At 72.7% G+C, this 57,671-nt stretch carries 24 protein-coding genes and 1 pseudogene (2 of these 25 cut by a window edge); 12 read left to right on the top strand and 13 right to left on the bottom strand.

All coding sequences use genetic code 11. The annotated features are described in order from the left end of the window. From OG509_RS41320 to OG509_RS41335, 4 genes are all read right to left on the bottom strand, one after another. Positions 1–201, bottom strand: the start of a protein-coding gene (locus tag OG509_RS41320) for an SMI1/KNR4 family protein (RefSeq protein WP_331742304.1). 363 nt of this gene lie to the left of the window's left edge; 201 of the gene's 564 nt are visible here — the first part of the coding sequence; its start codon is at positions 199–201; its stop codon lies off the left edge, out of view. Between the two features lie 126 nt (positions 202–327). Then, positions 328–1,320, bottom strand: coding sequence for a WD40 repeat domain-containing protein (locus OG509_RS41325; RefSeq protein ID WP_406187914.1), 993 nt, complete (start codon positions 1,318–1,320; stop codon positions 328–330). Positions 1,321–1,637: 317 nt separating this feature from the next. Then, the gene (locus tag OG509_RS41330; protein ID WP_331742310.1) at positions 1,638–2,612 is read right to left on the bottom strand and encodes a hypothetical protein; all 975 of its coding nucleotides are present in this window, start codon (positions 2,610–2,612) and stop codon (positions 1,638–1,640) included. 240 nt (positions 2,613–2,852) lie between these two features. Further along, positions 2,853–3,749: a PQQ-binding-like beta-propeller repeat protein gene (locus tag OG509_RS41335; RefSeq protein ID WP_331742764.1), complete on the bottom strand. Its 897-nt coding sequence runs from the start codon at positions 3,747–3,749 to the stop codon at positions 2,853–2,855. Positions 3,750–4,401: 652 nt separating this feature from the next. Here OG509_RS41335 and OG509_RS41340 point away from each other — a divergent pair. Then, positions 4,402–4,992 carry a TetR/AcrR family transcriptional regulator gene (locus OG509_RS41340; protein WP_331742313.1) on the top strand — a complete coding sequence of 197 codons (591 nt, stop codon included), beginning with the start codon at positions 4,402–4,404 and terminating at the stop codon, positions 4,990–4,992. Between the two features lie 203 nt (positions 4,993–5,195). Here the strand turns inward: OG509_RS41340 and OG509_RS41345 are convergent, their stop codons facing one another. From OG509_RS41345 to OG509_RS41355, 3 genes are all read right to left on the bottom strand, one after another. Next, positions 5,196–5,630: a hypothetical protein gene (locus OG509_RS41345; protein ID WP_331742316.1), complete on the bottom strand. Its 435-nt coding sequence runs from the start codon at positions 5,628–5,630 to the stop codon at positions 5,196–5,198. A 39-nt stretch (positions 5,631–5,669) separates the two neighbouring features. Next, on the bottom strand, positions 5,670–6,794 hold the full coding sequence (locus OG509_RS41350) for an ATP-binding protein (RefSeq protein WP_331742319.1): 1,125 nt from the start codon (positions 6,792–6,794) through the stop codon (positions 5,670–5,672). Between the two features lie 118 nt (positions 6,795–6,912). After that, entirely contained in the window at positions 6,913–8,406 is a 1,494-nt protein-coding gene (locus OG509_RS41355; RefSeq protein WP_331742322.1) for an AMP-binding protein, read from the bottom strand. 104 nt (positions 8,407–8,510) lie between these two features. Here OG509_RS41355 and OG509_RS41360 point away from each other — a divergent pair, with 104 nt between their 5' ends. After that, positions 8,511–8,831, top strand: a complete 321-nt coding sequence (locus OG509_RS41360; protein ID WP_406187915.1) for an acyl carrier protein — start codon at positions 8,511–8,513, stop codon at positions 8,829–8,831. Between the two features lie 43 nt (positions 8,832–8,874). Here OG509_RS41360 and OG509_RS41365 read toward each other — a convergent pair whose 3' ends face one another. The 6 genes and pseudogenes from OG509_RS41365 to OG509_RS41390 all read right to left on the bottom strand — a co-directional run. Next, positions 8,875–9,828, bottom strand: a complete 954-nt coding sequence (locus tag OG509_RS41365; protein WP_331742325.1) for an ACP S-malonyltransferase — start codon at positions 9,826–9,828, stop codon at positions 8,875–8,877. After that, positions 9,815–10,816 carry a proline iminopeptidase-family hydrolase gene (locus tag OG509_RS41370; RefSeq protein ID WP_331742328.1) on the bottom strand — a complete coding sequence of 334 codons (1,002 nt, stop codon included), beginning with the start codon at positions 10,814–10,816 and terminating at the stop codon, positions 9,815–9,817. Before OG509_RS41370 ends, OG509_RS41365 begins: the two co-directional genes overlap by 14 nt. Beyond that, on the bottom strand, positions 10,761–22,052 hold the full coding sequence (locus OG509_RS41375; RefSeq protein ID WP_331742331.1) for an SDR family NAD(P)-dependent oxidoreductase: 11,292 nt from the start codon (positions 22,050–22,052) through the stop codon (positions 10,761–10,763). Before OG509_RS41375 ends, OG509_RS41370 begins: the two co-directional genes overlap by 56 nt. A gap of 7 nt (positions 22,053–22,059) precedes the next feature. Continuing rightward, positions 22,060–32,742 carry a type I polyketide synthase gene (locus tag OG509_RS41380; RefSeq protein ID WP_331742334.1) on the bottom strand — a complete coding sequence of 3,561 codons (10,683 nt, stop codon included), beginning with the start codon at positions 32,740–32,742 and terminating at the stop codon, positions 22,060–22,062. Positions 32,743–32,799: 57 nt separating this feature from the next. Further along, positions 32,800–37,713, bottom strand: a complete 4,914-nt coding sequence (locus OG509_RS41385) for a type I polyketide synthase (RefSeq protein WP_331742337.1) — start codon at positions 37,711–37,713, stop codon at positions 32,800–32,802. A gap of 63 nt (positions 37,714–37,776) precedes the next feature. Further along, positions 37,777–48,423 (bottom strand): annotated as a pseudogene (locus OG509_RS41390) (type I polyketide synthase); the annotation flags it as partial. A gap of 716 nt (positions 48,424–49,139) precedes the next feature. Here OG509_RS41390 and OG509_RS41395 point away from each other — a divergent pair. From OG509_RS41395 to OG509_RS41440, 10 genes are all read left to right on the top strand, one after another. Beyond that, positions 49,140–50,771, top strand: coding sequence for an MFS transporter (locus OG509_RS41395; RefSeq protein ID WP_331742343.1), 1,632 nt, complete (start codon positions 49,140–49,142; stop codon positions 50,769–50,771). 192 nt (positions 50,772–50,963) lie between these two features. Continuing rightward, positions 50,964–51,497 (top strand): NUDIX hydrolase, encoded by a 534-nt coding sequence (locus OG509_RS41400; protein WP_331742346.1) that lies wholly within the window; start codon positions 50,964–50,966, stop codon positions 51,495–51,497. A 148-nt stretch (positions 51,498–51,645) separates the two neighbouring features. Continuing rightward, entirely contained in the window at positions 51,646–51,810 is a 165-nt protein-coding gene (locus OG509_RS41405; protein ID WP_331742349.1) for a hypothetical protein, read from the top strand. 87 nt (positions 51,811–51,897) lie between these two features. After that, entirely contained in the window at positions 51,898–52,764 is an 867-nt protein-coding gene (locus tag OG509_RS41410) for a GNAT family N-acetyltransferase (RefSeq protein ID WP_331742352.1), read from the top strand. Positions 52,765–53,285: 521 nt separating this feature from the next. Beyond that, positions 53,286–54,467 (top strand): helix-turn-helix transcriptional regulator, encoded by a 1,182-nt coding sequence (locus tag OG509_RS41415; protein WP_331742355.1) that lies wholly within the window; start codon positions 53,286–53,288, stop codon positions 54,465–54,467. A gap of 167 nt (positions 54,468–54,634) precedes the next feature. Next, complete coding sequence (locus tag OG509_RS41420) at positions 54,635–54,874, top strand: hypothetical protein (RefSeq protein ID WP_331742358.1); 240 nt, start codon at positions 54,635–54,637, stop codon at positions 54,872–54,874. Further along, complete coding sequence (locus OG509_RS41425) at positions 54,871–55,089, top strand: hypothetical protein (protein WP_331742361.1); 219 nt, start codon at positions 54,871–54,873, stop codon at positions 55,087–55,089. Before OG509_RS41420 ends, OG509_RS41425 begins: the two co-directional genes overlap by 4 nt. Continuing rightward, positions 55,086–55,214, top strand: a complete 129-nt coding sequence (locus OG509_RS41430) for a hypothetical protein (RefSeq protein ID WP_331742364.1) — start codon at positions 55,086–55,088, stop codon at positions 55,212–55,214. Before OG509_RS41425 ends, OG509_RS41430 begins: the two co-directional genes overlap by 4 nt. A 339-nt stretch (positions 55,215–55,553) precedes the next feature. Continuing rightward, the gene (locus OG509_RS41435; protein ID WP_331742367.1) at positions 55,554–56,480 is read left to right on the top strand and encodes a hypothetical protein; all 927 of its coding nucleotides are present in this window, start codon (positions 55,554–55,556) and stop codon (positions 56,478–56,480) included. Positions 56,481–56,520: 40 nt separating this feature from the next. Next, positions 56,521–57,671 carry the 5' portion of a tetratricopeptide repeat protein gene (locus OG509_RS41440; RefSeq protein ID WP_331742372.1) on the top strand. It continues 106 nt past the right edge of the window, so the window shows 1,151 of its 1,257 coding nt (coding positions 1–1,151); its start codon is at positions 56,521–56,523; its stop codon lies off the right edge, out of view.

Below are 57,671 nucleotides of genomic sequence, written 5' to 3' on the forward strand. Positions count from 1 at the left end.
GTCGCATTCGCTGTAGGCGGAGTCGGGGACGAGCAGCCAGATCGTCCCGTCGAAGATGCCGTCCCCGTACGTCTCGACGAGCTGCTTGTAGTCGGCGGGCAGAGCCACACCCAGGGCACGTTCGGCCTGCGCCCAGTCAACCGCCGGCAGCGGATCGGCGGGTGGCGGGCAGAGGCGGACGAGGGCATCGAGGGCGATCACGGATCGACGCTACTGGAAACCCCAGTCGGTGCCCCCCTCGCCAGGTACTCGGGCATGCGGCCCGGTACCCGACGTGATGGGGGCCGAGCATTCGCACGGGCCGTGCTCGGCGCGGGCCTGGCGCGGTCATGCGGTCCGTTGCTTGATCTTCCACAGTTGCACGGTGGAGTACGTCTTGCCGTCGGAGGCAGAGGTGGCGAGTGTGCGGCCGTCCGGGTGCAAGGCGATGTCGGCGGCGTGCTTGCGGCCGGTCGGCACGGAGATGATTTCCTTGCCGGACGGCAGGGCCCACAGCGTGATGCCCCCGGCCTCGGAGCTGCCGCTGGGTGCGGCAACGAAGGAACCGTCCGGGCTCATTGCCAGGCTCTCGTAGTCACCGGCCCCGGTCCCGATGGTGGCGGTGAGCTTGTGCGAGGCGACGTCCCAGACTGAGATTGTTCCGGAGGCCCCGATCAGGCTCTTGCCGTCCGGGGTGAAGACGAGGTCGATCACCCCGAAGGCGGTCTCGACCTCCACTGGCAGAGCAGCGATCTGCGACCAGGAGGAGGTGTCGAACAGGGTCACACCGCCCTTGAGCACCGTGCCGTGTCCCGCGGCCAGGATCTTCCCGTCCGGGCTGAAGGCGACACTCCGCACGCTGCTTGTTCGGGTGCCCTCGCCTGCTCCGACCAGCACGTCCTTGACATGTGCACCTGAACGTACGTCCCACACGGGGACCTTGCCGATGCCGTCGCTCGCGCTCCGGGCACCGGCCACCAGCCTGCCGTCCGGGCTGAACGCCACCGCCGACATGCCGTCCAAGAGCAGGCCTTCGGAGGGTGAGTTGATCGCTGCGACCTCCTGCTGCGTGGCGACGTCCCAGACCGTGATCCCGCCGACGTCCGACGCTATGTGGTTTTCCCAAGTCGGTGGCTTGGCATAGCCAAGAGCGAGCAGGCCGCCCGCGAAGGCGAGATCCTGGGTCATCATCAGGTCCTTCGCTGTCAGTGCGGCGATGTGTGCCCCGGATACTGCGTCTAACAGCGTGACGTTCTTCTTGAGAGCAACGGCCAACAGTTTCCCGTCGGGGCTGTACGCGAGGTAAGGGCTCAGGTTGTCCGCGCCGACCTCGATCGTCACCGTCGGCGTGAGCTCCACACCGGCGGGTCCTCCCCTGGCAGGTACCCCTCCCGTCGGCCCGCCCCCGTCTCCCCCGCTGCTTGAGCCGGAGCCGAGCCGGATTCCCAAGGGGACCGCCACGGCTGCGGCCGCCCCCACGCCGGCGGCCAGGAAAGCCCGTCGGCGCATACGACCCGGCCGGCGCGGATCCGCCGCCCCTGAGTGGTCACTCATGGAGACATCCCATCGTTGTAGTTGTGGTCTACGCAGCGGAGCAGGCCCCTGGAGGACGTTCAGGAAGCAGCGCCGTGTACCTCCGGCGACGGGGCGTCACTGGTTCAGTTGCCCTTACCGGGTCGTACGCGCTCCAGAGTCTTCGTGGCGGTGCAGCCCTGCTGGCTCATCTCACCGATGCAACCCCAGCCTTCGGAGATGACGTTCTCGAAGTACTGGACCGGGTTCGACGGCACCGCCTCCGTGGTGAAGGTGGCCGCGCCCGCCGGGATGCGCTGGTCGTGCTGCCCGGTGGTATCGGTATACGAGGCGTTGATGTGCCACTTGCACGTCTGATCGGTGACCAGGGACTGGATCCGCAGGGCCATGTTCGACTGGCCGTTGCCCAGGTCGATGGCGTTGTGGCGGAAGTACAGCTGGCCCTGGTCGTCACCCTCGTCGAGGGCGTACGGCCCCTCCGGCTTGTCCGCCAGTCCGCCGGGCATGTCCCACAGAAGGCCCGGGCGGACGTTGGAGCCGGCCGGGGGGATGTTGACCACCGTCCGCGCCGTCGGTGCGGTGCACGTGTCCTTGACCGCGGTCATGCTGTTGATGGTGAGTCCGGCGTCACGGTCGCTGTTCAGGTTCAGGTTGAACGTCTGGGCATGGATGCCCCGGGGAGACTGGTGGCCGCCCGCCAAGGGCTTCTGAAGGACCGGGGGATACTGGACGATCCGCCCGCCGAGAGATTTCATGAACGCCCAGACTTCCTTCGGCTGCCCTCCCTTGAGGCTTGTGAGGGTGGCCTGCTCGCCTGCGGTCAGTGGCCTGTCCAGGACGAAGATGATCGGATCGAACCCCTCTTGTTCATAGTCGGGCGGCGTGATGGTGGAGACGAAGGCGGGCTGCTCGCGGTCGACGGCCTTCTCCGCGTTCTTGTCCGCACGGGCCCGGTCGGTCGACGTGGCTTGATCCAGGCCGAAGTTCGCGTAGTACCCGAACAGGATCCCTCCCACGATCACGGCAGCCGCGACCGCCGCGTACAGCGCCCGGTGCTTCGGCGGGAGCCCCCAGAACCCCGGCAGGCGGTCATCGGCCAACGCGTGCCAGGCGGTCGGGCCGGGCGGGGGTGCGGGCTCCTCCGACGCCGCCGTCGGAGCCCCGTTGTGGATCGGATCGCCCGGCGTGGCCGGGACCGGTGCAGGGCTTCCTTCTGAGCAGTCCGGTGTACCGGAGCCGGGAGGTGTCGGTGGAGTGGGTGGAGGCGTAGCCATGGAGTCCCCCGAGATTCCGATGTGATCGTATGAGTGTCTTCGTCGGCCGCTCGCCGTGAGATCGCGTCAGGTCCAGGCCGTGGGTGCCTCGTCCGGCGTGGCGTCGGTCGGAGAGGGCAGCGCCGGTCCCGCGCCGGTGGCCGCGTCGAGGGCGTACACGTTCCCGTCCTGGCTGCCGACGTACACGAGTCCGCCGACGGCGGTCGGGGAGGATCGGACCTCGTCCCCGGTGGTGAACGCCCACTTCTTGGTGCCGGTGGCAGCATCAATGGCGTACACGTTCTTGTCGATGCTGCTGGCGTACACCACCCCGGCCACCACGGCCTGCGAGAACGAGGCCTCGCCACGCGTCCTGAAGCTCCACTTCTTGGTGCCGGTTGAGGCGTCCAAGGCGTACACCTCCCTGCCCCCACCGATGTACACCGCCCCATCGACGACCGCGGGGGTCCCGCTGACCCATCCCCCGGTGGGGAAGGCCCACTTCTGGCTTCCGGTGGCAGCGTCCAGCGCGTACAGGTTCTCGTCGCGGCCCCCGATGTACACCACCCCGTCGACCACCGCTGGAGACGCGGTGACGTATTTCCCGGTGGGGAAGACCCACTTTCTGGAGCCGGTGGCGGCGTCGAGGGCGTACACATTCCCGTCCATGCTGCCGACGTACACCACCCCGTCGGCGACCGCAGCCGACGATTGCACGGTGTCGCCGGTGCTGAAGGCCCATCGGCGGGCGCCGGTACCCGCGTCCAACGCGTACAGGTTGTGGTCGTAGCTGCCGATGTACACCACGCCGTCGGCGACCACTGGTGACGAATAGACCCAGCTGCCAGTGGCGTGCCGCCACGTATGCGGCGGTCGGGCCGCACCGCTGCTACCGCTGCCACCGGGACTGCTGCCGCCACTTCCGCCGCCGCCGCTGCTGCTGCAGCCAGCGGTGGTGACCGCGGCGCCCGCTCCGAGGCCCATCCGCAGCAGTGTCCGGCGGCTGATGTGCCCCGGCTTCACCTGGCTGCCCGCGAAGGGCTCCGGGAAGTGCCGGGAAGCCCGGGCCGGCGTGGCGGAGCATGGGCAGCCAGGAGGCCGGCAGCCTTCAGAACGCCGCCGCCACGCGCTCGGGCAGGGGGCAGCACCGCACGGAGGGCGTCACGCCGTCCGTACCGCAGCGTGAACCTGTTCCTGCGCCCGATCCCTTGGCCGCGGCTCCCGCACATCCGGCCGGGTAACTCACCGTGTGTGTCGAGCCGGTCCAACCTTCGTACACCCATCGACAACCCCCGGATGCCCTGCAGCTGATGCCTTGAGTCGGAGCGCCCTCGCGTGACCGCACAGACGATCCGACGTGACCGATCCACCGGCCGGTCCGCTGCCGCCTCGTCGGCGCGGCCGCGGCGACTGCGTTCGGGTACCGGTCAAGCGGATGCACCGCACTGGCGATCGCATCCGTTGCCACGCGGCGGCTCTGCATCACAGATGTACTTGCGTCCGGCACAAAGTCCAGTGTGGGACCCCACCTCCAGAACTGGAAGTATTTCTAGAAAAAAATTTGGAAAAAGTGTCCTAGGCTGTACGCGACGAGGAACACGGAGATCAACCGGTACGAGATCAAGGACGCTGTTCGATGAGCCCGAAGCAACAACGCGGCGAAGCCACCGTCGAACAGGTCCTGGACGCAGCGCTGCACCTCTATGCCTCGTCAGGCGAAGCCGGTCTCACGCTCGGCACCATCACCAAAGCCAGCGGGGTCAGTTCCGGAAGCATCTACCACCACTTCGGCAGCCTCGACGGCGTGGTCGCCGCACTCGCGCACCGCTCGTTGGAGCAACTCCTGAAGACGCTGGTGACAGCGTTGATCCAGGCAGCCGACGCCCGTTCCGGCATCCAAGCCGTTGTCCTGGCCTACTTGGACTTCGTGCAAGCCCAGCCGGACTCAGCCCGTCTCTTGCACTCCGTCACCGCGGATCGTGAGGGCATGGCCCACGCGCGGGAGATCCGGGACTCCCAGGAGGCTCGGCTGACACCGATCTCCCTCTGGATCCACGCGCACCAGGAATCCGGCGAACTCGCCAAACTCTCCGCCCCCATGATCGAATCCCTCGTCCTGGGGCCGGTCATCGGCGTCGTCCGCCGCTGGCTCACCGTGGGGGACCTGGATCTGGAAGAAGCTGCCGACGCGCTGCCCGAACACATCTGGCGATCGGTCCGCCGCTAGGCCGTTTCTCAGCGGTGTTCTTGCTGGTCACGAGGGCTCCGCTGCCGCGCGGATACGGTTCGCCGCGCGGCCGCGCGGCGACATGCGCGCCAGGAGCTCCGGCACGCCGTTCTTACACCCGGCCGGTTGTTCTCGGCGGTCCGGACGCAGCTACGTACGGACAGTGGGAGGCTCTCGCTTGGTGCGGTACCGGGGCCGGTTCCCTACAGGAAGTTCAGGGTTCGGAGCGCCCGTGCGGTGGCCTCGCACCACTTGCGGTACGAGGGGAGCTGGTCGAGGACGTCGAGGTTCGTGCGGCGTACGAGTAGTTCCGCGCCGTCGCTCAGCACCTCGCGGGCGTCCGGGCCGAGGAGGGCCTTCCAGACCTGTTTGGGGTTGCGCTTCTCCTTGCTGCCCTTCATCGTGACGTGGCCCTCCAGCGCGGAGGGCGCGGTGTACGGGTAGACCTTCAGGGGTTCGGCGCCGACGAGCTGTTCCAGGGCCTTGCGGTCCGCCGGCATCCACGACTCGGTCATCAGCACCGGAACGAGAGGAACCGACACCCCGGCCCGCGGGGCCAGTTCCCGTCGCTGCTCCAGCTCGGAGACCAGCTTGAGGCGCTCGTCGTGGGCGTCCTCGTCGCCGTGGACGAAGACCACGTCGCAGTAGCCCGGGTTTCAGCGGCCGGTACTTGTACGTCACGACGACGCCCTCCGCCCCAGGTTCCTCAGCAGCCTCTCCACGTGCTCCGGGGAGACCGTCTCGCCGGGATCCCGCTCCGGGTCGAAGGCACGGAGCGGGCGGGCCACGGTCGTGCGGACGACGCTCTGCTCCTGCGGATCGACCCGGTCGGCCTGTTCCATGAAGACGAGGCTGCCGGAGAGGTCGTCACGCAGGGCTGCCAGCAGGGCCGAGGAGTGCGTGGTGGCGATGAGCTGCCGGTACGGGCGGGAGGGGGGCGCGTCCGGTGTCACGCCGGCGCCGCGCCTGAGCCTGCGTACGAGATCGGCGACGTGCTCGGGATGCATCCCGTTCTCGATCTCCTCCACGTACATCCCGCCCGGCCAGACCGGGTCGGCCGCAGCGGCGAGCAGGGCCACCATCCGCAGGGTGCCGTCGGAGAGGGCCGGCGGGCTGATCCAGCCCGTGTTGCCGAACTCCACCTCGAAGTCGTATTCCTCCCGGCGCCGGTCGTACAGCGGCCGGATGTCCTGTACCCCGTCGACGAGCGCGGCCAAGTCGGCGACGAACCGCCTCCAGTTGCCCGGCGACTCGTCCTCGATGCGGTGCAGGACCGCCGCCAGGTTGCCGCCGTCCGGGGTGGTCCTGCCGGTCGCGAGCGCGGCCGTGGGTGTGCGCAGCGCCTCCGGATCGAGGACGAAGGGGAACCAGGAGGCGCACTCACGGGCCACGAGGGCGCGCAGCTCGGCGCCCGGCGCCACCGCGAAGTCCTCGGCGTACCTTTCACCGCCCTCTTCCGCTTCGCCTTCGAACTCCTTCAGAGCCTGCGGATCCCAAGCGGGGCCGATGTTTCCCTTGAAGGCCAGGTACTCCACGCCGTCCGTTCGGGCGAGGAAGGCCGAGCGCGCACGCGCGACGGTGGCCTGCGCCTCCTCGCCCAGCCCCACGTTCGCCATCCACCCGGGTTCGTCGAGGCTGCTGACCCAGATGGCGCTCCTCGCCAGCACTCCCACCTGCCCGCCCGGCGTACGGCCCACCCGCAGGCGGATACGGACCGGGAGCGGGCCGTCCTGAGAGGCGATCAGTGTTCCGACGGTGATGCCGAGCGTGTGGCCCGGCTCATCCCGAATCTGGGTGATCATCCTCTGGTCTGCTCCTCCGGGGCGTCACGTGCCCTGCCACCCTAGCGGCGAAGCCATCACCGGCATGCGAACGGCCCCACCGGGGGGGCGGTGGGGCCGTTCGGCGGAGGCGGGGGTGTCAGGCGGCGCGGCGGCGGGGGGTGAGGAGGGATTCGGCTCGGGCCGCGAGGATCGGGCGGTCCACCTTGCGGTTGGAGTTCAGGGGGAACTCCGGGACGTGTTCGAAGCGGCGGGGGAGCATGCCGTGCGGGAGGACCTCGCGCAGGCTGCGGGCCAGTTCGGCCGCCGGGCGGACCTCGCCGGTGTAGAAGACGACGAGTTCGGTGCTGCCGTCCACGGGGCGGGCGACCGTGACCACGTCCTCCACGCCCTCGCAGGCGCGCAGGGCGTGGTCGACCTCGGCGAGCTCGACCCGCCAGCCCTGGACCTGGACCTGGGAGTCCAGCCGGCCGAGGTAGATCAGGTCGCCGCCGGGCAGCCGGCGGACCCGGTCGCCCGTGCGGTACCAGACGCGGCCGTCGCGCTCGACGAAGCGGCCGGCGTCGTCCTGCGGGTCGAGGTAGCCGGTGGCCATCTGCGGGCCCGTGATCAGCAGTTCGCCCTCGGTCCCGGTCTCGGCGCCCTCCTCGTCCAGGAGGACGTGGTCGTGGCCCGCGTGGACGGCGCCGATCGGGACCAGGCCGTTGACCGCCTGGCCGGGCGAGGTCTGCGGGTCCCAGCGGTACCCGGTGATGGTGACGGTGAGCTCCGTCGGCCCGTAGATGTTCTCCAGGGTGGACGCGGGCGCCGCGGCCTGCCAGTCGGCGGCGTCCTGGACGCGCAGCGCCTCCCCGGCGAAGAAGCTCCAGCGGAGGGTCGGCATGGACCCCGGCTTCAGGCCGCCCATGCGGCGGACCAGGCCGATGGCGCTGGGGGTGGAGAACCAGACGGTGATCCCGCGCTTTTCGAGGTGGGCCGGCATGTCCAGGTAGGCGCTCGGCGGTACGACGTCGACGACGCCGCCCGCGCCCCAGGCGCAGAACAGGTCGAACATGCCGCAGTCGAAGTTCAGGTCGAAGGTCTGCGTGAAGACGTCGTCCGGGGTGAAGCCGTAGCGGGCGTCGAGGAGCTCGAAGTAGTGGTGCGTGCTGCCGTGGCTGATCGGCACGCCCTTGGGGCGGCCCGTGGAGCCCGACGTGAACAGCATGTACGCCGTGTCGGCCGCCTCCACCTCGCGGGGCTCGGTGAGCGCCTTCGCCGGGTCCGGGTCCACCAGCGGGATCGCGATGTCGCCGAGCGCCGCGCGGCCCTGGGCGTCGACGATCAGGGCCGCCGCGGCGGAGAGTTCGAGCATGCGGCCCGTGCGGACTGCGGGGAAGTCCGGGTGGAGGGGGACGACGGTGGCGCCCGCGTAGAGCCCGCCGAGGATGCCGGCGTACGCGGTCACGCTCTTGCCCGCGAGGACGCCGACGACCTTGGCGGAGCCGAGGGAGCCGGCCCAGGTGAGGGCCTGCTCGTGCAGCTCCCGGTACGTGTACGACTCGGCGCCGATCCGCAGCGCCGGGCGGTCGGGGGACAGGGCCAGCCCGCGGCGGAAGCGCTCGTACAAGGCCTGGCGCTTGGTGTCAGACATGATCACTCCGAAGGATCCGAAAGAGATGTGTGCGTGCGTTCTTCGCGGGTTAGGGGTCCGGCCGGGGTTCCGGCGGCGTGTTCGGCGGTCCTAGCGTCACGTGCTTGGGAAACGTCGAAACGACGACCGACACGGCAGCGGAAAAGACTGGGGTCACCATGGGCTGGGACAAGGGCTGGGACAACAATTTCGAGGAACTTCTGCGGGAGTACCTGCCGTTCCTCAGTGCGGACGAGCCGCTTGAGGCCGACACCGATCTGCGGGCCGTGGGGCTGGACTCCCTCGGCGTGGTCGAGCTCCTGGGCTCCCTGGAGCAGGCGTACGACGTCCGGTTCGTGGACGAGGCGCTGTCCCTGGACACCTTCGCCACCCCCGCGGTGCTGTGGGAGCAGATCGGCAAGATGTCCGAGGCAGCCAACCGCTGACCGGCGGCCAAGGCCCGCGCCGCCGCGGCCGCGGCCGCCGCCCTCAGGCGGCGGTCGCGGTCCGGCGGCGCGGCCGCATGGCCAGCCGCGGGTTGACGGGTACGACCTTGAAGTTGCGGGTCGCCGCCCCCACCCGGCCGAACAGGGCGTCCTGCCCGGCCACGTAGAGGGTTCCGACGCCCTTGTCGCGCAGCGAGCCGAGCACGTCCGGCCAGTCGACCGGCCGGACGCACCCGTCCAGCAGCAGGTTCCGTACCTGCTCGCCCGTCGTGAGCACCGCCCCGTCCTGGTCGGCCACGACCGGCAGGTGCGGGTCACGGAACGAGAGCCCCGCCAGGACCTCCTCCTCGACCCGCCGGCGCAGCCCGCCGAACGCGGGCGAGTGCAGCGGCGGCTCCATGACGTACAGCGGCATGCCGCCCAGCGCCCGCAGCCGCTGCTGGAGCCACTCCAGCCGGGACTTGCGCAGGGTGAGCATCGCGAAGTCCTCGTCCACGACACACGTGATGTCGTGCCACTCGCCCTGCTCGGTCAGCTCGGCCCGTACCTCGTCCAGCCGGGCGCGCGGGGTCCGGGCGAAGGACTGGGTGGCGACCTCCTCCGGGTGCTCCTCGGCGAAGTACGCGTCGAGCGTGTGGGCGAAACGTGCCGTGAAGCGGACGCCGTCGGCGAACGACAGCGCCCCGGAGTGCACGGCGGCGGCCTTCTCGCCGAAGCTCAGGCCGGTGCAGAAGGCCGGCTGCTCCTCGAACTCGTGCTCCACCCACTGGGCGAGGGCGAGGCAGTTCACGAGGAACGCCACCTGGGCGTACTCGGAGTAGTCGCCCTCGGCCTCCTTGAACCGCTCGAAGAGCGAGTAACCGAGGACCTCGTCCGCCTCCGCGAAGAGCTTGCGGGCGAACGGGTTGACCAGCATGAACTTGGCGACCTCGGCGAACGGGACGGGGCCCATGCCGGGGAAGACCAGGGCGCTGCCCGTACGGTCAGTTGACTCCATGGCCCACCACCACCTTCTCCTTCTCCTTCGCGCCCGCCAGCGAGCCGAGGAACTCCTTCATCACCTGCTGGAACAGCTCCGGCTCCTCCAGGTGCGGGAGGTGGCTGGACTCCTCGAAGATCACCCACCGGACGTCGGGGATCAGGTCCTGGAAGGGCTGGACCGTCGCCGGGGTGGCCTCGTCGTGGCGCCCGGAGATCAGCAGCGTCGGCACGTCCACCTGCGGGCAGTAGTCGATGACCGACCAGTCCTTGAGGGTGCCGTTGACGTGGAACTCGCTCGGGCCGTTCATCGCGTAGTACACCGTCGGGTCGTTGTAGACCTCGTAGAACGAGGCCAGGTAGTCCCGCGGCCACGGCTTGAGCCGGCACACGTGCTTCTCGTAGAAGGGGCGCATCGCGTTGTGGTACTCGTCGCTGTCCGTGGTGCCCGCGGCCTCGTGGCGCAGCAGCGTCTCGTTGACGCCGGGCGGCAGGTCCGCGCGCAGCCGCTGCGCCTCCTCCAGCCACAGCGGGTAGGAGGCGGGGGCGTTGGCGATGACGAGGCCGCGCAGGCCGGCCGGGCGGGCGGCCGCGAACTTGGTGACGAGGAGACCGCCCCAGGACTGCCCGAACAGGACGTAGTTGTCGGCGATGCCGAGCTGCGTGACCAGGTTCGCGAGCTCGTCGGCGAACAGCTCCGGGGTCCAGAAGTCGGCCCCCTTCTCGGGCAGGTGGGTGGAGCCGCCGTTGCCGAGCTGGTCGTACAGGACGACCGGGCCGGTGTGCGCCGCCAGCTCCTTCAGGTTCTTGAGGTAGTCGTGGGTGCTGCCGGGCCCGCCGTGGACGACGACGAGCGCGGGCTGCTCCGACTGGAGGTCACCGGTGACCTGGTACCAGGTCTCGTACGGGCCGAAGGGCACGGTGCCTTTGGGTTTGAGTGCCACCGTCGTCTCACATCGCTTTCTGGGTGGTGGTCGGGTGGGCGGTCTGTGCGGCGTCGAGGGCATCGGAGACGAGCCATTCCTCAAGCACGCGGGCGGTGTCGTCCGCGCGCTCCTCGACGATCGTGAAGTGGTTCGCGGCGACGGGGCGCAGCGTGTGGGCGGGCTCCCAGGGCTCGGCCTTGCCCTGGGTGAGCTCGGGCGAGGGGTCGTCGCCGTCCGGTACGAAGGACTGCGTGCACTGGACGAACAGGACGGGCGCGGCGACGGAGTCGAGCGGCAGGTTCGGTACGAGTTCCACCCAGCGCCCCATGGCCGAGAGCCGGGTGGTGTCGAACTCCCCGAACGCCGCTTCCTTGTCGAACATGCCGAGCGCCAGGCCGTCCATCGGGACGCCCTCGCTCTCGCCGTCGTGGACGTTGTACGTGTCGAGCAGGACCACGCCGTGCGGGCGGATCCCGTACGCGCGCTCCAGGTGCCCGGCGGTCGCGTAGGCCAGGGTGCCGCCGGAGGAGTAGCCGATCAGTACGAACGGCTCGTCGCCCGCGGCCTCCAGGACGGTACGGGCCAGACCCTCCACCGCCGCCTGGGGGGTGGCGGGAAGGCTCTCGCTCGCGTCGAAGCCGAGGATGGGCAGGGCGGAGACCTTCCGCTTGCCCTGGAGGTGGGAGACGAGCCGCGCGTGCTGGTACGCGCCGCCCGTCGCCATCGGCGTGTTGACGAAGATCAGGTGCGGGCCTTCCGCACCGTCGGCGAGCCGCGCCGCGGCCGGTACGCGCTCCAGCTCGGCCGCCGTCGCGAAGGACGGCCGGACGGCCGCCGCCGCGCGCAGCAGGTCGAAGCCCTTGTCGGCGTGGCCGGCGACCACGGCGCCGTGGAACAGGTCGCGCAGGGTCTCCCCCGCGCCCCGGGCCGGGCGGGGCGACGCGGCGGGGTCGCCGGGGGCGGTGGCCTCGGGGGCCGTCGTACGGATGCCCTGCTCGGCGTACTCGGCCAGCAGCACCTTGGCGAGCTGGGCCGGGCTGTGGCTGTCGAACACCACCATCGGGGACAGCCGGAGCCCGGTGTCCTTCATGAGGGCGTTGCGCAGCTCCATCGCGCTGAGCGAGTCGAACCCGGACTCCAGGAAGCCCCGCTCGACGTCGATGGCGGTGGGGTTGGCGTGGCCCAGGAGGTGGGCGGCTCGACGCTGCACGAGCTCGCGCAGGGCCGCTTCCTGCTCGGCCTGCGGCGCCTGGCCGATCCGGAGCCAGATGAGCTCCGTCTCGGTGTTCTTGGCCCCGGCCGTGCGGCGCTGGGCGGGGGCGGTGGCCGGCCGCAGGAGTGCGGGCAGCCGGTCGGCACGCGCCTGGAGGGCGGTGCGGTTGACGTGGAGCGGGACGGTGGCGGGCCGGCCGGAGGCGCAGGCCGCGTCGAAGAGGGCGAGGGCCTCCTCGGGCTGGAGCGGGGGCAGGCCCTGCCGCTCCATGCGCTTCACATCGGTCTCGGAGACGTACTGGCCGAGGCCGGTGCCCGCCCAGAGCCCGTACGCCAGCGACTGGGCGGCGAGGCCCTGGGCGTGGCGGTACGTGGCGAGGGCGTCGAGGAAGGTGTTCGCGGCGGCGTAGTTCGCCTGTCCGGCCGCCATGGTGAGGCCGCCGGCGGAGGAGATGAGGGCGAACAGGGGCAGGTCAAGGTGCTTGGTCTGCTCGTGGAGGTGCCAGGCCGCGTCGGCCTTGGGGGCGAGGACCCGGTCGAGGCGCTCGGGGTCCATCGTCGCGATGAGACCGTTGTCCCCGGTGCCCGCGGCGTGGACGATGCCGGTCAGCGGGTGCTCGGCCGGGATCGAGGCGAGCAGCCTGGTGATGTTGGCCGGGTCGGCCACATCGCAGGCCGTGAGGGTGATCTCGGCGCCCAACTGGGAGATTTCCTCGGCCAGTTCGACCGCGCCCTCCGCGTCGGGGCCGCGCCGGCTGGTCAGAACGAGGTGGCGGGCACCGTGCTCGGTGACCAGGTGCCGGGCCAGGTGGGCGCCGATACCGCCGGTGCCGCCGGTGATCAGGACCGTGCCCGCCGGATCGAGGGCCACGGAGGCCTCGGCGGTCGCGGTGACCGGGGCGAGGCGCGGGATGCGGATGCCGTCGGCGCGAACCGCGCTCTCCGGCTCGCCGGAGGCGATGACAGCCGCAAGTCCGTCGGTGACCGCCGTGAGGTCGGTGAGCTGGATACGGCCCGGGTTCTCCGCCTGCGCGGCACGCACCAGACCCCACACGGGCGCCTGAGCCAGATCGATGACATCAGAGGCCGCATCCACGACCACCGCACCACGCGTCGCGACGACCAACGTCGTCTCAGCGAAGCGCTCCTCGGCCAGCCACTCCTGTACGACCGCCAGCGTCCCAGCGGTAGCGGAACGCACCGCCTCGGGCAGCGAACCCCCCGTACCCGGGACGTGGAACACCACCGCACCCGACAGCTCGCCCTCCGGCAGCTCACCCCACACATGCTGCTCAGCGGCCGCATCCGAAGGGGCCGCCAGCGGACGCCAGGCGATCTCGAACAGCGAATCCGGCCGGCCCGCGCCCAACTGCTCCTGCGACACCGGGCGGAAGGTCAGGCTCTTCACCGACAGCACCGGGGCACCGGCCGCATCGGCCGCGTCCAGGGACATGGTGTTCTCGGACGTCCAGGAGATCCGTACGCGCAGCGCCGTGGCGCCGACCGCGTACAGGGACACGTCCTCCCAGAAGAAGGGCAGCAGCGGTTGCGCGCCCTCACCGGACGAGTCGTCCGCGTCCGAACCGCCGATGCCCAGTGCGTGCATCGTGGCGTCGAGGAGGGCCGGGTGGACCCCGAAGCTCTCGGCGTCGCCGTGCGCCTGCTCGGCCAGTTCGATCTCGGCGAAGATGTCCTCGCCGGACGTCCACGCGGCGGTGAGGCCCTGGAACACCGGGCCGTAGTGGTAGCCGCGGCCCTGGAGCAGCTCATACGTCTCGCTCACGTCCACCGCGGTGGCGCCGGTGGGCGGCCAGACGGTGAGGTCCGTGCCCGCGACGGCCGGGCGGGTGCCGAGCAGACCGTCGGCGTGCAGCAGCCAGGGGGTGTCGGCCGGTGCGTCCTCGTGGCGCGAGTGGACCCGTACGGTCCGGCGGCCCGTGTCGTCGGGCGCGCCGACCGACACCTGGAGGGCGACGCCGCCGTGCCGGGGCAGTACGAGCGGGGCCTGGAGGGTGAGTTCCTCCAGGACGGGGCAGCCGACCTGGTCGCCCGCCTGGAGCGCCAGCTCGACGAAGCCGGTGCCCGGCAGCAGCACGCTGCCCAGTACGTCGTGGTCGGCGACCCAGGCGTGCGTGGCCGCAGCGAGGCGGCCGGTCAGCACCGCCTCGTCGGACCCGGCCAGGGTGATGGCCGCGCTGAGCAGCGGGTGGCCCACCGAGGTCTGGCCGTGGTGGGCCACGTCGGTGGCCGGCGTGGCCTCCAGCCAGTACCGCTCGTGCTGGAAGGCGTACGTCGGCAGGTCGACGCGCTGCGCGCCGGTGCCGGCGTAGAAGGCGGTCCAGTCGATGCGCGTGCCCGCGGTGTGCAGGTGGGCCAGTGCGGTCAGGAGGCTCCGGACCTCGGGGCGGTTCCTGCGCAGGACGGGCTCGATGACGGTGGCCTGCCCGTCCAGGGAGACCTGGGTGAGCGCGGTCAGGATGGCGTCTGGGCCGAGTTCGAGGAACCGCCTGACGCCCTTGGCGTGCAGGTGCTGCACCGTGTCGGAGAAGCGGACGGCTTCGCGGAGGTGGCGGGTCCAGTACTCCGGGGTCCCCCAGTCCTCGTTGAGCTCGCCGTGGACCCCGGCGACGACCGGGATCCGGGCGGGCTCGTACGTCACGGACTCGGCGACGGCCCGGAACTCGGCGAGGGCCGGGTCCATGAGCGGTGAGTGGAAGGCGTGCGAGACGCGGAGTCGGGTGGTCTTGCGGCCCTGCTCGGTGAACCGCGCCTGGATCGCCTCTACGGCGTCCTCCGTACCCGACACCACGATCGAGCGCGGGCTGTTGATCGCCGCGATGCCCACGGCATCCGAGACGTACGGAAGGACTTCCTCCTCCGCCGCCTGGATCGCCGCCATCGCGCCACCGGCGGGCAGCGCCTGCATCAGACGGCCCCGGGCGGCCACGAGACGGGCCGCGTCCTCCAGCGAGAGCACGCCCGCCACATGGGCCGCGGTGATCTCACCGATGGAGTGCCCCGCCAGGAAGTCGGGCCGCACACCCCAGGACTCCACCAGCCGGAACAGCGCGGTCTCGATGGCAAAGAGGGCCGGCTGCGTGAACGCGGTGCTGTTCAGCAGCGCCTCGTCCTCACCCCACATCACCTCGTACAGCGGCGTGTCCAAGTGCTCGTCCAGCGCCCCGACCACAGCATCCAGAGCCTGTGCGAACACCGGGAACGCCGCGTGCAGTTCACGCCCCATCCCCAGCCGCTGCGCACCCTGACCCGTGAACAGGAAGGCCGACTTGCCCTCCCGTACCAGGCCCTGGACCGTGCCCGCCTCCGAGCCCTCCGCCAGCGCCGCCAGCCCGGCGAGGATCTCCTCGCGGTCCGCGCCGACCACCGCGGCCCGGTACTCGTGCGGCGTGCGCGAGGTCGCCGTCGAGAAGGCGAGGTCGGTCGGCGAGACGTCCTCGCGGTCGGCGAGGTGCGCCCGCAGCCGCTCCGCCTGGCCGGCCAAGGCCTCGGGGGACCGGGCCGACAGCACCACCGGTACGACGGGCAACTCGCGGGCGTCACCCGTCGGAGCCTCGTCCGTACCGGCCTCCGCGGCCGCCGGGGCCTCCTCCAGGATCACGTGGGCGTTCGTACCGCTCAGCCCGAACGAGGAGATGCCCGCGCGTCGCAGCCGCTCGCCCGCCGGCCATTCGACGGCCTCGGTGAGCAGCTTGACGTTGCCCTCGGACCAGTCGACGTGCGGGGTGGGCTCGTCGACGTGCAGGGTCTTCGGCATCAGCCCGTGGCGCAGGGCCTGGACCATCTTGATGACGGCGGCGACACCGGCCGCGGCCTGCGTGTGCGCGATGTTCGACTTCAGCGAGCCGAGCCACAGCGGCTTGTCCTCGTCGCGGCCCTGGCCGTACGTGGCGAGGACGGCCTGGGCCTCGATCGGGTCGCCCAGCTTGGTGCCCGTGCCGTGGGCCTCGACCACGTCGACATCGGCCGTGGTCAGCCCGGCCTTCTCCAGCGCGCTCTGGATCACCCGCTGCTGCGAGGGGCCGTTGGGCGCGGTCATGCCGTTCGACGCGCCGTCCTGGTTGACGGCGGAGCTCCGGATCACCGCGAGCACGGGGTGGCCGTTGCGGCGGGCGTCGGAGAGCCGCTCGATGACGAGGACGCCGACGCCCTCCGACCAGGCGGCGCCGTCGGCGGCGCCCGCGAAGGACTTGCAGCGGCCGTCGGCGGCGAGCCCGCGCTGACGGCTGAACTCGACGAACATGTCGGGGCTCGCCATCACCGCGACACCGCCGACGAGCGCCATCGAGCACTCGCCGGAGCGCAGAGACTGGGTGGCCAGGTGCAGCGAGACGAGGGACGAGGAGCAGGCCGTGTCCACGGTCATGGACGGGCCTTCGAGGCCCAGGGTGTACGAGACGCGGCCCGAGATCAGGCTGCCGCCGGTGGTGGCGGCGGCCTCGGTGCCCTGCCCGTAGTCGTGGTACATGACGCCCGCGAAGACGCCGGTCCTGCTGCCCTTGAGGGTGTGCGGGTTGATGCCGGCCCGCTCGATGGCCTCCCACGAGACCTCCAGGAGCTGCCGCTGCTGGGGGTCCATGATCAGCGCCTCGTTAGGGCTGATCCCGAAGAAGTGCGGGTCGAAGTCGCCCGCCCGGTAGAGGAAGCCGCCCTCGTTGGCGTACGTCTTCCCCGGCACGCCCGGCTCCGGGTCGTACACGTTCTCGACGTCCCAGCCGCGGTCGAGGGGGAAGCCGGAGACGGCGTCCCGGCCCTCCACGACGAGCTGCCACAGCTCCTCGGGGGAGGTGACCCCGCCGGGGAGGCGGCAGCTCATCGCGACGATCGCGATCTGGTCGTCGTCGTCCGCCCGCGTGCGGGCGACGGCCGTCGGACGGGTGGCCGCGCCCTGCGCCGCTCCGCCGATGGACTCGCCGATGTACTGGGCGACGGCGCGCGCGTTCGGGTAGTCGAAGACGAGGGTGGCGGGGAGCCGGAGCCCGGTGGCCGCCTTCAGCTGGTTGCGCAGTTCCACGGCGCTGAGGGAGTCGAAGCCGAGCTCCTGGAAGGCCCGGTCGGGTTCGATGGCGTCGGCCGACTCGTGGCCCAGTACGGCGGCCACGTGCGTCCGCGCCAGTTCGAGCAGGGCGCGCTCGCGCTCCTCCTCGGTCTTCCCGGCGAGACGCGCCGCGAGCTCGTGGGCGGCGCCCGCTCCCCCACCGCTCGCACTCGCGCGGACGTTGCGGCGCTGCGGGGTGGGGGTGGCGGAGCGCAGGAGCGCGGGCAGTTCGTCGGTACGGGCGGCCAGGGCGGTGCGGTTGACGTGGAGCGGGACGGTGGCGGGCCGGCCGGAGGCGTACGCGGCGTCGAAGAGGGCGAGGGCCTCCTCGGGCTGGAGCGGGGGCAGGCCCTGGCGCTCCATGCGTTTCACGTCGGTGTCGGTGATGTACTGGCCCATGCCCGTGCTCGCCCACAGGCCGTAGGCCAGCGACTGGGCCGCGAGGCCCTGGGCGTGGCGGTGGGTCGCCAGCGCGTCCAGGAAGGTGTTGGCGGCGGCGTAGTTCGCCTGTCCGGCCGCCATGGTGAGGCCGCCGGCGGAGGAGATGAGGGCGAAGAGCGGCAGGTCCAGGTGCTTGGTCTGCTCGTGGAGGTGCCAGGCCGCGTCGGCCTTGGGGGCGAGGACCCGGTCGAGGCGCTCGGGGTCCATCGTCGCGATGAGGCCGTTGTCGCCCGTGCCCGCGGCGTGGACGATGCCGGTCAGCGGGTGCTCGGCCGGGATCGAGGCCAGGAGGGCGGTGATGTTGGCCGGGTCGGCCACGTCGCACGCCGTGATCGTGACCTGGGCGCCCGACTCGGATAGCTCGGCGGCCAGTTCGGCCGCGCCTTCCGCGTCGGGGCCGCGCCGGCTGGTCAGGACGAGGTGGCGGGCACCGTGCTCGGTGACCAGGTGCCGGGCCAGGTGGGCGCCGATACCGCCGGTGCCGCCGGTGATCAGGACCGTGCCCGCCGGATCGAGGGCGATCGGGCCCTGCGCCGACTCCGGCGTTGTCACCGCCGTCAGGCGCGGGATGCGGATGCCGTCGGCGCGAACCGCGCTCTCCGGCTCGCCGGAGGCGATGACAGCCGCAAGTCCGTCGGTGACCGCCGTGAGGTCGGTGAGCTGGATACGGCCCGGGTTCTCCGCCTGCGCGGCACGCACCAGACCCCACACGGGCGCCTGAGCCAGATCGATGACATCAGAGGCCGCATCCACGACCACCGCACCACGCGTCGCGACGACCAACGTCGTCTCAGCGAAGCGCTCCTCGGCCAGCCACTCCTGTACGACCGCCAGCGTCCCAGCGGTAGCGGAACGCACCGCCTCGGGCAGCGAACCCTCCGCGCCCGGGACGTGGAACACCACCGCACCCGACAGCTCGCCCTCCGGCAGCTCACCCCACACATGCTGCTCAACGGCCGCATCCGAAGGGGCCGCCAGCGGACGCCAGGCGATCTCGAACAGCGAATCCGGCCGGCCCGCACTCAACTGCTCCTGCGACACCGGGCGCGACACCAGCGAGCCCACCGTCAGGACCGGCTGCCCCTCGGCGTCGGCCACCGTCACGGTCACCGTGTTGGGGCCGGAGGGGGCGATGCACACGCGCAGCGCCGCGGCGCCTCCCGCGTGCAGGGCGACGTCGTTCCAGGAGAACGGCAGGACCGTCGACTCGTCGGTGCTCGACCCGTCGTCGATCAGCGCCACGTGCATGGCGGCGTCGAGGAGGGCCGGGTGCAGGCCGTACCGCGCGGCGTCGGCGTGCGCGTGCTCGGGGAGGGAGACCTCCGCGTAGAGCGATTCGCCGGACGTCCACGCGGCCTTGAGGCCCTGGAACACGGGCCCGTAGTGGTAGCCGCGCTCCAGCAGGAGCTCGTACGCACCGTCCACCGTCGTCGGGGTGGCACCGGCCGGCGGCCACTCGGTCAGACCGGCGGCCGGTACGGCCGAGCCGCTGGCCAGGGTGCCTTCCGCGTGCCGCGTCCAGACCGGCTCGGCGGCGTTCTCGTCGCGCGAGTGGATGGTCACCGTACGGCGCCCGGATCCGTCGTCGGCGCCGAGCCAGACCTGTACGGCGGCTCCGCCGCGCTCGGGCAGGATCAGCGGGGCGTGCAGGGTGAGTTCCTCGACCGCGTCGCAGCCGACCTGATCGCCGGCGCGGATGGCGAGCTCGACGAAGCCGGTGCCCGGGAAGAGGATGCTGCCGAGGACGTCGTGGTCGGCCAGCCAGGGCTGGCTGTCGACCGAGAGCCGCCCGGTCAGGACGACCTCGCCGGAGTCGGCGGAGGCGATCGCGGCGCTCAGCAGCGGGTGCCCGACCGTCTCCAGACCCGCGGCACCGAGGCCGACGCCTTCGCCGGTCGTGGCCTCCAGCCAGTAGCGCTGCTGCTGGAAGGCGTACGTCGGCAGATCGGCCCAGCGGTCCTCGGTGGCGCCGAAGTAGGCGGCCCAGTCGACGGAGATGCCCTGGTTGTGGGTGCGGCCGACGGCCGCGAGCAGCTCGCGGGCTTCGGGCCTCTGGCGGCGGCAGGAGGAGATGAAGGCGGTGCCCTCGACATCGCCGACGGTCGCGCTCGCCAGGGCGGTCAGGATCGCGTCCGGTCCGAGCTCCACGTACGTCTCGACACCGCGGCCCTGGAGGTACTGGACGGTGTCGGCGAAGCGGACCGCCTCGCGCAGGTGACGGGTCCAGTACTCCGGGGTCCCCCAGTCCTCGTTGAGCTCGCCGTGTACTCCCGAGACCACCGGGATCGCGGCGGGGTGGTACGTCACGGACTCGGCGACGGCCCGGAACTCGGCGAGGGCCGGGTCCATGAGCGGTGAGTGGAAGGCGTGCGAGACGCGGAGCCGGGTGGTCTTGCGGCCCTGCTCCGCGAACCGCGCCTGGATCGCCTCTACGGCGTCCTCCGTACCCGACACCACGATCGAGCGCGGGCTGTTGATCGCCGCGATGCCCACGGCATCCGAGACGTACGGAAGGACTTCCCCCTCCGTGGCTTCGATCGCGGCCATGGCTCCGCCGGCGGGCAGCGCCTGCATCAGGCGGCCGCGCGCGGTGACCAGGCGGGCGGCGTCCTCCAGGGAGAGGACCCCGGCCGCGTGCGCGGCCGAGATCTCGCCGATGGAGTGCCCCGCCAGGAAGTCGGGCCGCACACCCCAGGACTCCACCAGCCGGAAGAGAGCCGTCTCGATCGCGAACAGCGCGGGCTGCGTGAACGCGGTGCTGTTGAGCAGTGCCTCGTCCTCGCCCCACATCACCTCGTACAGCGGGGTGTCCAAGTGCTCGTCCAGCGCCCCGACCACAGCATCCAGAGCCCGCGCGAACACCGGGAACGCCGCGTGCAGTTCACGGCCCATGCCCAGTCGCTGCGCGCCCTGGCCGGTGAACAGGAAGGCCGACTTGCCCTCCCGTACGACGCCCTGCACCACACCGGCGGACGTACCGCCCTCGGCCAGGGCCGTCAGGCCGGCCAGCAGCTCTGCGCGGTTCTCGCCGAGGACGACGGCCCGCTCGTTCAGCCGGGCGCGCCGGGTGGCCAGCGCGCGGCCGGTGACCGCGAGGTCCGCGTCGTCGTCCAGGGTCTCCAGATGCGCGACCAGCCGCGCCGCCTGCGCGCGCAGCGCCTGCGCCGTACGGCCGGTCAGCGCCCAGGGGATCAGCCCCGGCACGAACCCGGGGGCCGCGTCCCGCGGCTCGGTCTCCGCCCCGGCCTCGGTCTCGGCCGGTGCGGGCGCCTCCTCGACGATCACGTGCGCGTTGGTGCCGCTGAGGCCGAAGGAGGAGATGCCGGCGCGGCGCGGGCGCTCGCCCGCCGGCCAGGCGACCGGCTCGGTGAGCAGCTTGACGTTGCCCGCCGTCCAGTCGACGTGCGGGGTGGGCTCGTCGATGTGGAGGGTCTTGGGCAGGACGCCGTGGTGCATCGCCTGCACCATCTTGATCACGCCGGCGACGCCGGCCGCGGCCTGGGTGTGGCCGAGGTTGGACTTGAGGGAACCGAGCCACAGCGGCTTGTCCTCGTCGCGGTCCTGACCGTAGGTGGCCAGCAGCGCCTGCGCCTCGATGGGGTCGCCGAGGGTGGTGCCCGTGCCGTGGGCCTCCACGACGTCGACGTCGGCCGTCGTGAGGCCTGCGTTCTCCAGCGCGCTGCGGATCACGCGGCGCTGCGAAGGGCCGTTGGGGGCGGTGAGGCCGTTGCTGGCGCCGTCCTGGTTGATGGCGGAGCCGCGCAGGACGGCCAGGACCTGATGGCCGCCCCGGCGGGCGTCGGAGAGGCGCTCCAGCAGGAGCACGCCGACGCCCTCCGACCAGCCGGTGCCGTCGGTGGCGGCGGCGAAGGACTTGCAGCGGCCGTCCTTGGCGAGGCCGCGCTGGCGGCTGAACTCGACGAAGACCTCGGGGGTGGACATGACGGCGACGCCGCCGGCCAGGGCGAGGGTGCACTCCCCCGCCCGCAGGGCCTGCGCCGCGAGGTGCATGGCGACGAGCGAGGAGGAGCAGGCCGTGTCGAGGGTCACGGACGGGCCCTCGAAGCCGAAGGCGTACGAGACGCGGCCCGAGGCGATGGAGCCCGTCGCGCTGTTGTACGCGTAGTCGTGGTACATCATCCCGGAGTAGACGCCGGTCCTGCTGCCCTTGAGGGTCTGCGGGTCGATGCCGGCCCGCTCGAAGACCTCCCAGGAGGCCTCCAGCAGCAGGCGCTGCTGCGGGTCCATGATCAGCGCCTCGTTGGGGCTGATCGAGAAGAGGGCGGGGTCGAAGCGGTCCGCGTCGTGCAGGAACCCGCCCTTGTTGACGTACGTGGTGTTGGGGCGCTCGCCCTCGGGGTCGTACAGGCCCTCGACGTCCCAGCCGCGGTTGAGCGGGAACTCCGAGACGCCGTCGCGTCCCTCGTCGACGAGCTGCCACAGGCTTTCGGGGGAATCGACCCCGCCCGGGAAACGGCAGCTCATGGCGACGATGGCGATCGGCTCGCGCGCGGCGGCCGACAGGTTGCGGTTCTGCGTCCGCAGCCGGGCGGTCTCCTTCATGGACGCCCGGAGTGCGTCGAGCAGCTTCTGGTCAGAATCGGACATCGGCTTCTCACATTCCCTGTATCGCGTCGTCCAGCCCGAGACCGTCGAGCGCCATGTTGATCAGACTCTCGGCGTCCATGTCGTCGATCGCCTCTTCCTCCGCGGCGACCGCCTTGGACTCCGTGGTGTGCGTTCGTCCGTCGGCGAGTTCGAGGAGCGTGTCCACCAGGCCCAGCTCGCGCAGACGGGCCATGGGGACCGTCTGGAGCAGGCGGCGGATCCTGCCCTCGTCGGAGTCGGGGTCGGCCGCGTCGCCGGTCCCGTCACCGCCGTCCTTCGGCCTGAGCTCCTCGGCGAAGTACTCGGCGAGGGCCTGGGAGTTGGGGTAGTCGAAGACGAGCGTGGCCGGCAGTCGCAGTCCGGTGGCCTCGGCGAGGCTGTTGCGGAATTCGACCGCGGACAGCGAATCGAATCCGAGCTCCTTGAACTCGCGGCTCTTGCCGATGGACGTCGCTCCCGCGTGGCCGAGGATCGCGGCCGCGTGGGCCCGTACGAGATCGACGAGCTCGTCGGTACGGGCGGCCTCCGACAGGCCGGCCATCCGGCGGCGGAACGCCGCCACGTCGACCGTGGAGCCGGAGTCCGCGCGGCGGCGGGAGCGGGCGGGCACCAGGCTCCGGAACAGGTCCGGGAGGTCGGATGCGCTCCGCATCGCCTTCGTGTTCAGCAGGATCGTCACGAGCGCGGGTGCGCCGAGGGCGTGGGCCGCGTCGAACACCTCGGTGCCCGCGCTGCCCGACAGCGTCTCGATGCCGATCCGGCTCATACGGCCGCTGTCGGCGGCGGCCAGCTCGCCGGCCATGCCGCCGCCGGCCTCCTCGGCCGCCCACGGTCCCCAGGCGAGGGCCTGGGCGGGCAGTCCCTGGGCGCGGCGGTACGTCGCGAGGGCGTCGAGGAAGGCGTTGGCGGCCGCGTAGTTGGCCTGGCCCGGGTTGCCGAGGACGCCGGCGACCGAGGAGAAGAGGATGAACGCGGCCAGGTCCAGGCCCGCGGTCAGCTCGTGCAGGTGCAGGGCGGCGTCGACCTTGGGCCGAAGGACCGCGGTCACGCGCTCGGGCGTCAGCGAGCCGAGGATGCCGTCGTCCAGGACGCCGGCCATGTGGATGACGCCCGTGAGCGGGTGGGCGGCCGGGACGGCCGCGAGGAGTGCGGCGAGGGCCTCGCGGTCGGAGGTGTCGCACGCTGCGATCTCCACCTCGGCGCCGAGCGATCCGAGTTCCGCGACGAGTTCGGCCGCGCCCTCGGCCGCCGGGCCGCGACGGCTCGTCAGCAGCAGGCGGCGCACACCGCGTTCGGTGATCAGGTGCCGGGCGAACAGGCGGCCCAGCATGCCCGTACCGCCGGTGATCAGCACCGTGCCGTCGGCGGCGAACTCTGCGGGCCCGGCGGCGGTGTCGGCCTCCGCCGCCGCCCGTACGAGGCGCGGGGCGTGGACGGCTGCGGACCGCAGCGCGGCCTGCGGTTCGCCGGAGGCCACCGCGAGGGCGGCGTCCGCGAAGTCCGCGGCATCCGTGGCGTCCGTGTCGAGGAGGACCAGGCGGCCGGGGTTCTCCGACTGGGCGGTCTTCACCAGGCCCCAGACGGCGGCGCCGGCGAGGTCGCTCACCTCCTCGTCCGCCACCGCGACCGCGCCGCGGGTCCGGACGACGAGCGTCGAGCCCTCGAAGGCCTCGTCGGCCAGCCACTGCTGGAGGACCTCCAGGGCCTGGCCGACGGCGGTGTGCACGGCGGCGGCGCCCACACCGGCGGGCGCGTCCCAGACGACGGTGTCCGCGAGCGGGCCGTCGCCGAGGGACTGCCATGCGGCCACGGACCGGCCGTCGGCCGCCGCGGCCTGCGGCTGCGGCTGTGTCTGCGGCTGCCAGTCGATCCGGAACAGTGCGTCCCGGACCACCGAGCGGCCCTCCGCGCCCAGCTGGTCGGGTGCCAGCGGGCGCAGCATCAGCGAGGCGAGCGAGGCCACGGGGACCCCGGAGGCGTCCGCGAGGTCGACCGAGACCGAGCCCTCGCCGCGGGCGGAGACCCGTACGCGCAGGGCGGCGGCTCCCTCCGCGGCGAGCGAGACCCCGGAGAGGGCGAACGGCAGGGCGGCCTCTCCGCCGGTCACGCCGGAGAGGGCGACCGGGTGCAGTGCCGCGTCGAGCAGCGCGGGGTGGAGGCCGTATCCGTCCGGTTCCACGCCGTCGGGCAGCGCGACCTCGGCGTACACGTCGTCGCCGGAGCGCCAGGCGGCCCGCATGCCCTGGAACACGGGCCCGTAGGCCAGGCCCGCCTCGGCCACGTCGGCGTAGAACCCGTCGAGGTCGACCGGTTCGGCGCCGGCGGGCGGCCAGTCCGTCGCGTCGAAGGGGCGTACGGGCTCGGCGGCGGCCGCGCCGAGCGTGCCCACCGCGTGCCGGACCCAGGGCAGGTCCTCGTCCTCGCCGCGCGAGTGGAAGGTCACCGGGCGCCGGCCCGCCTCGTCGGGGGCGCCGACCGCGACCCGTACCGCGACTCCGCCGTGCTGCGGGAGCACCAGCGGGGCCTCCAGCGTCAGTTCGTCCACGGCCGGGCAGCCGATCCGGTCGCCCGCCTGGACGGCCAGCTCGATGAATCCGGTGCCGGGGAAGAGTACGGTCTCGCCGACCTTGTGGTCGGCCAGCCAGGGCTGGGCGGAGACGGCGAGGCGGCCCGTGAGCACGATCCCGTCCGTCTCGGGCGTGGAGATCACCGCGCCGAGCAGGGGGTGGTCGACGGTCGAGAGGCCCAGCGAGGTGGCGTCGCCGCCGCCCTGGCCGTCCAGGATCCAGAACCGCCGGCGCTGGAAGGCGTACGTCGGCAGGTCGACGCGGCGGGCCGCGGTGGCGCCGTAGTACGCCTGCCAGTCGATCCGCGTGCCCGAGGCGTGCAGGTGGGCCAGCGCGGTGAGCAGGGTGCGCGACTCGGGGCGGTTCTTGCGCAGGACCGGCTCGACGACGACCTCCTCGCCGTCGAGGGTCGTACGGGTCAGGGCGGTCAGGACGGCGTCGGGGCCGAGCTCGATGAAGCGGGTGACGCCCTGGCCGTGCAGGTGGCGGACGGTGTCGGAGAAGCGGACGGCCTCGCGCAGGTGGCGGGTCCAGTAGTCCGGGGTGCCCCAGTCCTCGCTGATCTCGCCGTGGACGCCGGAGACCACCGGGATCTTCGGCTGGTGGTAGGTCACGTTCTCGGCGACCAGGTGGAACTCGGCGAGGACCGGGTCCATGAGCGGCGAGTGGAAGGCGTGCGAGACGCGGAGGCGGGTGGTCTTGCGGCCGAGCGCGGTGAAGACGGCGGTGATCGCGTCGACCGCGTCCTCCTCGCCGGAGACCACGATCGAGCGCGGGCTGTTGATCGCGGCGATCCCGACCGTGTCGCCCAGGTGCGGCAGGACCTCCTCCTCCGCGGCCTCGATGGCGGCCATGGCGCCGCCCTCGGGCAGGGCCTGCATCAGGCGGCCGCGGGCGGCGACGAGGCGGGCCGCGTCCTGCAGGGACAGGACCCCGGCCGCGTGGGCCGCGGTGATCTCGCCGATGGAGTGGCCGGCCAGGAAGGCCGGGCGGACGCCCCAGGACTCGACGAGCCGGAACAGCGCCGTCTCGATCGCGAAGAGCGCGGGCTGGGTGTAGGCGGTGCTGTTCAGCAGCGCCTCGTCCTCGGCGGACTCGCCCCACATCACCTCGTACAGCGGGGTGTCGAGGTAGGCGTCGAGTGCGGCGACCACCTCGTCCAGGGCGCGGGCGAACACCGGGAAGGCGGCGTGCAGTTCACGGCCCATGCCCGGGCGCTGGGCGCCCTGGCCGGTGAACAGGAAGGCCGGCTTGCCGTCCCGTACGGCGCCCCGGACCACGCCGACGCCGGTGAGGACGGTGGCGGGCGCGCCCTCGGCCAGCGCGGACAGTCCGGCCAGCAGCTCCTCGCGGCTCTCGGCGACCACCGCGGCGCGGTGCTCGTGCGGGGTGCGGGAGGTGGCGGCCGAGTAGGCCAGGTCGGTCAGGGCGGCCGACGAGAGCTCAGTGTCCTCGGTGACGTGGGCGTGGAGGCGCTCGGCCTGCTCGGTGAGGGCCTGCGGGCTGCGGGCCGACAGCACGACCGGTACGAGCGGCAGTTCGCGGTGCCCGCCGGCCGGGGCCGTCGCGGCGGGGGCGGGGGCCTCTTCGAGGATGACGTGGGCGTTGGTGCCGCTGAGGCCGAAGGAGGAGATGCCGGCGCGGCGCGGGCGGCCGGCCCGGGCGGGCCAGGCGACCGGCTCGGTGAGCAGCTTGACGTTGCCCGCCTCCCAGTCGACGACCGGGGTGGGCTCGTCGACGTGCAGGGTCTTCGGCATCAGGCCGTGGCGCAGGGCCTGCACCATCTTGATGACGCCGCCGACGCCGGCTGCGGCCTGGGCGTGTCCGATGTTCGACTTGAGGGAGCCGAGCCACAGCGGCTTGTCCTCGTCGCGGTCCTGGCCGTAGGTGGCGAGGACGGCCTGGGCCTCGATCGGGTCGCCGAGGGTGGTGCCGGTGCCGTGGGCCTCGACGACGTCGACGTCGGCCGTGGTCAGTCCGGCGCTCTCCAGGGCGGTGCGGATGACCCGCTGCTGCGAGGGGCCGTTGGGGGCGGTGAGCCCGTTGGAGGCGCCGTCCTGGTTGACGGCGGAGCCGCGTACGACGGCCAGGACCCGGTGGCCGTTGGCGCGGGCGTCCGAGAGCCGCTCGACGACGAGGACGCCGACGCCCTCGGACCAGGCGGCGCCGTCGGCGGCGCCCGCGAAGGACTTGCAGCGGCCGTCCTTGGCCATGCCCTTCTGGCGGCTGAACTCGACGAAGACCTCGGGGTCGGACATCACGGTGACGCCGCCGGCCAGGGCGAGGGTGCACTCGCCGGAGCGCAGCGCCTGGATGGCCAGGTGCAGGGAGACGAGGGAGGAGGAGCAGGCGGTGTCGACCGTCATGGACGGGCCTTCGACGCCGAGGACGTAGGAGACCCGGCCCGAGGCGATGCCGCCCGTGGACGCGTTGTGCGCGTAGTCGTGGTACATCATCCCGGAGTAGACGCCGGTCCTGCTGCCCTTGAGGGTGCGCGGGTCGATGCCGGCGTCCTCGAACGCCTCCCAGGACGCCTCCAGCAGCAGGCGCTGCTGCGGGTCCATGATGAGCGCCTCGTTGGGGCTGATCCCGAAGAAGTCGGGGTCGAAGTCGCCCGCGTCGTGGAGGAATCCGCCCTGGGCGACGTAGCTGGTGTCGGGGCGGGCGCCGGTCGGGTCGTAGATGCGGGCCAAGTCCCAGCCGCGGTCCCGCGGGAAGTCGGAGATCGCGTCGACGCCGTCGGCGACGGCCTGCCACAGGCCGGCGGGCGAGGTGATGCCGCCGGGGTAGCGGCAGGCCATGCCGACGATGGCGATGAGGTCGTCGTCGGCGGCCCGGGCCGCGGCCTTGCGGGTGGCGGGCTGCGCGGCGGCCGGCAGTCCGGACACTTCGGTGAGCAGGTGGCGGGCGAGGGTCAGGGGGTTGGGGTAGTCGAAGACGACGGTGGCGGGCAGGCGCAGGCCGGTGGCCTCGGCGAGGCCGTTGCGGAACTCGACGGCGCGCAGGGAGTCGAAGCCGAGCTCCTTGAACGCCCGTTCCGGCTCGATGGCCTGGGTGGAGCTGAAGCCCAGTACGTCGGCGACCTGGCGCAGCACCAGCTCGACGAGGACCTCCTCGCGGTCGGCTTCGGGGAGGGAGGCCAGCCGCTGCTGGAGGGCGCCGGCCTCGATCTTCCCTCCGGCCTTGCGGCGGGCGGTGACCGGGGCGAGGGAGCGGAACACCTCGCGGGCGCTCGCGCCCTGGGCGCGGATCGCGCCGAGGTCCAGCTTGACGGGGACCAGCGTGGCGTCGCCCGCGGCGCGTGCGGCGTCGAAGAGGGCGACGCCCTCTTCGGAGGAGATCGGGTAGACGCCGCCCTGCGAGATGCGGGAGCGCTCGGCGTCCGTGAGGGCGCCGGTCATACCGCTGGCCTCGCCCCAGAAGCCCCAGGCGAGGGACTGGGCGGGCAGGCCGTGGGCCTGGCGGTGGGCGGCGAGGCCGTCCAGGAAGGCGTTGGCGGCCGCGTAGTTGGCCTGGCCGGGGTTGCCGAAGATTCCGGCGACGGAGGAGAAGAGGACGAAGGCCGCGAGGTCGGCGTCGGCGGTGAGCTCGTGCAGGTTGAGGGCCGCGTCGACCTTGGGGCGCAGCACGGCGTCGAGGCGCTCGGGGGTGAGCGAGCCGAGGATGCCGTCGTCGAGTACGCCGGCGAGGTGGATGACCCCGGTGAGGGGGTGCTCGGCGGGTACGGCGGCCAGGAGGGCGGCGAGGGCGCCCCGGTCGGCGGCGTCGCAGGCGGCGATCTCGACGTGGGCGCCCAGCTCCGTGAGCTCGGCTGCGAGTTCGGCGGCGCCCTCGGCCTCGGAGCCGCGGCGGCTCGTCAGCAGCAGGCGGCCGACGCCCTGCTCGGTGATCAGGTGGCGGGCGAAGAGCCGGCCCAGCATGCCGGTGCCGCCGGTGAGCAGGACCGTACCGTCGGCGGCGAACGCGGGGGCTTCGTCGTCGCCGCCGGCGGCGGAGCGGACCAGGCGCGGGGCGTACGCGATGCCGTCGCGGACGGCGATCTGGGACTCGCCGGCGGCGTACGCGGTCAGGACGTCGGCTTCGGTGGCCGCGTCGGCGAGGACGATGCGGCCGGGGTTCTCGGACTGGGCCGACTTGACCAGGCCCCATATGGTGGCGCCGGCCAGGTCGGTGACGTCCTCGCCGGTGCGGGCGGCGACGGCGCCGCGGGTGCGGACGACGAGGACCGATCCGGCGTACCGCTCGTCGGCGAGCCACTCCTGGGTGACGGCGAGGGCGGCGTGCGCGGCGGTGCGGGCTGCCTCGGCGCCGGTGCCGGCGGGGGCGTCCCACAGGACCACGTCGGCGGGTTCGCCGCCGTCGGACCGTGCCGCCTCGGACCGCGCCGCATCCCACGTCGTGAGCGAGGCTTCGGCGGCGGCCGCCGGGAGGGCCTGCCAGTCGATGCGGAACAGGGCGTCCCGGGTGAGGGAGCGCTCCTGGGCGAGCCGGTCGTCGGTGAGCGGCCGCAGGACGAGGGAGTCCACCGAGGCGACGGGCTGCCCGGCGGAGTCGGCGAGGTCGACGGCGACCTCGCCGTCGCCGAGTGCGCTGACCCGGACGCGGACGGCGGCGGCGCCCTCGGCGGAGAGGGTGACCCCGGACCAGGCGAACGGCAGGGCCGCCTGGTCTCCGGTGACGCCGGTCAGCGCGACGGTGTGCAGGGCCGCGTCGAGCAGCGCCGGGTGCAGTCCGTACGCGGAGCCGTCGGCGGCGTCGGGCAGGGCGGCCTCGGCGTACACGTCCTCGCCCAGGCGCCAGGCGGCGGCCAGGCCCCGGAACACGGGCCCGTAGTTCAGGCCCTCCGCGGCGACGTTCTCGTAGAACCCGTCGAGGTCGACGGGCTCGGCGCCGGCGGGCGGCCACGCGGTGGTGTCGAAGGGGCGGGCGGGGGCGGCGGTGCGGCCGAGGGTGCCGACCGCGTGCCGGGTCCAGGACAGGCCGGTGTCCTCGCCGCGCGAATGGACGGTCACGGCCCGGCGGCCGGCCGGGTCGGGGGCGTCGACGGTGACCCGTACGGCGACTCCGCCGCGCGCGGGCAGCACCAGCGGGGCCTCCAGGGTCAGTTCCTCGACGGTGGTGCAGCCGGCCCGGTCACCGGCCAGGACGGCCAGTTCGACGAAGCCGGTGCCGGGGAAGAAGACCTGGTCGCCGACCCGGTGGTCGGCGAGCCAGCCGTGGGTGGCGGTGGAGAGGCGGCCGGTCAGCGTGAGGCCCTCGCTGTCGGGCGAGGTGACGACGGCGCCGAGCAGCGGGTGGCCGGCCGGATCGAGGCCGGCGGCCTCGACGTCGCCCGCGGCGGCGGGGGCCGGCGCCCAGTAGTGCTCGCGCTGGAAGGCGTACGTCGGCAGGTCGACGGGGCGGGCGGGGGCGGCGCCGTGGAAGAGGCTCCAGTCGACGGGCGCGCCCGCCACCCAGGCCTCGGCCAGCGAGGTGGCGAACCGCTCGATGCCGCCTTCGCCGCGGCGCAGCGAGCCGACGGGCGCGGCGCTGACGCCGACGGCGGAGACGGTCTCGGCGAGGCCGACGAGCAGGCCGGGGTGGGGGCTGGCCTCGACGAAGACGGTGAAGCCGTCGTCGAGGAGGGCGCGGGTGGTCTCCTCGAAGAGGACGGTCTGGCGCAGGTTGCGGTACCAGTAGTCGGCGTCGAGGGTGGCGGTGTCGACGGGGGCGCCGACGACGGTGGAGTAGAAGGAGACGTCGGCGGAGCGGGGGGTCACGCCGGAGAGGGCTTCGCGGACCTCGTCGCGGATCTCCTCGACGAAGACGGAGTGCGAGGCGTAGTCCACGGGGATCTTGCGGGCCTGGACCCCGTCCGCCTCCAGGTGGGCGTACAGCGCGTCGAGGTCGTCGGGGTGGCCGCAGACGACGACGGAGGTGGGGCTGTTGACGACGGCGAGCTGGAGGCGGCCGTCCCAGCGGGCGATGAGCTCGCGGACCTCGGCGGAGGGCAGGCGTACGGACATCATGCCGCCGCGGCCGGCCAGCCCGGACCGGATGATCTTGCTGCGGAGGGCGACGACGCGGGCGCCGTCCTCCAGGGACAGGGCGCCGGCGACGGTGGCCGCCGCGATCTCGCCCTGGGAGTGGCCGACGACGGCGGCCGGTTCGACGCCGAAGGAGCGCCACAGCTCGGCGAGCGAGACCATGACGGCCCACAGCACCGGCTGGACGACGTCGACCTCGTCGTACGTGGGGGCGCCGGGCTCACCGCGTACGACGTCGAGCAGGTCCCAGTCGGTGAACAGGGCGAGGGCTTCGGCGCACGCCCGCATCCGCTCGGCGAACACCGGGGAGGAGTCGAGGAGTTCGACGGCCATGCCGATCCACTGCGAGCCCTGGCCGGGGAAGACGAAGGCGACCTGCGGGGAGCCGGAGGCGGTGCCGCGGACCAGGTGCGGTGCCTTGCCGCCGTCGGCGAGGGTGTCGAGCCCGGCCAGCAGGGCGTCCCGGTCGCCGCCGAGGACGACGGCGCGGTGGTCGAAGGCGGTGCGGCGGGTGATCAGGGCGTGGCCGATGTCGCGCGGGTCCTCGGCGGCGTTCCGGTCGGCGGCGCGCTCGCGAACGAAGGCGGCCAGCTTGGCGGCCTGTCCGCGCAGGGCCTGGGCGCCGCGCGCGGAGACCACGTACGGCAGGACCGGGGAGGCGACGGACGGGACCGCGGGGGTCTCGGAAACCTCTTCAGGAGCGGCCGGCTCCGGCGCCTCCTGGATGATGACGTGGGCGTTGGTGCCGCTCAGGCCGAACGCGGAGACGCCTGCGGTGCGGGCGTGGTCCTCGGCCTTCGGCCAGGGCAGGGCCTCGGTCAGCAGCTCGACGTGGCCGGCGTTCCAGTCGACGTGGCTGGACGGCTCGGAGACGTGCAGGGTGCGCGGCATCAGGCCGTTGCGGATCGCCATGACGGTCTTGATGACGCCGCCGACGCCGGCCGCGCCCTGGGCGTGGCCGATGTTCGACTTGAACGAGCCGAGCCGCAGCGGCCGCTGGGCGGTGTGGTCCTGGCCGTAGGTGGCGAGCAGGGCCTGCGCCTCGATGGGGTCGCCGAGGGTGGTGCCGGTGCCGTGGGCCTCGACGAGGTCGACGTGGGCGCCGGGGATCTCGGCGTTGGCCAGGGCCTGGCGGATCACCTTCTGCTGGGCGGGGCCGTTGGGCGCGGTCAGCCCGTTCGAGGCGCCGTCCTGGTTGATCGCGGAGCCCTGGATCACCGCGAGGACCTCGTGCCCGTTGCGGCGGGCGTCGGAGAGGCGCTCCAGGAGGATGACGGCGGCGCCCTCGGCCCAGCCGGTGCCGTCGGCCGCGTCGGAGAACGCCTTGCAGCGGCCGTCGGGCGACAGGCCCTTCTGCTTGCTGAACGCGACGAACGGGGACGCCGTCGACATGATCATCACACCGCCGGCCAGGGCCAGCTTGCACTCGTTCTGGCGCAGCGCCTGCGCGGCGAGGTGGATGGCCACCAGGGAGGAGGAGCAGGCGGTGTCGACGGTGAAGGCGGGGCCTTCCAGGCCCAGGGTGTAGGAGACGCGGCCGGAGATGACGGACGAGGCGCGGGAGGTCGCCATGAACGCCTCGACGGCCTCCGGAACGCCTTCCTCGTAGTCTCCGTAATCCTGGATGCCCGAGCCCATGTAGACGCCGACCTGGCTGCCCCGCAGGGTCTCCGGGTCGATGCCGGCGCGCTCGAAGGCCTCCCAGGCCACTTCGAGGGTGAGGCGCTGCTGCGGGTCGGTGCCCTCGGCCTCCAGCGGGCTGAGCCCGAAGAACCCGGGGTCGAACATGCCGGCGTTCTCCAGGAAGCCGCCCTGGTGGACGTAGCTCGACCCGGGGGCGTCGGGGTTCGGGTCCATCAGGGCCTCAAGGTCCCAGCCGCGGTCGGTGGGCATGCCCGCCACGGCGTCGCGGCCCTCGGCCACCAGCTGCCACAGCTCTTCCGGCGTGGTGATCCCGCCGGGGAAGCGGCAGCTCATGGCCACGATCGCGATCGGCTCCCGCGTCTGAGCCTCGACGTCCTGGAGCCGCTGCCGGGTCTGGTGCAGATCGGCCGTGACTTTCTTCAGGTAGTCGAGGATCTTCTCGTCATTTGCCATGTCGGGTCTCACCGAGTCCTTTTGATGAATGTGTCGGCAACGTGCTCGGGGGCTCGGTCAGGCCAGGCCGAGTTCTCTGTCGATGAAGGCGAAGACGTCGTCCGCCGAGGCGGATTCGAGCTGGTCGCGGACCATCTCGCCGGTTCCCTGGAGGTCGGTGAGCCTGCCGACCAGGGCCTGCAGCCGCGAGGTGATCCGGCTGGAGCGGATCTGCTCGATGTCGAGGGATGCGGCGAGTTCCTCGAAGCGGTCCAGCTCGGTGAGCACGTCGGCCGGGCCGCCGTCGCCGTCCTGGAGCAGCTCGGTGCGCAGGAAGGCGGCGAGCGCGGCGGGGGTCGCGTAGTCGAACACCATCGTGCTCGGGAGGTTCGCGCCGGTCGCCTCGTTCAGGCGGGCCCGCAGTTCGACGGCGGCGACGGAGTCGAAGCCGAGGTCCTCGAAGGCGCGGGTCGGCTCCAGCTCCGCGGGGGAGTCGTAGCCGAGCAGGGCCGCGACCTTGCCGCGGACCAGGTCCAGCAGGGCGCGGGTCTGCTCCGCCTCCGGCTTGCCGGCCAGCGAGGCCACCAGTACGGATCCGCCGCCCGCCGCCGCGCCGTCGGCGGCCCCGGCGAGGATGTCGCGTACCTCGGGCAGGGCGTTCAGCAGCGGGCGGGGCCGGGCCAGGGTGTACGTGGGGACGAAGCGCTCCCAGTCGAACTCGGCTACCACCAGGTGGCTCTCGTCGTGCTCGATGACCTGGCGCAGGGCGCCGACGGCGATGGAGGGCCGCATGGCGGGGGCGCCGATCCGGCGCATCATGGCGCCCAGTTCGGCGTCGACCATGCCGCCGTCCCACGAGCTCCAGGCGACGGAGGTCACCGTACGGCCCTGGGCGCGGCGACGGTGGGCGAGGCCGTCGAGGTGGGCGTTGGCGGCGGCGTAGGCGCTCTGGCCTGCGCTGCCCCACACGGCCGCGCCGGAGGAGAAGAGGACGAAGGCGTCCAGCGCTTGGTCGGCGAGCAGTTCGTCGAGGAGGACGGCTCCGGCGACCTTGGCGTGGCCGACCTCGGCGAACTCTTCGAGGGAGAGGTCGGCGAGCGGGGCGATGCGCTGCATCGCGCCGGCCGCGTGGACGACGGCGGTGAGCGGCTGGTCCTCGGGTACGGAGTCCAGGACGCGGGTCAGGGAGGCGCGGTCGGTGACGTCGCAGGCCTCGATGCTCACGCGGGCGCCGAGGGCGGTCAGTTCGGCCTCCAGCTCGTCCATTCCGGCCGCGGCGCGGCCGCGGCGGCTGGTGAGCAGCAGGTGTTCGGCGCCCTCGGCGGCGAACGTACGGGCCACGTGGGCGCCGAGGCCGCCGGTGCCGCCCGTGATGAGCACGGTGCCGCGGGGCTGCCAGGTGCGGCGGGGCTCCTGGCCGGCGAGGGGGGCGCGGACGAGGCGGCGTACGAAGACGCCCTGCGGCCGGATCGCGGCGGCGTCCTCGCCGGAGGCGCCGGTGAGCAGGGAGCAGAGCTGCCGGGCCGCCGCGGCGTCGACGGCGGCGGGCAGGTCGACGATGCCGCCCCAGGTCTGCGGGAGGTCGAGGGCGAGGGCGCCGGCCAGGCCCCACAGCGGGGTCTGGGTGACGGCCGCGACCTCGTGGGAGCCGGCGACCGCGGCCGCCTCGGCGGTGGCGAGCCACAGCGGGGCGGTGAGGCCGGCGTCGCCGTGCGCCTGCACCAGGGTGATGGTGGCGGCCAGGCCCCGGGAGAGGCCGGGGTGTCCGGGGTGGGTCCGCTCGTCGAGGGAGAGCAGCGAGAGCACCCCGGCGGCGATGCGCGTACGGAGCGTCTCGCTGAGCGCGGCGCGGTCCTCCCCGTCGACCTCGACGGTCTCGGGAGCGGCGCCGCTGTCGGCGAGGGCCGCGAGCACGGCCAGGACCCGCGGGTCGGCGGCGGTCCCGGGGGTCACGGCGACGAGCCAGGTGCCGGTCAGGGCCGGGGCGGGCAGGGCCTCGGGGGCGGGCTGCCAGACGACGCGGTAGCGCCAGGAGTCGAGCGTGTACGCGTCGCGGTGGCGGCGGCGCCACTTCGAGAGGGCGGGCAGCACCTCGTTCAGCGGCTCGGCGGCGATCTCCAGCCGGTCGGCGAGCGTGTCGACGTCGGCGTGCTCGACGGAGTCCCAGAAGGCGGTGTCGGCCGGGTCGGCCGCGCCGCCGGCGGCGCCCTGCCCGGCGGCGAGCAGTCCCGGGGTGGCCGGGACGGTGTCGGCCCAGAAGCTGCGGTGCTGGAAGGCGTAGGTCGGCAGCGCCAGCCGGCGGGCCGGGCGGGCGGCCGGGCGGGCGGCGAACAGGGCCGGCCAGTCCAGGGCCGCCCCGCGGGCGAACGCCTGGGCCACGGCGGCCAGGAGCGTGCGCTCCTCGTCGCGGCCGCGGCGCAGGGCGGGCGCGATGACGGCGCCGGCCCCGTCCGTGAGCGAGTCGGCGGCCATCGGGGTGAGCGCGGCGTCCGGGCCCAGTTCGAGCAGGATGCGGACGCCGTCGGCTTCGAGGGAGCGCAGGGCGTCGGAGAAGCGGACGGCCTCGCGGACGTGGCGGACCCAGTAGTCGGCGCTCTGGAGCTCGCCGGGCCCGGCCGGGCGGCCGGTCAGGTTCGACACGACGGGGATCCGGGCCTCGCTGAAGGTCACGCTCTGGGCGACGGCGCGGAACTCCTCCAGCATGGGGTCCATGAGCGGGGAGTGGAAGGCGTGCGAGACCCGTAGCTCCTTGGTCTTGCGGCCCTCCTGCCCGAAGTGGGCGGCGATGGCGCGGACGGTGTCCTGTTCGCCGGAGACCACCACCGAGCGCGGGCCGTTGATCGCGGCGATGCCCACGCCGTCGGTGAGGTGGGGGCGGACCTCCTCCTCGGTGGCCTGGATCGCGGCCATCGCGCCCCCCGCGGGCAGGGCCTGCATCAGGCGGCCGCGCGCGGTGACGAGACGGGCGGCGTCGGCGAGGTCGAGGACGCCGGCGGCGTGGGCCGCGGTGATCTCGCCGATGGAGTGGCCGGCCAGCTGGTCCGGGCGCAGGCCCCAGGAGCGGACGAGCCGGAACAGGGCGGTCTCGACGGCGAAGAGCGCGGGCTGGGCGTAGCCGGTGCGGTTCAGTGCTTCCTCGTCCTCACCCCACATCACGTCCTTCAGCGGGGTGTCGAGGTGCGCGTCGAGTGCGGCGGCGGCCTCATCGAGGGCCTCGGCGAAGACGGGGAAGGCGGCGTGCAGTTCGCGGCCCATGCCCAGGCGCTGGGCCCCCTGCCCGGAGAAGAGGAAGGCGGTGCGGACGTCGGGTTCGGCGACGGCGCGGGCCGCGTCGCCCGGGGTGTCGCCCTTGGCGAGGGCCGCAAGGCCCCGTACGAGCTCCTCGCGGTCGGCGGCGAGGAGGACGGCACGGTGCTCCAGCGCGGCGCGGGTGGTGGCCAGCGAGTGGCCGAGGTCGCGTACGGGCGCCTCGTCCCCGGCGGCGTCGAGGGAGGACAGGTGGTCCAGCAGGTTGGCGGCCTGGGCGCGCAGCGCGTCGGCGGTCTTCGCCGACAGCGGGAGCACCGCGGGGGCAGCGGCGTCGGGGGCGTCGGGGGCCGCGGCGTCCGGCGCGGCGGCTTCGGCCTCCGCGGCTTCCTCGGCGGGCGCGGCCTCGATGATGACGTGAGCGTTGGTGCCGCTGAGGCCGAACGCGGAGACGGCGGCGCGCCGCGGCTCCCCGGTCTCGGGCCAGGCGACGGCTTCGGTGAGCAGCCGGATGTTCCCCGCCGACCAGTCCACCTTGGGGCTCGGCTCGTCCACGTGCAGGGTCTTGGGCAGGACGCCGTGGCGGATCGCCTCGACCATCTTGATGATGCCGCCGACCCCGGCCGCGGCCTGCGCGTGCCCGATGTTCGACTTGATCGAGCCCAGCCACAGCGGCCGGTCCGCGGGGCGGCCCTTGCCGTACGTGGCGAGCAGCGCCTGCGCCTCGATCGGGTCGCCGAGGGTGGTGCCCGTACCGTGCGCCTCGACCGCGTCGACCTGGTCGGCGGTGAGCTGCGCGCCGGCCAGCGTCTGCTCGATCAGCCGCTGCTGGGAAGGGCCGTTGGGGGCGGTGATGCCGTTGGAGGCGCCGTCCTGGTTGATGGCGCTGCCGCGGATGACGGCGAGCACCGGGTGGCCGTTCCTGCGGGCGTCGGAGAGCCGTTCGACGACGAGCATGCCGGCGCCCTCGCCCCAGCCGGTGCCGTCGGCGGCCGCGGCGAAGGACTTGCAGCGGCCGTTGGGGGCGAGGCCGCGCTCCTGGCTGAAGCCGACGAAGGAGGTCGGAGTCGCCATCACGGTCACACCGCCGGCCAGCGCCAGGCCGCACTCGCCGGCGCGCAGGGCCTTGACCGCCCAGTGCAGGGCGACCAGCGAGGAGGAACAGGCCGTGTCGACGGTGACCGCGGGGCCCTCCAGGCCGAGGGTGTAGGAGATCCGGCCGGAGGCGATGGAGCCGAGGCCGCCGATCCCGCCGTCGGAGGGGTAGTCGTGGTAGACGACGCCCGCGTACACGCCGGTGCGGCTGCCGCGCAGCGAGTGCGGGTCGATGGTGGCGCGCTCCAGCGCCTCCCAGGAGGTCTCCAGCAGCAGGCGCTGCTGGGGGTCGGTCTCCCGCGCCTCCTTGGGGCTGATCTTGAAGAAGTCTGCGTCGAACCGGTCGGCGTCGTGCAGGAACCCGCCTTCGCGGGCGTACGACTTGCCGGGCGTGCCCGGCTCCGGGTCGTACAGCCCGTCGACGTCCCAGCCCCGGTTGAGGGGGAAGCCGGTGATCCCGTCTCCGCCGGAGGCCACCAGGTCCCACAGGTCCTCGGGGGAACCGATCCCGCCGGGGTAGCGGCAGCTCATCCCGACGATCGCGATCGGCTCGTGCTCGCGGGCCTCGGCCTCGCGCAGGCGCCTCTTGGCGCTCTGCAGGTCGGCGGTGGCGCGCTTGAGATAGTCGCGGAGTTTGTCCTGGTCAGGCATCTGAAGTCAACCAATCTGAAGCCAACTGTGGATCGCGGCGGTCGGGGTCGTTGTCGCGGCGGGTCAGAGCCCGAGCTCCCGGTCCAGTGCCTCGAACAATTCGTCGTCGGTGACCGCCTGGAAGTCCTGCTCCCGGTCGGCCGGTTCGGTGGTGCGGGTGTCCTGCCAGCGGCGCAGTACCGCTTCGAGCCGTGCGGTGATCCGGGCGGGGTCGGCGGCGCCCCGGGCGACGGCCGCGAGGGCCGCGTCCAGCTGGTCCAGCACCTCGGCGACGGCCTGCGTCCCGTCGTTGTCCTCGGGCTGCACGGCGGTGGCCAGGTAGCCGGCGACGGCCCGCGAGGTCGGGAAGTCGAACGCGAGGCTCGCCGGGAGGGCCAGTGCGGTGGCCGTACCGAGGCGGCTGCGCAGTTCGACCACGGCCAGCGAGTCGAAGCCGAGCTCCTGGAAGGACTGGTCGGCGGCGACGGCGTCGGCCGAGGCGTGGCCGAGCAGTCCCGCCACCTGCGAGCGCACCAGCTCCAGGAGCAGCCGCTCCCGCTCCTCCGCGTCCAGGCCGGTCAGCCGGCGCCGCAGCTGGTCGGCCTCGTCGGCGCCGCCGCGGCCCGACCGGCCGGCCGGGGTGCGTACGAAGCCGGCCAGGACGGCCGGTACCCGGCCGGTGGCCGCGCGGAGGGTGCCGCGGTCCAGGCAGAGGGCGGTCAGGTCCGCCTCGGCGGTGCGCAGCGCCTCGTCGAGCAGGGCCAGTCCGCGCTCGGCGCCCAGGGCGGGAAGTCCGAGCGAGGCCAGCAGATCCCTCTGGTCCGCGTGCTCGGCTGCGGCTTCCCACGGCCCGAAGGCGAGGGTGGTGGCGGCGAGTCCGAGGGTGTGGCGGTGGCGGGCCAGCGCGGTGAGGAAGCCGGCCGCGGCGGCCCGGGCGCCCTGTCCGGCGCCGTGCATCAGCCCGGCGGAGGAGGACAGCAGCAGGAAGGCCGCGAGGCGGTCGTCGCGGGTGAGCTCGTGCAGGTTCCAGGCCGCGTCGGCGCTGCGCCGCAGGGCTGCGTCCAGTGCGTCCCCGGCCTGCGCGTCGAAGCGGGCGGCGCCGGCCGGGAGGTCGGCGTGGACGACCGCGACGAGCGGGTGCCCGGCGGGTACGTCGGCCAGCAGCGCGGCGAGGGCGGAGCGGTCGGCGGGGTCGCAGTCGGCCACCACGGTCTCGGCGCCGAGGTCGGCGAGACCGGCGAGGTCGTCGAGGCCATCGAGGCCGTCGGGTCCGGCGGCGCTCTCCGTACGGGTGAGCAGCAGGCGGGTGGCTCCGTACTCGGTCACCAGCCGGCGGGCCACGGCGGCGCCGGCGGCGGACCCGGCGCCGGTGACCAGGACCGTGCCGGCCGCCAGGGACGGCGCCTCCCCCTGCGGGGCGGCGGCCTTGACCAGCCGGGGTACGAGGACCGTGCCGGCCCGGATCGCGAACTCGGTGAGCCCGGCGCCGAGGGCGGCGGCCAGCGCCTGCCGGGAGGCCTCGGTGTCGTCGAGGTCGGCCAGCACGAACCGGCCGGGGTGCTCGCTCTGGGCGGCCCGTACCAGACCCCAGACCGGGGCCTGCGCGAGATCGGCGCCTTCGTCCTCGCGGACCGCGACGGCGCCGCGGGTGACGACGGTCAGGGGCGCGGCGGACGCCTGCTCCTCGTCGAGCCACTGCGCGAGCCGGGCCAGGGTCGCCCCGGCCACCGTACGAGCGCGGGCGGCCGCGTCGGCGTCGGCGGCCCCCTCGGGTACGGGGCACTCGAAGAGGACGGGTGCGTCCTGCGCCGGGGAGCCGCCGGCGGGGGCCTGGCTCCAGGTCAGCCGGTAGAGGGCGCCGGGCTGTTCGCCGGTGCGCAGCTCCTCCGCCGAGACGGTGCGCTGGGTGATCGCGCCCGCCGACAGGACGGGACGGCCCTCCTCGTCGGCCGCTTCGAGGGCGAGCGTGCCCTGCGCGTCCCGGGTGATGCGCACGCGCAGGGTCGCGGCGCCGGTCCGGTGCACCTGGAGGTCGGTCCAGGAGGCGGTGGCCAGCGGGGCCGGAGCCTCGGTGTCGAGCTGGTCGAGGCGGTCGAGGCGGTCGAGGTGCAGGGCCGCGTCGAGCAGGGCGGGGTGGACGGTGAACCGGTCGGCCGCGCCCTCGCCGGAGCCCGCGTCGGCGGGCAGCGCGATCTCGGCGAACAGTTCGCCGCCTCGCCGCCAGGCCGCGTGCAGGCCCTGGAAGACGGGGCCGTACCCGTAACCGCGGGCGAGCAGCCGCTCGTACGCGTCGGCCACCGCGACGGGCGCGGCGCCCGCGGGCGGCCAGGCCGACAGGTCGGCGGGAGCGGAGGCGGAGGCAGAGGCGGAGGCGCCCTGGGCGAGGGTGCCTTCGGCGTGCAGGGTCCAGGCGGTGTCCTCGGCGCCCTCGCCGTCCCCGGACCGGGAGTACACGCTCACCAGGCGCAGGGAGTCCTCGCCGGGCGCGCCCACCACCACGTGGAGGGGGGCGCCGCCCTGCTCGGGCAGTGGCAGCGGGGCGTGCAGGGTCAGGCCGGCGAGCCGGTCGCAGCCGAACTCGGCTCCGGCGCGCAGGGCCAGTTCCACGAAGCCGGTGGCCGGGAGGACGACCGTACCGAGCAGGTCGTGGTCCTCCAGCCAGGGCTGGGCGGAGCGGGCGGGGCGGCCGGTGAAGGTGGCCCCGCCGGTGGCGGGCGCGGGGACGACCGCGCTGAGCAGCGGGTGGTCCACGGCGTCGAGGCCGAGCGAGCCGGCGTCCCCGCCGCGGCGCTCGTCGAGCGCCCAGAAGCGGTCGCGGCGGAAGGCGTACGTCGGCAGCTCGACGCGCTGGGCGCCGCTGCCGGCGAAGAAGCCGTTCCAGTCGACGTCGACGCCGTGGTTGTGCGCCTGCGCGAGGGCGGCCACGAGGGTGTGCTCCTCGTCGCGTTCGCGCCGCGACAGCGCCAGGAACACCGGGGTGTTGCCGGTGCCGGCGTCGGTGCCGGAGTCGGAGTCGCCGTCGATGAGGCAGGCGGGGCCGAGGCCCGCGAGGACGGCGTCGGGGCCGACCTCGACGAAGGCGGTGGCTCCGGCCTCGGCGAGGGCGCGTACGCCGTCGGAGAAGCGGACGGCCCGGCGGACGTGTCGGACCCAGTACTGCGGGTCGGCGATCTCCTCGGCGCTCATGATCCGGCCGGTCACGTTCGAGACGAGCGGGATCCGGGGCTCGGCCGGAGAGATCCCGGCCGCGACGGCGCCGAACTCGGCGAGCATCGGCTCCATCAGCGGGGAGTGGAAGGCGTGGGAGACGCGCAGCCGGGAGGTCTTGCGGCCCTGGGCCGTGAAGTGCTCCTGGATCGCCAGGACTTCGTCCTCGGCGCCGGAGACGACCACGGACTGCGGTCCGTTGACCGCGCCGATGCTCACGGCGTCGGTCAGCAGCGGCAGCACCTCGTCCTCGGAGGCCTGGACGGCCAGCATGGCTCCGCCGGCCGGCAGGGCCTGCATCAGCCGGCCGCGGGCGGCGACCAGCTCGGCCGCGTCGGCCAGCGACAGCACGCCGCTGACGTGGGCGGCGACCAGTTCGCCGATGGAGTGGCCGGCGAGGAGGTCCGGGCGGACGCCCCAGGACTCCAGCAGCCGGAACAGGGCGGTCTCGAAGGCGAACAGGCCGCTCTGGGTGTAGAGGGTGCGGCTGAGTTCGTCCGCGTCCTCGCCCCAGACGACCTCGCGCAGCGGCCGGTCCAGGTGCCGGTCTAGCTCCGCGACGGCGGCGTCGAAGGCCTCGGCGAACACCGGGAAGGCGGCGTGCAGTTCACGCCCCATGCCGGGACGCTGGGCGCCCTGGCCGGAGAAGAGGAAGGCGGTGAGACCGCCGGTGGCGGCCCGTACGGAGGCCGCCGCGGCGGGCGCCCCGGACGCGAGCGCGGCCAGCGCCGTGCGGGCCTGCGCGGGGTCGCTCGCGATCAGCGCGGCCCGGTGCTCCATGGGCGCCCGGGTGGTCGCCAGGGAGAAGCCGACGTCACGCAGTTCGGCGGCGGGCAGGGTGTCGAGGTGGCTCTGCAGCTGCCCGGCCTGCCGCGCGAGACCCTCCGGGTCACGGGCGGACAGCAACCACGGCACGACCCGCGCCGGGGCGGCCGCATCGGCGCCGGCGGGCTCCGCGGAGCCCGGCGCGGCCGCCGGGTCCGGGAGGTCCGGGCGCTCCGGGAGGTCCGGGCGCTCCGGCGCCTCCAGGATGACGTGGGCGTTCGTGCCGCTGATGCCGAAGGAGGAGACGCCGGCGCGGCGCGGGCGGTCCGATACGGGCCACTTGCGGGCCTCGTCGAGCAGCCGGACCGCGCCCGCCTCCCAGTCGACCTGGGCCGACGGCGCGTCCAGGTGCAGGGACTTCGGCATGATGCCGCTCTGCAGCGCCTGCACCATCTTGATGACCCCGGCGACACCGGCGGCGGCCTGCGTGTGCCCGATGTTCGACTTGATGGACCCCAGCCACAGCGGCTCCGCGTCACCGCGGTCCTGCCCGTACGTCGCGAGCAGCGCCTGGGCCTCGATCGGGTCGCCGAGGGTGGTGCCCGTACCGTGCGCCTCGACGAGGTCGACATCGGCGGTCGACAGGCCCGCGTTGGCCAGGGCCTGGCGGATGACCCGCTGCTGGGAGGGGCCGTTCGGCGCCATCAGGCCGTTGCTCGCGCCGTCCTGGTTGACGGCGCTGCCGCGCAGCACGGCGAGCACCCGGTGCCCGCGCCGCCGGGCGTCCGACAGCCGCTCGATCACGAGGACGCCGACGCCCTCGGACCAGGCGGCGCCGTCGGCCGCCGCGGAGAACGACTTGCACCGGCCGTCCTTGGACAGGCCGCGCTGCCGCGAGAACTCCACGAAGGTCTCCGTGGACGACATCACGGTCACGCCGCCGACGAGCGCGAGCGGGCATTCCCCGGACCGCACGGCCTGCGCCGCGAGGTGCAGGGCGACCAGCGACGAGGAGCAGGCGGTGTCCACCGTCACGGACGGGCCTTCGAGGCCGAACGTGTAGGAGACGCGGCCCGAGCCGAGCGATCCGGCGGCGCTGTTGCCCGTGTAGTCGTGGTACATGATCCCGGCGAACACACCGGTCGAGGTGCCCTTCAGCGAGGCCTGGTCGATCGCCGCGCGCTCCAGCGCCTCGTACGCGACCTCCAGCAGCAGCCGGTGCTGCGGGTCCGTGGTCAGGGCGTCGTTGGGGCTCATGCCGAAGAAGGCGGGGTCGAACTCGTCGGCGTCGTGGAGGAAGCCGCCGTGGCGCACGTACACCTTGCCGGGGGTGCCCGGCTCGGGGTCGTACAGCCCCTCGATGTCCCAGCCGCGGTTGACGGGGAACTCGGTGATGGCGTCGACCTCGTCCTCGACGAGGCGCCACAGCTCCTCCGGGGAGCGGACGCCGCCCGGGTAGCGACAGGCCATGCCGACGATCACGATCGGGTCTTCGTCATCGGCCGCCGTGCCGCCCGTGGCGGTCGCGGCCGTGGCGGTGGCCGCGGATCCGGCGAGGAGGGTGTCCAGGTGCTCGGCGACCGCCTGGGCGTTCGGGTGGTCGAAGACGAGCGTCGGGGTCAGCCGCAGTCCGGTCGCGGTGGTGAGCTGGTTGCGCAGTTCCAGTGCGGTGAGGGAGTCGAAGCCCAGCTCGTTGAAGGCGCGCTCCGGTCCGACCTCGGCCGTGGTGGAGTGCCCCAGGATCGAGGCCACCTGGCCGCGTACGAGGTCCAGCAGGGCGCGGCGGCGCTCCTTCTCCGGCAGTGCGGCGAGCTCCTGGCCGCGGGTGGCGCTGCGGGCGCCGCCGGTACGGGTCGCGGCGCGGGCGCGCCGGCGGACCAGGGCGGAGAACTGCGCGGGCAGGTCCTCGGCCGCGCGCAGGGCGGCGAGGTCCAGGGCGAGCGGCAGCAGGACGGCGTCGGCCGAGGTGGTGGCGGCTTCGAAGAGGGCGAGGCCGTCGGCGGCGGACAGCGCTCCGATGCCGGAGCGGCGCATGCGCTGGAGGTCGGTGCCGCTGAGCTCCTCCGCCATGCCGTCGCCGCTGACGGAGCCGCCGTCGCCCTCGGTGGCCCACAGGCCCCACGCGAGCGACTGGCCGGGCAGCCCCTCGGCCCGGCGGTGGGCGGCGAGGGCGTCGAGGAAGGCGTTGCCGGCGGCGTAGTTGCCCTGGCCCGGGTTGCCGAGGACGCCGGCGACCGAGGAGAACAGCACGAAGGCGGACAGGTCCTGGCCCCGGGTCAGCTCGTGGAGGTTCCACGCGGCGTCGACCTTGGGGCGCAGCGCCTCCGCCAGCAGCTCGGGGGTGAGCGAGCCGATGGTGACGTCGCCGAGGACGCCGGCGAGGTGGATCACCGCGGACACCCGGTGGCGGGCGAGCAGCTCGCGCGCCTGGTCCGGGTCGGCGAGGTCGCATGCGGCGAGGGTGACCTCGGCGCCGAGGCCGGTGAGTTCGGCGTGCAGGGCGGCGGCGCCGGGGGCCTCGGGGCCGCGGCGGCCGACCAGCAGGAGCTCGCGTACGCCGTGCTCGGCCACGAGGTGGCGGGCCACCAGGCGGCCCAGCGTGCCGGTGCCGCCGGCGAGCAGGACGGGGCCGGGGGCGTCGAAGCGGATCGCCTCCCCCGTCGTGGCCCCGGCCGTGGCGCGGACCAGGCGCGGGGCGTGGAGCGCGCCGCCCCGTACGACGATCTCGGGCTCGGCGGCGGCCAGCAGTACGGTGGGCTCCACCGTGAGTCCCGCGGAGCCGGGTTCGAGGTCGGCCAGGACGATCCGGCCGGGGTTCTCGGCCTGGGCCGAGCGCATCAGACCGCGGACCGCAGCACCGGCCAGGTCCGTGAGGCCCTCCGTGACGCCCTCCCCGGGCGCGGCGACCGCGCCGCGGGTGACGACGAGCAGGCGGGATTCGGCGAACCGCTCGTCCGCGAGCCACTCCTGTACGCGGGCCAGGGCCCGGGCCGTGGCCGCGTGCACCTGCGCGGCGGTGTCCCCGGCCGTGCCGCGAGCATCGGAGCCCTCCAGGACCAGTACGTCCTGCGCGGGCCGGGTGCGGTCGTCCGCCTCCCACAGGCCCCAGGTCAGCGGGGCGGGAGCGGCGGACCGGACGGGCAGCGGCTGGAGTTCGACGGCGAACAGGGCGCCGCCCGGGGCCTGCCCGGCGGTCTCGGCCGCAACCGGGGCGGCGGCCCGGGAGACCAGCGACTCGACGGAGAAGACGGGGAGGCCGTCGGCGTCGGCGCCGTCGAGGGTGATGGCGTCCGGGCCGGAGGGGGCGATGCGCACGCGCAGCCGGGTCGCGCCGACGGCGTGGAAGCGCACGCCCCGCCAGGCGAACGGCAGCAGCACACCGGAGTCGGATCCGCCCTGGCCGTCGTCGAGCAGCGAGCCGTGCAGGGCCGCGTCGAGGAGGGCGGGGTGGATGCCGAAGCGGGCGGCGTCCTCGTGCGCCTGCTCGGGCAGTTCGATCTCGGCGTACACCGAGTCGCCCTGGCGCCAGGCGGCCTTGAGGCCCTGGAACACCGGCCCGTAGTGGTAGCCGCGCTCCTGGAGCAGTTCGTACGCCTCGCCCACGGCCACCTCGGCGGCGCCGGCGGGCGGCCACGCGGTGAGGTCCGCGCCGGACGCGGCGGGAGCCTCGGCGAGCAGGCCCTGTGCGTGCAGCAGCCAGGGGGTGTCGGGCAGGGAGTCCTGGGGCCGGGAGTGGATGAGCACGGGCCGGCGGCCCAGCTCGTCCGGGCCGGCGACCGTGACCTGGAGGGCGACGCCGCCGTGCTCGGGCAGGACGAGCGGGGCCTGGAGGATGAGCTCCTCCAGGGTGGCGTGGCCGACGTGCTCACCGGCGTGCAGGGCGAGTTCGACGAAGCCGGTGCCGGGCAGCAGGATCGAGCCGAGGACGTCGTGGTCGGCCAGCCAGGGCTGGGTGTCGACGCCGAGGCGGCCGCTGAAGGTCAGCCCGTCCGAGTCGGGCGAGGAGATGACCGCGCCGAGCAGCGGGTGGTCGGCGGGCGCCAGGCCGAAGGCGGTGGCGTCGCCGCCGCCCGCGAGGTCGGCGATCATCCAGTACCGCTCGCGCTGGAAGGCGTACGTCGGCAGCGCGACCGCCTGCGCGCCGGTCCCGGCGTAGAAGGCGGTCCAATCGACGGGGGTGCCGGTGGCGTGGAGCCGGGCGAGGGCGGCCAGCAGGGTGCGTGCCTCGGGCCGGTTCTTGCGTACCGCGGGCTCGACGACGGCGTCTTCGCCGTCCAGGGTGTTCTGGGTGAGCGCGGTGAGGATCGCGTCGGGGCCCAGCTCGACGAACGTCTGGACGCCCTTGGAGTGCAGGTGCTGGACGGTGTCGGAGAAGCGGACGGCTTCGCGGAGGTGGCGGGTCCAGTAGTCGGGGGTGCCCCAGTCCTCGCTGATCGCGCCGTGGACCCCGGCGACGACCGGGATCTGCGCGGGCGCGTAGGTCACGGACTCGGCGACCGCACGGAACTCGGCGAGGGCCGGGTCCATGAGCGGGGAGTGGAAGGCGTGCGAGACACGGAGCCGGGTCGTCTTGCGGCCCAGCTGGGTGAAGTGCCCCTGGATCGCCTCTACGGCGTCCTCCGTACCCGACACCACGATGGAGCGCGGGCTGTTGATCGCCGCGATGCCGACGGCGTCGGTCAGGTGCGGGAGGATCTCCTCCTCCGTCGCCTGGATCGCCGCCATGGCTCCGCCGGCGGGCAGCGCCTGCATCAGGCGGCCGCGCGCGGTGACCAGGCGGGCGGCGTCCTCCAGGGAGAGGACCCCGGCCGCGTGGGCGGCCGAGATCTCGCCGATGGAGTGCCCCGCCAGGAAGTCGGCCCGGACGCCCCACGATTCGACCAGCCGGAACAGGGCGGTCTCGATCGCGAACAGCGCGGGCTGGGTGTAGGCGGTGCTGTTGAGCAGCGTCTCGTCCTCACCCCACATCACCTCGTACAGCGGGGTGTCGAGGTGCTCGTCCACGGCCGCGACCACGGCGTCGAGGGCAGCGGCGAACACCGGGAACGCGGCGTGCAGTTCACGCCCCATACCCAGGCGCTGGGCGCCCTGGCCCGTGAACAGGAAGGCCGAGCGGCCCTCCCGTACGACGCCCTGCACCGCACCCGGCGCCGCCGAGCCCTCGGCCAGGGCCGACATGCCGGCGAGGAGTTCCTCGCGGTCCGCGCCGACGACGACCGCGCGGTGCTCGTGCGCGGTCCGGGTGGTCGCCGCCGAGAACCCGAGGTCGGTGAGGGACACGTCCGCGTGCCCGGTGACGTGGGCGTGCAGCCGCCCGGCCTGCTCGGCCAGGGCCTTCGCCGAACGGCCCGACAGGGCGACGGGGACCAGCGGGAGGGTACGGATCTCCTCCTGGGCCTGCGCCGCCTCGGCGGCCGGGGCCTCCTCGACGATGACGTGGGCGTTCGTGCCGCTGAGGCCGAAGGAGGAGATACCGGCGCGGCGCGGGCGCTCGCCCGCCGGCCAGGCGACCGGCTCTGTGAGCAGCTTGACGTTGCCCGCCGTCCAGTCGACGTGCGGGGTCGGGTCCTCGGCGTACAGGGTCTTGGGCAGCAGGCCGTGGCGCAGTGCCTGGACCATCTTGATGACGCCGCCGACGCCGGCCGCGGCCTGCGTGTGCGCGAGGTTGGACTTGAGGGAGCCGAGCCACAGCGGCTTGTCCTCGTCGCGGCCCTGGCCGTACGTGGCGAGCAGCGCCTGCGCCTCGATGGGGTCGCCGAGGCGGGTGCCGGTGCCGTGGGCTTCGACGGCGTCGACGTCGGCGATGGTCAGGCCGGCGTTTTCCAGGGCGCTGCGGATGACGCGCTGCTGGGAGGGGCCGTTGGGGGCGGTCATGCTGCTGGAGGCGCCGTCCTGGTTGACGGCGCTGCCGCGGATGACGGCCAGGACCTCGTGCCCGTTGCGGCGGGCGTCGGAGAGCCGTTCCAGGACGATGACGCCGACGCCCTCCGAGCAGCCGGTGCCGTCCGCGTTCGAGGCGAAGGGCTTGCAGCGGCCGTCGGCGGCCATACCGCGCTGGTGGCTGAAGTAGAGGAACATGTCCGGCTCGGTCATCACGGTGACCCCGCCGGCCAGGGCGAGCGTGGACTCGCCGGAGTTCAGGGACTGCGCGGCGAGGTGCAGGGCGACGAGGGAGGAGGAGCAGGCCGTGTCGATGGTGACGGCCGGGCCCTCCAGGCCGAGGCTGAACGCCACGCGGCCGGTGACCAGGCTGCCGCCGGTGGTCGCCGCGGCTTCCGTGCCCAGCGCGTAGTCGTGGTACATGACGCCGCCGAAGACACCGGTCTTCGTGCCGCGGAGGGTGTGCGGGGCGATGCCCGCGTTCTCGATGGCCTCCCACGACGTCTCCAGCAGCAGCCGCTGCTGGGGGTCGAGCGCCAGGGCCTCGCGCGGGGAGATCCCGAAGAGGCCCGCGTCGAAGTCGCCGGCGTCGTGGAGGAAGCCGCCCTCGCGGGTGATGGTCCGCCCGGGCTTGCCCGGCTCGGGGTCGTACAGGGCGTCGGTGTTCCAGCCGCGGTCCTCGGGGAACGCGGAGACGCCGTCGCGGCCCTCGGCCACGAGCCGCCACAGGTCGTCCGGGGAGGTGACACCGCCCGGGTACCGGCAGGCCATGCCCACGACCGCGATCGGTTCACCCGATGACCTGCGCTCCGCCGCGGCGAGCCTTTTGCGGGCCTCACGCAAATCGGTGGTAGCCCGGCGTAGGTACCCGAGAAGCTTCTCCTCGTTGCTCACCGAGCACACCCTCCTATGCCATTCGACGGCGCCGAGGCGAGCTGCGTTTTTCCGTGCACTCGGGGGCAGGAATTCCGACCCTGCGCCGAGTCGGCACGTACGTTCCACAAACTCGCGACGGACTGAGATCTCTCGAAAATTACTTCGGTGAAGGGCGGTCCGCCCACCCCTGAGCACGGCCGCGGGCCCCCTAGGATCACAGCCGTCCCACCCCTCCCCGGCGGGGACCGGCCCTCCGGGGCGCCGCGCCGCCGGCCGGACCCCTTGGCGCGGGCAACGACATACCAGGGGTCGGGTTAGGGGTGGATAGGGGTGGCTCCGGGGCAAATCGCTCCGTTAGCGTTCAGTACGGAAACTCTGACGACAGTCAGGCGAATCGTCCACCCGGAAATACGCTCGCTATCAGGGATACAGAATGCCTCACAAAGGCCCGGCGTTAGCCTCCGTACCGACGATCCGCTTTCCGCACGGCAAATCGAGCCGTATCTCAACACATATCAATTCCTACGAGCGCCTGGGGTACCGCACCCCACGGCGCTCATGCTGTCTTCCGCCGCTCCACGCAGGACCCGTTCCCGCCCCCACCGTTCGCGGCGCAACTCCCCACCGACCCCTCCACCCCCCAACGAGTACGTGACACGCGTGTGCGTACCTGATACGCTCTGCGTGCCGCGTACGCCGAGAGGATATGGACGATTGCCATGACGGAACTGAAGCCCAAGGCAGGAACGAAGGAGTGGATCGGCCTAGGAGTGATCGTCCTGGTCACCCTGCTGGTCTCTGTCGATGTATCCGTGCTGGGATTCGCGATCGCGCCGCTGAGCGAGGACATCTCGCCCACGGCCTCGCAGCTGCTGTGGATCATGGACATCTACAGCTTCGTCCTGGCCGGCACCCTGGTCACCGTCGGCTGGCTGGGCGACCGCATCGGCCGCCGCAAGCTGCTGCTGATCGGTGCCGCCCTGTTCGGCGTGGCCTCCGCCCTCGCCGCTTTCTCCACCAGCCCTGAGATGCTCATCGCCTCGCGGGCGCTGCTCGGCCTCGCCGCGTCGACCCTGACGCCGACGTCGCTGGCGCTGATCCGCAACATGTTCCACGACTCCAAGGAGCGCAAGACGGCCATCGCGGCCTGGGGTGGCACGCTCACCTCGGGTGCCGCCATCGGCCCGATCGTCGGCGGCCTCCTGCTGAACAACTTCTGGTGGGGCTCGGTCTTCCTGATCAACACCCCGGTGATGATCCTGGTCCTGCTCTCGGCCCCGTTCCTGCTGCCCGAGTACCGCGACCCGAACCGCGGCAAGCTCGACCTGCTGAGCACCGTGCTCTCCCTGGCCGGCGTCATGGCGCTGATCTACGGGTTCAAGGAGCTCGTCATCGAGGGCTACAGCCAGAGCGCGGCCGTCTGGGCCGCGGTCGGCGCCCTCCTGGTCGTCGCCTTCGTGATCCGCCAGAAGACCACCGCCAATCCGATGATCAACATCTCGCTGTTCCGCAGCGGCGGCTTCAGCGGCGCGGTCATCGTCAACCTGATGGTGGCGTTCGCCCTCATGGGCAGCAGCGTCCTGACCAACCAGTACCTCCAGCTGGTGCTCGGCTACTCCCCGCTCACGGCCTCGCTGTGGTCGCTGGCCCCGATGCCCGCCATCGGTGTCGCGGTCGCCCTGTCGGCCTCGCTCGGCCGCAAGGTCCGCCCGGCCGTCCTCATCGGCTCCGCCCTGGTCATCATGGCCGCCGGCTTCGGCGTCCTGACCATGGTCGAGGTCGACTCCAACATCGCGGTCGTCCTCGTCGGCGTCGGCCTGCTGGCCGGCGGCATGGTGGCGTCGAAGACGCTGGCCGCCGAAATCGTGGTCACCTCGGCCCCGCCGGAGCAGGCCGGTTCCTCGGTGGCGACCTCCGAGACCTTCACCGAGTTCGGCATCGCCTTCGGCTTCGCCTCGCTCGGCTCCATCGGCTCCGCCGTCTACCGCGACGACATGGCCAAGATCAGCCCCGAGGGCGTCAGCGGCTCGGCGCTCGACTCGCTGCGCAGCACCATCGGCGGTGCGGCCGACGTGGCCGCCCACCAGTCGCAGCAGATCGGCGCCCAGGTGATCGACGCGAGCCGGGAGGCCTTCACGCACGGCCTCCAGGTGGCCTCGCTCGTCGGTGCGGGCCTGATGCTCCTCACCGCCCTGATCGCCGCCCTCCTGCTCCGCAAGACCCCGATCGAGGCGGCGCTGCCCGGCTCGCTCGAGGCCGCGCAGTCGCAGGAGCCCCAGCACATCCCGACCACCGCAGGTGCGGCTTCCACCCCCGCCGCCGCACCGCACTCTTCGGTCGCCTATCACTGATCCGCCGACAGGCACCGAAGAGCCCGAAAGACGTCCGCCCCGACCACCTCCCGGTGGCCGGGGCGGACGTCTTTGCGCCCCCGCTCGGCGACCAACACTCCCATTTCGTCACCCTGACGCGATTTTCCGAACTGAGGCACTACCCCGTAACGGCTCTGCGATGCTGGAGGCCGATCGAGAGGGGCCGCAGCGATGCAGTGGAAGATCCACGGGGAACGTCCGATCTACGAGAACAAGTGGGTGAACCTGTGGCTCACCGACGTCGAGACGCCGGACGGGAACCGCTGGGAACACCACGTCGTCAAGCTCCGCCACCTGGCCGTGGCCGCCGTGCTCAACGACCGCCAAGAGGTCCTGATGATGTGGCGCCACCGCTTCATCACGGACGCGTGGGCCTGGGAGCTACCGATGGGCCTGGTGGAAGCGGACGAGACCCCCGGCGAGGCTGCCGCCCGTGAAGTCCTCGAAGAGACCGGCTGGCGTCCCGGCCCGATGAAGCCGCTGATCTACGCCGAACCGGCGAACGGCATCACGGACTCCCAGCACCACCTGTTCCGCGCGGACAGTGCAACGTACGACGGTCCGCCGACCGAGAAGAACGAGTCGGACCGGGTCGAGTGGATCCCGCTGGCGAACATCCGGGGCATGATCGACCGCCGCGAGATCGTCAGCAGCGGCTCCCTGGTCGGCCTCCTCTACGTCCTGATGGACGAAGCGGTTCGCTGAACGGTGACTTGCTCACCGTGCTGCCGGGCTGCTGGCATTGGAAGGAGATCCATCGCTCGGCCCACGAGCCGTCGGGGAGATCCTGCGGGAGGCGGCAGGCTGCGCCGCTGCACAGCTACTGCCAACACGGCGACGAGGAGAACGCATCATGACCCCGCCCGTACTGGTGGACCTTCTGCCGGGCCCGCCGCCCTCGGCGCGCCGCGCTGCGCCGCCCGTAGCCGCCCTCGCGGTGACCGCCGTCCTGGACCTGGACGACATCGTGGAGAGCGCAGAATGCTCCTGCGACGCCGGCGACGACAACCCCCACTGACCGACGGATCCAGTCGGTTCCGCTCAGGCCCTGGCGTATTCGCGTCGGGGCCTGAGCCCTTACCGGCCGACCGCTAGGGTGCCGCTCATGCTCTTCCGTTGGGACTGGCTCCAGCCTGTATTGACCGCGCCGATCGTGCCGACGCTCGGTCCCGTCCACCCCGACGTCCTGACCGTCGACATCTTCGAAGACACTTTGCGAGTGGCCGCCAGCGGGGACTTCCTCCCCTACGACAAGGACCGACGCTGGGGCGGGGAAAAGGACGAGACGGTCCTCCGCGACGATGTGGTGCACCAGCCGGATCACACCCTCATCCCCACCCTGAACCGGCGCGGACGCGGCACCGTCAAAGTGTTCGCCTATGGGCACTGCGGCAGTGTCGTGGACGAGGCAGGAGAGCTGGCCGCCAAACTCGCCGCCGTGCACGACGCGGTCAACGGCCGAGTCGTGCGCCCGCTCGGCCCCAAGACCGATTCCCCGCGCGGCACCCGCATCCAACTCCAGGACTTCACCACTCGCGCCTGCCCCGAGCCCGGCGGCCCGGTCCGCCCCGTGACGGTCTGGCCGACCGCCGTGCAGGAGACCTTCGCACCCTTCGCCACGGCCATGGCCGCTGACGGCCTGGCCTTCCTCCACGCCCAGATGCAGGCCGGCCGATGCGGCCCGATCCTCACCGCCGCGGTCGACGCCCGGATCTTGGGCGCGATCGGCCCCATGGAAGTACGTTACGACGCGATCGGACAGCCCCAGTTGCTGCCCCAGTACTTCGCCGTACTACCCGAGGCGCGAGGTCGGGGGCTGGGCCGGGCCCTGTGGCGGGCCGCGATGCACTGGGGCCAGTCCCACGGCGCTGCCTACCAAATCCTCCAGACCGAGGTCGGAGGCCCATCCGACAGCCTGTGCCAAGCCGAAGGACTGGCCTCCCTTGGCTTCAGCCACACCACACCGGCGTAGTGGGGGCCGTGGTCAAGACGGTCCGCTGCGTACGGACGGGCAAGGAAACGCGCCGGAGCGTCGGCACAATGGGTAGCCCGCTTTCGGCCACGACGGTTTTCAGGAGGGTGCTGCCGAACGCTGCCACCTCATGGCTGACCTGCGCGTTCTATGGCCCCTCGGCCCCTCACCATTGCCACTGGTCCACACCTGGTCCACTGGCGATGGGCTGCGCAGTTTCAGACTTCGGGTCGCGTGGCAGGAAGGGCCGCCGGCACGTAGCAGCTTCCGCGGAACATGACAGAGCCCCGCTGCTTTTGGTTTCGGGCGGTACGTAGCCCTGCGAGTGAAGACTATCCGAGGGGCTGTACGACTCAGCCCCGCTACCTGAGACAGGGGCTGCGGGGCGGAAAGGCTCACACCTTCCTGGCGGCACCCTTGGGTCAGACAACCTCAACCGGCAGTCCGTTCGCGCGGGCCTGGGGAGTAAATCCCAGCCGCTCCCGGTCAGCGGTACCGTCCCAGTAGACGAAGGGGACGCTATGAAGTGGAACGAGCACACCACCGGCCAGCGGATCAAGCTGCTTCGCGGATCAGTCACTCAGGAAGAACTAGCCGAGACCGCTGGCCTGTCCATCGCCACCATCCGCAAAGCCGAGCAGGACCGGGGACAGATCTCCCTGCCCACCCTCCTCCGGCTCGCTCACGCCCTGGGCGCGGACGTCTCCGTGATCGTGGGTCAGCAGGCTCCCCGGAGGGCGATGCTCGCAGACGACCGGACCACCCTGCGCGAACTGTCACGCACCGTCCATGACACCGCAGCAGGGATCGGAACCGACAGGGAACCCGTCGACTTCGCCGCCGATCTCACAGCGGGATGGGACGCCTACCGCGCCGGCCGGATCGGCGTCGCCGGACGGTTCGCCGCATCCTGCGTCCGAGACGCAGCAACGGCCCTCGCAGACGCCGCGCCGGATCGCCGGATGACCGCGCGGGGAGTCCTCGCCGACGCGTACCGTCTCTCCGCCTACGTCGCCAACCAGCAAGGAGCCCGTGATCTCGCGTACGCCGCCATCGGCCACGCCGCCGACCAGGCCCGCCAGGCCGGGGATCCTGTACGGGAAGCCTCCGTCGCCTCCGGGCGCTCGTGGGTCTATCTGCGGGACGCCCGGCTCGATGACGCCGAACACACCGCGGCCATCTCCTACACCAGCATCGAGCCCACTTATGGCGACCGTGACCCTGTACACCTCGCCACCTACGGATGGCACGTGACCTTCGCGGCCGTCGTCGCGGCCCGCCAGGGAGACAACACCACCGCCGAGGATCTGCTGTCCCAGGGGTCCGCCGTCGCCGCCAGGCTGGGCCGTGACGTCATGGTCAACGGCACCGCGTTCGGCCCCGCCGCCGTCACCGCGCAGGCCATTGGGATCGCTGTGTCCACCGGCAAGGCCGGAAAGGCCCTGGACCTCGCCGAGGCGGTACACGACTGGTCCGCACTGCACCAGGCCGCACAGAACCGGCTCCAGCTCGACATCGCCCTCGCCCAGTGCACGACCGGGCAGTACGACACGTGCCTGGACACGCTGCTGACGGTGTGCAAAGACCACCCGGAATGGGTACGCCACCAGACCCTCCCCGGCGTCATCGCCCAACGGGCCGGGTACGCCACCACCTCTCGGTCCCGGAAGATCGCAAAGATCATCGGCGCCACCCTCGCGTAAGTGCTACCGGGCGTAGCAGTCGGACCCTGTGCGGATCCAGGTAGTGCTACGCCCCCGCTCTTCACTCACTGCAACGATGCTCTCACTCTGTAGAGGCCCCGCAGGCAGTCCGTCTCCGTTGTCCCCCTTCTGGGGCTGGCTGCCGCCCCTCCTCGAAGGAGCGCGCCATGACCGAGCCTCTCCCTCACCGAACGCCCCTTGTCCGGCAGCTCGAAGACCAGCCCAAGCCGCGCATTCCCTGGGACGCCTTCGCCGCCCCGGCCGACGTCACTGAGGCGTACGGCCAGCCGTCCCCGGCCCTGATGGCGCGAGCGACACACGGCTGGCGCAGGCTCGGTGCCGTCCACGCCCGCATCGACCTTGCGGACGACCAGCACGACCGGGCTGGCATGGACGGTACGGAGTGAGCGAGCGCAAGGACGTCCCGTCCTGGCTGCACGAGGGTGCCCGAGTCCTGGACCCGGCCAAGGAGGCAGAGGGGATCGTCCAGTTCATCGGCGAGTGGGAGGACCCCCAAACCCGTCGCGTCCTCCCCGAAGCGATCTTCCTGCGCCCCGAAGGGGGCGGCGTCGAATGGATCGTCCCCAGCCACCAGGCACTCCGCCAGGCAGACGCCCGATGACCGACCGGAGCCACTTACCGCGGGACCCGTGGGGGTGGCGCCAGCAGCTCGCCACCGCGCTCTACGTGCTCGCCGTCAGCGCCCTGGTCTTCGCGCTCGCCGGGGCGGGCCACTCCAGCCACTGACTCACAGACTCCTCGCCCGGCCAGATCTCGCAGGCTTCGGCACGGGCGGGGGAACTACGCCCTCCCGCCGGGAGGGTCGCACCACTCGCCCATCGTGAGAGGAGCACCACCATGACCAGCACTCCCCAGATCGACAACCTGACGCGACGTCTGGACCACTCGGTCCCGGACGGCGACTTCGTGCCGCAGGGAACCGAGATCTGATCTCGGGTCCTGAACTGATGCCGCCTGGTTGACGGCATGGCGGGCCGGCTCGGGTTTTCATCCTGGGCCGGCCCGCCGCTAACCGCGCCACTGCTTGATCCGACATCCGCACATCTCAGCCAAGAGGAGTCCACATTGCAGACCACCATCTCCACCCGTGTAGAGTCCGGCTCCTTCTTCGACCTGGACCGGAAGGAACAGGCGCTGATCCGTCTGCGCGAAGAGGGCGCCGAGTGGGCTCTGCCGTTCGCCCTGATGGAACACCTCATGAAGTCCGGCACCCCCTACGCCGAGCACGCCCGCGCCCTGAGCAGCGACCGCGTGCACGTGTCCGGAGCCACCTTCGACTGGTTCGACGCCGAGCTGCCCGAACAGATCGCCCGCGAGATCAGCCTGGTGGACTACGAGATCATCGAACACACCGACGGGCGCCGTGCCGCGCTGACCCAGGCGTTGGAGCGACTGGCCGCGGCTCACCCCGATGGCTTCGCCCGCGTACGCGAGTTTGTCCGGGGGCTTCTGTGGGTGGGCCTCAAGCCCGGTGTCCGCGCCTCATCTCTGACCAGTTCCAGCGATCCGGCGCTGCCCTACGTCATCGCGTTCTCCGAGAAGGCGCGGCACCACATCCCGCCGAACACCGTCAGTTCGGAACCGTCCCACCTCTTCCTGGCGGAGAACCTCCTGCACGAGGCGGTCCACCAGTCGGTCAGCTTCCACGTCCTCCAGCACCAGGTCTTCGCCGACGGGTACTCCTCGAAGACCTCCCCCAAGATCGAGATCGCGTGGCGCGCTACCCAGGGGGTGGCCCGCAACCAGTTCTGGGAGGTGGACCGGGCCTTCCACGCGACCTGCGTATACAACTACCTGCTGCGTTTTCGTCGGATCGAACTCGACCGCGATGACCTGACCACCAACGAGCGTGCGAGCTTCCAAGCCGCCTACGACGAGGGCATGCCAGCCGTCCGCTACCTCATGGAGCAGCTCGAACTCCTGGATGAGCACTTCACCGTGCATGGTAGGGAACTGCTGGCCAACCTGCGTTCCCAAACCGACCAGCTCTAGCACCGGCGACCGGAGCGGGAACCGAACAAGGGAGAGATGAGTGCTCCAGCACCTCATCACACAGGGTGAAGACCTGCGCATGGTCCCCACCGACCACGACCAGTTGACCACCGCCGTAGAGAAGATCCGCGAGGAACTGCAGGCGCTCCCCGAAGGTGCGGACATCGATAGGGCCCGCGTCCTGGCCCGGTGGACCGGCATCGGCCTGCTGAGCCTGGGCCACCACGACGACGCACGCGTGTTCCTGCGGCAGGCGCTCGACCTGGCAGAAGCCAATGGCAACTCTCGGGCTGTCATCGCCACCCAGCTCAACCTCGGCGACGCGTACCGCTACGGCGGTGAGGCGGAGAACGCTGACGTGTTCTACCGCAGGGCCTTGGACGGCGCCCGAGGCCAGCACCCGGAACTCGTGGACTTCGCCCTTCAGCACCTCGGCAAGTACCTCATGGAACAGGGCAGCCTCATGCCGGCCCGCGCCCACCTTCAGGAAGCCCTGAGGCTGCGGACCGCCAAGGGCGACGCCGGGCTGATCGAATCCACCCAGGCCGCAGTCGACCGCGTCGAACTGCTGATCAGCCACGCAAGCGCTGATACGCCCGCATCAGAGGATGGTGCCGCAGAAGCGGCACAGTGGAGCAGGCGATGGACCTCATGGCTCCAATCCCGCACCACAGTTTGGACGTCGGCCCGGTGGGAGGAAGGGTTTCCAGCTCTACGGGACGCCGTACGCGATCTCACCGCGCACGAGCGGGTGCACCCCCACCACCTGCGTGATCAGTCGTTCCCCGTCGAGTTGCTCGTCGGCATGGCGGAGGAGGCCGAGAAGGCCCTGGCCACTGACGGATACCTGCACAACGGCAAGTGGAACGCGGCCGTCGGCGAGGCGGCGAACCGATTCGCGGGACAAGTCGATCTCGCCGCTGTCGTGGCGCGGTCTACCGGCCTGGAGGTCGATCAGCCTCACAACGGCGTCTACATCGCCTACCTGGAGGAGGGGCAGTTCCTTGACTTCCACCTTGACGAATTCGGCTTCGGGGAGGCCAACCTGATCCTGTGCCTCAAGCACGATCGCCTCACCGCAGCCGCCGCGGTGAGCTGCACCGTCTTCATCAACGCCGACGGCTACCGCGAATGCGATCTCGCACCAGGAGACTGTGTCGTGTTCGATGGAGCGCTCACGCCACACGGCCG

Source organism: Streptomyces sp. NBC_01006, from assembly GCF_045162725.1.
Lineage (GTDB): Bacteria > Actinomycetota > Actinomycetes > Streptomycetales > Streptomycetaceae > Streptomyces.

Excerpts from the sequence above, each read along its gene's own strand:
- OG509_RS41335 (WP_331742764.1), bottom strand. The coding sequence starts at position 3,749 with ATGGGCCTCGGAGCGGGCGCCGCGGTCACCACCGCTGGCTGCAGCAGC.
- OG509_RS41340 (WP_331742313.1), top strand. The coding sequence starts at position 4,402 with ATGAGCCCGAAGCAACAACGCGGCGAAGCCACCGTCGAACAGGTCCTG.
- OG509_RS41350 (WP_331742319.1), bottom strand. The coding sequence starts at position 6,794 with ATGATCACCCAGATTCGGGATGAGCCGGGCCACACGCTCGGCATCACC.
- OG509_RS41355 (WP_331742322.1), bottom strand. The coding sequence starts at position 8,406 with ATGTCTGACACCAAGCGCCAGGCCTTGTACGAGCGCTTCCGCCGCGGG.
- OG509_RS41365 (WP_331742325.1), bottom strand. The coding sequence starts at position 9,828 with ATGGAGTCAACTGACCGTACGGGCAGCGCCCTGGTCTTCCCCGGCATG.
- OG509_RS41370 (WP_331742328.1), bottom strand. The coding sequence starts at position 10,816 with ATGCCCTCGACGCCGCACAGACCGCCCACCCGACCACCACCCAGAAAG.
- OG509_RS41375 (WP_331742331.1), bottom strand. The coding sequence starts at position 22,052 with ATGTCCGATTCTGACCAGAAGCTGCTCGACGCACTCCGGGCGTCCATG.
- OG509_RS41380 (WP_331742334.1), bottom strand. The coding sequence starts at position 32,742 with ATGGCAAATGACGAGAAGATCCTCGACTACCTGAAGAAAGTCACGGCC.
- OG509_RS41385 (WP_331742337.1), bottom strand. The coding sequence starts at position 37,713 with ATGCCTGACCAGGACAAACTCCGCGACTATCTCAAGCGCGCCACCGCC.
- OG509_RS41395 (WP_331742343.1), top strand. The coding sequence starts at position 49,140 with ATGACGGAACTGAAGCCCAAGGCAGGAACGAAGGAGTGGATCGGCCTA.
- OG509_RS41400 (WP_331742346.1), top strand. The coding sequence starts at position 50,964 with ATGCAGTGGAAGATCCACGGGGAACGTCCGATCTACGAGAACAAGTGG.
- OG509_RS41405 (WP_331742349.1), top strand. The coding sequence starts at position 51,646 with ATGACCCCGCCCGTACTGGTGGACCTTCTGCCGGGCCCGCCGCCCTCG.
- OG509_RS41410 (WP_331742352.1), top strand. The coding sequence starts at position 51,898 with ATGCTCTTCCGTTGGGACTGGCTCCAGCCTGTATTGACCGCGCCGATC.
- OG509_RS41415 (WP_331742355.1), top strand. The coding sequence starts at position 53,286 with ATGAAGTGGAACGAGCACACCACCGGCCAGCGGATCAAGCTGCTTCGC.
- OG509_RS41420 (WP_331742358.1), top strand. The coding sequence starts at position 54,635 with ATGACCGAGCCTCTCCCTCACCGAACGCCCCTTGTCCGGCAGCTCGAA.
- OG509_RS41430 (WP_331742364.1), top strand. The coding sequence starts at position 55,086 with ATGACCGACCGGAGCCACTTACCGCGGGACCCGTGGGGGTGGCGCCAG.